The 56,888-nt window shown below is 65.8% G+C and carries 55 protein-coding genes (2 of these 55 running past the window's edge); 31 read left to right on the plus strand and 24 right to left on the minus strand.

Annotated features, from left to right (window positions below; all coding sequences use genetic code 11):
- Window positions 1-279, plus strand: partial view of a TetR/AcrR family transcriptional regulator gene (locus ABZ293_RS11935; RefSeq protein ID WP_355179746.1) — the 3' portion only. Its footprint begins 366 nt before the window's first position; the window shows 279 of its 645 coding nt (coding positions 367-645); its start codon lies off the left edge, out of view; its stop codon occupies window positions 277-279.
- A gap of 49 nt (window positions 280-328) precedes the next feature.
- Here ABZ293_RS11935 and ABZ293_RS11940 read toward each other — a convergent pair whose 3' ends face one another.
- Complete coding sequence (locus ABZ293_RS11940) at window positions 329-916, minus strand: hypothetical protein (RefSeq protein ID WP_355179748.1); 588 nt, start codon at window positions 914-916, stop codon at window positions 329-331.
- Between the two features lie 503 nt (window positions 917-1,419).
- On the opposite strand from ABZ293_RS11940, the gene ABZ293_RS11945 reads away from it, so the two are divergent.
- Window positions 1,420-1,983: a hypothetical protein gene (locus ABZ293_RS11945; RefSeq protein ID WP_355179750.1), complete on the plus strand. Its 564-nt coding sequence runs from the start codon at window positions 1,420-1,422 to the stop codon at window positions 1,981-1,983.
- A gap of 121 nt (window positions 1,984-2,104) precedes the next feature.
- Here ABZ293_RS11945 and ABZ293_RS11950 read toward each other — a convergent pair whose 3' ends face one another.
- From ABZ293_RS11950 to ABZ293_RS11970, 5 genes are all read right to left on the minus strand, one after another.
- Complete coding sequence (locus ABZ293_RS11950) at window positions 2,105-2,539, minus strand: PIN domain-containing protein (protein WP_355179752.1); 435 nt, start codon at window positions 2,537-2,539, stop codon at window positions 2,105-2,107.
- Window positions 2,536-2,787, minus strand: coding sequence for a CopG family transcriptional regulator (locus tag ABZ293_RS11955; protein WP_355179754.1), 252 nt, complete (start codon window positions 2,785-2,787; stop codon window positions 2,536-2,538). Before ABZ293_RS11955 ends, ABZ293_RS11950 begins: the two co-directional genes overlap by 4 nt.
- A gap of 271 nt (window positions 2,788-3,058) precedes the next feature.
- Complete coding sequence (locus ABZ293_RS11960) at window positions 3,059-4,645, minus strand: NAD(P)/FAD-dependent oxidoreductase (protein WP_355179756.1); 1,587 nt, start codon at window positions 4,643-4,645, stop codon at window positions 3,059-3,061.
- Between the two features lie 66 nt (window positions 4,646-4,711).
- Entirely contained in the window at window positions 4,712-5,395 is a 684-nt protein-coding gene (locus ABZ293_RS11965) for a helix-turn-helix domain-containing protein (RefSeq protein WP_355179758.1), read from the minus strand.
- A gap of 410 nt (window positions 5,396-5,805) precedes the next feature.
- On the minus strand, window positions 5,806-6,666 hold the full coding sequence (locus ABZ293_RS11970) for a helix-turn-helix transcriptional regulator (RefSeq protein WP_355179760.1): 861 nt from the start codon (window positions 6,664-6,666) through the stop codon (window positions 5,806-5,808).
- 215 nt (window positions 6,667-6,881) lie between these two features.
- Here ABZ293_RS11970 and ABZ293_RS11975 point away from each other — a divergent pair, with 215 nt between their 5' ends.
- The 9 genes from ABZ293_RS11975 (at window position 6,882) to ABZ293_RS12015 (ending at window position 16,170) form a co-directional block, all read left to right on the plus strand.
- Window positions 6,882-7,484: a CatB-related O-acetyltransferase gene (locus ABZ293_RS11975; RefSeq protein ID WP_355180011.1), complete on the plus strand. Its 603-nt coding sequence runs from the start codon at window positions 6,882-6,884 to the stop codon at window positions 7,482-7,484.
- A gap of 10 nt (window positions 7,485-7,494) precedes the next feature.
- The gene (locus ABZ293_RS11980; protein WP_355179762.1) at window positions 7,495-8,676 is read left to right on the plus strand and encodes a macrolide family glycosyltransferase; all 1,182 of its coding nucleotides are present in this window, start codon (window positions 7,495-7,497) and stop codon (window positions 8,674-8,676) included.
- Window positions 8,676-10,265: an FAD-dependent monooxygenase gene (locus ABZ293_RS11985; protein ID WP_355179764.1), complete on the plus strand. Its 1,590-nt coding sequence runs from the start codon at window positions 8,676-8,678 to the stop codon at window positions 10,263-10,265. Before ABZ293_RS11980 ends, ABZ293_RS11985 begins: the two co-directional genes overlap by 1 nt.
- A gap of 285 nt (window positions 10,266-10,550) precedes the next feature.
- Window positions 10,551-10,898 carry an IPT/TIG domain-containing protein gene (locus tag ABZ293_RS11990; protein ID WP_355179766.1) on the plus strand — a complete coding sequence of 116 codons (348 nt, stop codon included), beginning with the start codon at window positions 10,551-10,553 and terminating at the stop codon, window positions 10,896-10,898.
- Between the two features lie 759 nt (window positions 10,899-11,657).
- Window positions 11,658-11,789 carry a keywimysin-related RiPP gene (locus tag ABZ293_RS11995; protein WP_355179768.1) on the plus strand — a complete coding sequence of 44 codons (132 nt, stop codon included), beginning with the start codon at window positions 11,658-11,660 and terminating at the stop codon, window positions 11,787-11,789.
- A 134-nt stretch (window positions 11,790-11,923) separates the two neighbouring features.
- Entirely contained in the window at window positions 11,924-13,654 is a 1,731-nt protein-coding gene (locus tag ABZ293_RS12000) for an asparagine synthase-related protein (protein ID WP_355179770.1), read from the plus strand.
- A 100-nt stretch (window positions 13,655-13,754) separates the two neighbouring features.
- Window positions 13,755-13,943 (plus strand): PqqD family peptide modification chaperone, encoded by a 189-nt coding sequence (locus ABZ293_RS12005; protein WP_355179772.1) that lies wholly within the window; start codon window positions 13,755-13,757, stop codon window positions 13,941-13,943.
- Window positions 13,944-13,951: 8 nt separating this feature from the next.
- Window positions 13,952-14,377: a lasso peptide biosynthesis B2 protein gene (locus ABZ293_RS12010; protein ID WP_355180013.1), complete on the plus strand. Its 426-nt coding sequence runs from the start codon at window positions 13,952-13,954 to the stop codon at window positions 14,375-14,377.
- A 2-nt stretch (window positions 14,378-14,379) separates the two neighbouring features.
- Window positions 14,380-16,170 carry an ABC transporter ATP-binding protein gene (locus tag ABZ293_RS12015; RefSeq protein ID WP_355179774.1) on the plus strand — a complete coding sequence of 597 codons (1,791 nt, stop codon included), beginning with the start codon at window positions 14,380-14,382 and terminating at the stop codon, window positions 16,168-16,170.
- Between the two features lie 124 nt (window positions 16,171-16,294).
- Here the strand turns inward: ABZ293_RS12015 and ABZ293_RS12020 are convergent, their stop codons facing one another.
- The 4 genes from ABZ293_RS12020 to ABZ293_RS12035 form a co-directional block, all read right to left on the minus strand.
- On the minus strand, window positions 16,295-17,827 hold the full coding sequence (locus tag ABZ293_RS12020; protein WP_355179776.1) for an alpha/beta fold hydrolase: 1,533 nt from the start codon (window positions 17,825-17,827) through the stop codon (window positions 16,295-16,297).
- 697 nt (window positions 17,828-18,524) lie between these two features.
- A complete protein-coding gene (locus ABZ293_RS12025) occupies window positions 18,525-19,745 on the minus strand; it encodes a cytochrome P450 (protein WP_355179778.1) in 1,221 nt (406 codons plus the stop codon).
- A 20-nt stretch (window positions 19,746-19,765) separates the two neighbouring features.
- The gene (locus ABZ293_RS12030) at window positions 19,766-19,960 is read right to left on the minus strand and encodes a ferredoxin (protein WP_354956413.1); all 195 of its coding nucleotides are present in this window, start codon (window positions 19,958-19,960) and stop codon (window positions 19,766-19,768) included.
- A gap of 273 nt (window positions 19,961-20,233) precedes the next feature.
- On the minus strand, window positions 20,234-20,878 hold the full coding sequence (locus ABZ293_RS12035; RefSeq protein ID WP_355179780.1) for a DUF4097 family beta strand repeat-containing protein: 645 nt from the start codon (window positions 20,876-20,878) through the stop codon (window positions 20,234-20,236).
- A gap of 283 nt (window positions 20,879-21,161) precedes the next feature.
- Between ABZ293_RS12035 and ABZ293_RS12040 the strand changes: the two genes are divergently transcribed.
- Window positions 21,162-24,371 (plus strand): BTAD domain-containing putative transcriptional regulator, encoded by a 3,210-nt coding sequence (locus ABZ293_RS12040; protein ID WP_355179782.1) that lies wholly within the window; start codon window positions 21,162-21,164, stop codon window positions 24,369-24,371.
- Here the strand turns inward: ABZ293_RS12040 and ABZ293_RS12045 are convergent.
- The 4 genes from ABZ293_RS12045 to ABZ293_RS12060 form a co-directional block, all read right to left on the minus strand.
- Window positions 24,355-25,116 carry an ABC transporter permease gene (locus tag ABZ293_RS12045; RefSeq protein WP_355179784.1) on the minus strand — a complete coding sequence of 254 codons (762 nt, stop codon included), beginning with the start codon at window positions 25,114-25,116 and terminating at the stop codon, window positions 24,355-24,357. The genes ABZ293_RS12040 and ABZ293_RS12045 overlap by 17 nt on opposite strands.
- On the minus strand, window positions 25,113-26,057 hold the full coding sequence (locus ABZ293_RS12050) for an ATP-binding cassette domain-containing protein (protein WP_355179786.1): 945 nt from the start codon (window positions 26,055-26,057) through the stop codon (window positions 25,113-25,115). Before ABZ293_RS12050 ends, ABZ293_RS12045 begins: the two co-directional genes overlap by 4 nt.
- A gap of 106 nt (window positions 26,058-26,163) precedes the next feature.
- Window positions 26,164-28,377, minus strand: coding sequence for a hypothetical protein (locus ABZ293_RS12055; protein ID WP_355180015.1), 2,214 nt, complete (start codon window positions 28,375-28,377; stop codon window positions 26,164-26,166).
- A 127-nt stretch (window positions 28,378-28,504) separates the two neighbouring features.
- Window positions 28,505-29,104 (minus strand): class I SAM-dependent methyltransferase, encoded by a 600-nt coding sequence (locus ABZ293_RS12060; RefSeq protein ID WP_355179788.1) that lies wholly within the window; start codon window positions 29,102-29,104, stop codon window positions 28,505-28,507.
- Window positions 29,105-29,333: 229 nt separating this feature from the next.
- Between ABZ293_RS12060 and ABZ293_RS12065 the strand changes: the two genes are divergently transcribed.
- The 5 genes from ABZ293_RS12065 to ABZ293_RS12085 all read left to right on the plus strand — a co-directional run bounded on the left by ABZ293_RS12065 (window position 29,334) and on the right by ABZ293_RS12085 (window position 32,716).
- Complete coding sequence (locus tag ABZ293_RS12065; RefSeq protein ID WP_355179790.1) at window positions 29,334-29,732, plus strand: TOBE domain-containing protein; 399 nt, start codon at window positions 29,334-29,336, stop codon at window positions 29,730-29,732.
- An 11-nt stretch (window positions 29,733-29,743) separates the two neighbouring features.
- Window positions 29,744-30,523: a molybdate ABC transporter substrate-binding protein gene (modA, locus tag ABZ293_RS12070; RefSeq protein WP_355179792.1), complete on the plus strand. Its 780-nt coding sequence runs from the start codon at window positions 29,744-29,746 to the stop codon at window positions 30,521-30,523.
- The gene (gene modB, locus ABZ293_RS12075; RefSeq protein ID WP_355180017.1) at window positions 30,523-31,335 is read left to right on the plus strand and encodes a molybdate ABC transporter permease subunit; all 813 of its coding nucleotides are present in this window, start codon (window positions 30,523-30,525) and stop codon (window positions 31,333-31,335) included. The genes modA and modB overlap by 1 nt, the downstream gene beginning before the upstream one ends.
- Window positions 31,332-32,381 (plus strand): ABC transporter ATP-binding protein, encoded by a 1,050-nt coding sequence (locus ABZ293_RS12080; protein ID WP_355179794.1) that lies wholly within the window; start codon window positions 31,332-31,334, stop codon window positions 32,379-32,381. Before modB ends, ABZ293_RS12080 begins: the two co-directional genes overlap by 4 nt.
- Window positions 32,382-32,506: 125 nt before the next feature.
- A complete protein-coding gene (locus tag ABZ293_RS12085) occupies window positions 32,507-32,716 on the plus strand; it encodes a TOBE domain-containing protein (RefSeq protein WP_355179796.1) in 210 nt (69 codons plus the stop codon).
- Between the two features lie 182 nt (window positions 32,717-32,898).
- Here ABZ293_RS12085 and ABZ293_RS12090 read toward each other — a convergent pair whose 3' ends face one another.
- The 4 genes from ABZ293_RS12090 to ABZ293_RS12105 form a co-directional block, all read right to left on the minus strand.
- Window positions 32,899-33,852 (minus strand): alpha/beta hydrolase, encoded by a 954-nt coding sequence (locus ABZ293_RS12090; RefSeq protein ID WP_355179798.1) that lies wholly within the window; start codon window positions 33,850-33,852, stop codon window positions 32,899-32,901.
- Window positions 33,853-33,971: 119 nt separating this feature from the next.
- Window positions 33,972-34,514 carry a YceI family protein gene (locus tag ABZ293_RS12095; protein WP_355179800.1) on the minus strand — a complete coding sequence of 181 codons (543 nt, stop codon included), beginning with the start codon at window positions 34,512-34,514 and terminating at the stop codon, window positions 33,972-33,974.
- Between the two features lie 6 nt (window positions 34,515-34,520).
- Window positions 34,521-35,456, minus strand: coding sequence for an RNA polymerase sigma factor SigJ (gene sigJ / locus ABZ293_RS12100; RefSeq protein ID WP_355179802.1), 936 nt, complete (start codon window positions 35,454-35,456; stop codon window positions 34,521-34,523).
- Window positions 35,453-36,643: an FAD-dependent oxidoreductase gene (locus ABZ293_RS12105; protein WP_355180019.1), complete on the minus strand. Its 1,191-nt coding sequence runs from the start codon at window positions 36,641-36,643 to the stop codon at window positions 35,453-35,455. The genes sigJ and ABZ293_RS12105 overlap by 4 nt, the downstream gene beginning before the upstream one ends.
- A 244-nt stretch (window positions 36,644-36,887) precedes the next feature.
- Between ABZ293_RS12105 and ABZ293_RS12110 the strand changes: the two genes are divergently transcribed.
- Window positions 36,888-37,718 (plus strand): SDR family NAD(P)-dependent oxidoreductase, encoded by an 831-nt coding sequence (locus tag ABZ293_RS12110; protein WP_355180021.1) that lies wholly within the window; start codon window positions 36,888-36,890, stop codon window positions 37,716-37,718.
- A 295-nt stretch (window positions 37,719-38,013) separates the two neighbouring features.
- On the opposite strand, the gene ABZ293_RS12115 is transcribed toward ABZ293_RS12110, so the two are convergent.
- Window positions 38,014-38,631 (minus strand): NAD(P)-binding domain-containing protein, encoded by a 618-nt coding sequence (locus ABZ293_RS12115; RefSeq protein ID WP_355179803.1) that lies wholly within the window; start codon window positions 38,629-38,631, stop codon window positions 38,014-38,016.
- Window positions 38,632-38,839: 208 nt separating this feature from the next.
- The gene (locus ABZ293_RS12120) at window positions 38,840-39,811 is read right to left on the minus strand and encodes a LysR family transcriptional regulator (RefSeq protein WP_355179805.1); all 972 of its coding nucleotides are present in this window, start codon (window positions 39,809-39,811) and stop codon (window positions 38,840-38,842) included.
- Window positions 39,812-39,916: 105 nt separating this feature from the next.
- On the opposite strand from ABZ293_RS12120, the gene ABZ293_RS12125 reads away from it, so the two are divergent.
- A complete protein-coding gene (locus ABZ293_RS12125; RefSeq protein ID WP_355179807.1) occupies window positions 39,917-40,810 on the plus strand; it encodes an NAD(P)H-binding protein in 894 nt (297 codons plus the stop codon).
- Window positions 40,811-40,874: 64 nt separating this feature from the next.
- The gene (locus ABZ293_RS12130) at window positions 40,875-41,240 is read left to right on the plus strand and encodes a darcynin family protein (protein ID WP_355179809.1); all 366 of its coding nucleotides are present in this window, start codon (window positions 40,875-40,877) and stop codon (window positions 41,238-41,240) included.
- Window positions 41,241-41,325: 85 nt separating this feature from the next.
- On the opposite strand, the gene ABZ293_RS12135 is transcribed toward ABZ293_RS12130, so the two are convergent.
- Entirely contained in the window at window positions 41,326-42,570 is a 1,245-nt protein-coding gene (locus ABZ293_RS12135) for an FAD-dependent monooxygenase (protein WP_355179811.1), read from the minus strand.
- 97 nt (window positions 42,571-42,667) lie between these two features.
- Here ABZ293_RS12135 and ABZ293_RS12140 point away from each other — a divergent pair, with 97 nt between their 5' ends.
- The gene (locus tag ABZ293_RS12140) at window positions 42,668-43,690 is read left to right on the plus strand and encodes a WYL domain-containing protein (protein WP_355179813.1); all 1,023 of its coding nucleotides are present in this window, start codon (window positions 42,668-42,670) and stop codon (window positions 43,688-43,690) included.
- Between the two features lie 172 nt (window positions 43,691-43,862).
- Here ABZ293_RS12140 and ABZ293_RS12145 read toward each other — a convergent pair whose 3' ends face one another.
- Window positions 43,863-44,948: a TIGR04222 domain-containing membrane protein gene (locus ABZ293_RS12145; protein ID WP_355179815.1), complete on the minus strand. Its 1,086-nt coding sequence runs from the start codon at window positions 44,946-44,948 to the stop codon at window positions 43,863-43,865.
- Window positions 44,949-45,322: 374 nt separating this feature from the next.
- Between ABZ293_RS12145 and ABZ293_RS12150 the strand changes: the two genes are divergently transcribed.
- The 3 genes from ABZ293_RS12150 (at window position 45,323) to ABZ293_RS12160 (ending at window position 48,252) form a co-directional block, all read left to right on the plus strand.
- Window positions 45,323-46,492 carry an SMI1/KNR4 family protein gene (locus ABZ293_RS12150; RefSeq protein ID WP_355179817.1) on the plus strand — a complete coding sequence of 390 codons (1,170 nt, stop codon included), beginning with the start codon at window positions 45,323-45,325 and terminating at the stop codon, window positions 46,490-46,492.
- Window positions 46,493-46,799: 307 nt separating this feature from the next.
- Complete coding sequence (locus ABZ293_RS12155; protein ID WP_355179819.1) at window positions 46,800-47,015, plus strand: hypothetical protein; 216 nt, start codon at window positions 46,800-46,802, stop codon at window positions 47,013-47,015.
- 283 nt (window positions 47,016-47,298) lie between these two features.
- On the plus strand, window positions 47,299-48,252 hold the full coding sequence (locus tag ABZ293_RS12160) for an NAD(P)-dependent alcohol dehydrogenase (protein WP_355179821.1): 954 nt from the start codon (window positions 47,299-47,301) through the stop codon (window positions 48,250-48,252).
- Between the two features lie 24 nt (window positions 48,253-48,276).
- Here ABZ293_RS12160 and ABZ293_RS12165 read toward each other — a convergent pair whose 3' ends face one another.
- Complete coding sequence (locus tag ABZ293_RS12165) at window positions 48,277-48,930, minus strand: tyrosine-type recombinase/integrase (RefSeq protein WP_355179823.1); 654 nt, start codon at window positions 48,928-48,930, stop codon at window positions 48,277-48,279.
- 180 nt (window positions 48,931-49,110) lie between these two features.
- Between ABZ293_RS12165 and ABZ293_RS12170 the strand changes: the two genes are divergently transcribed.
- The 6 genes from ABZ293_RS12170 to ABZ293_RS12195 all read left to right on the plus strand — a co-directional run bounded on the left by ABZ293_RS12170 (window position 49,111) and on the right by ABZ293_RS12195 (window position 53,859).
- Complete coding sequence (locus tag ABZ293_RS12170) at window positions 49,111-49,899, plus strand: GNAT family N-acetyltransferase (RefSeq protein WP_355179825.1); 789 nt, start codon at window positions 49,111-49,113, stop codon at window positions 49,897-49,899.
- Between the two features lie 279 nt (window positions 49,900-50,178).
- Window positions 50,179-50,559 (plus strand): hypothetical protein, encoded by a 381-nt coding sequence (locus ABZ293_RS12175; protein ID WP_355179827.1) that lies wholly within the window; start codon window positions 50,179-50,181, stop codon window positions 50,557-50,559.
- 5 nt (window positions 50,560-50,564) lie between these two features.
- On the plus strand, window positions 50,565-50,813 hold the full coding sequence (locus ABZ293_RS12180) for a hypothetical protein (RefSeq protein WP_355179829.1): 249 nt from the start codon (window positions 50,565-50,567) through the stop codon (window positions 50,811-50,813).
- 322 nt (window positions 50,814-51,135) lie between these two features.
- Window positions 51,136-52,341 (plus strand): MFS transporter, encoded by a 1,206-nt coding sequence (locus tag ABZ293_RS12185; RefSeq protein ID WP_355179831.1) that lies wholly within the window; start codon window positions 51,136-51,138, stop codon window positions 52,339-52,341.
- A gap of 115 nt (window positions 52,342-52,456) precedes the next feature.
- Entirely contained in the window at window positions 52,457-52,708 is a 252-nt protein-coding gene (locus ABZ293_RS12190) for a hypothetical protein (protein ID WP_355179833.1), read from the plus strand.
- Entirely contained in the window at window positions 52,705-53,859 is a 1,155-nt protein-coding gene (locus ABZ293_RS12195) for a hypothetical protein (RefSeq protein WP_355179835.1), read from the plus strand. The genes ABZ293_RS12190 and ABZ293_RS12195 overlap by 4 nt, the downstream gene beginning before the upstream one ends.
- Window positions 53,860-53,866: 7 nt before the next feature.
- Here the strand turns inward: ABZ293_RS12195 and ABZ293_RS12200 are convergent, their stop codons facing one another.
- Window positions 53,867-55,066, minus strand: coding sequence for an acyl-CoA dehydrogenase family protein (locus tag ABZ293_RS12200; RefSeq protein WP_355179837.1), 1,200 nt, complete (start codon window positions 55,064-55,066; stop codon window positions 53,867-53,869).
- A gap of 127 nt (window positions 55,067-55,193) precedes the next feature.
- Between ABZ293_RS12200 and ABZ293_RS12205 the strand changes: the two genes are divergently transcribed.
- On the plus strand, window positions 55,194-56,888 hold the 5' portion of the coding sequence (locus ABZ293_RS12205) for a CoA transferase (RefSeq protein WP_355179839.1). 102 nt of this gene lie beyond the right edge of the window; only the first 1,695 of its 1,797 coding nucleotides appear in the window; it begins with the start codon at window positions 55,194-55,196; its stop codon lies beyond the right edge, outside the window.

Here is a 56,888-nt window from a genome sequence, read left to right on the forward strand (position 1 = left end):
GACGTCCTCTTCGGGACCACGGCCCGCGATCTCGCGACGCACCTGGAAACCACCTCGGGACTCGCGACCGGCGAGGCCGAGGTGGCGGCGACCGAGCTGATCGGCCTCGTCGTCCACCCGATGCTTCCGCGCCTGCTGTTCGGAATCGACCCCATCGTCGACGAGGTACCAGAGGAGGAGCGCCTGATGGCAGATGTCGATCTCGACCGGATCCGGCGCCTGTGCCGCATTGTGCTGCAGCCGTCGGCTGCGGCGAACCAGCTCACCTCCGGGAACTGACAACTCCCGGCAGCGCCAGTCATTGCCACATCGCACCTCCAACGGAGCGTCAAACCGGATATACACCCACAATGACCAGGCATTTCCCAGTTGCCCATGTTTTGCGTGTCCTGCCGAGGGCACCGAAAACATGGGCAACTTTTCGGTTGTTGCCCGGCCTGTCGTGTTTTGTCGCGTGCTGGTTCGGCTTGGCGCACATGGTGGTTCGCTCGTTCGCGGAGTCCAGCTCGGTATTTTTGGTGCGGTGTTTGTGTTCGAGTTCGGCGAACCGGTGGCGTAGCCGCTCGACCCAGGCGTCGGCGACCTCGCCACCGTTGGAGGTGGAGCAGGATTCGCGTTCGCCTAGAAGGTTGTTCTGGCGGCGGGTGACCTCGGCGATCGTCTTCGATCGCGGCGATCCGCTGCTCGATGTCGTGGCGGTCGCTGGAGCGTGGCCGCGCAGTTGGTGGCGTAGCAGAACGGTGCGGTCGGGACCGAACACTCGCTCGTTGAAGAAGGTTTGTACGCATTCCGGCAGCGCGTATTCGCGTACGTACACCGCTCGGGGGTGGTCGACGTACGCCTCTGGGTTGTCGACGCGATCCAGTTGCGGCTGGCAGGTGTAGTAGCCGTAGTTCTTGCGGGTTTTGCCGAACATCCGCTTGTTGCATTGCCGATGGTGCACCTAGTAGCGAACCACGTAGGTACCCGTGGTAACCCGAGTGCATGGCAGGGCCGCGCTCGCGGGGCTGGTTTGTGGAGGTGTGACATGAAAGTATTTGTGCCGCAAGGGCTATCAGATCATCGATGGCGGTGTTCGTGCCGCGCATCTGTCCAGGGAATAGGAAACGGTTGTTGTTGATCGGCGGATCTGTCGTGGGCGTCATCATCGTGCTGGTGTTGCTTGGTATCGCTGCTGTGGCTTTGGATCCACGTGACCGTGCAGAGCGGCGCAACCGGGTCGATTCCGGTGTGCACGAACATGTTCGGCCGCAGTCTGCGTGGCCGAGAACCGAACATCTACACCGTCGATGACCCCTTGCCTGTCTGGCTTCGGTTGTGCCGCTGCCAGATTCGGCCGTCTGCAACGATGCCCGCGCGTGCCTGGTACTCGGTGCTCGCAGCACGGTTCCAATCCGTCGATCACACAGAGAGACTCCCATGCCCATCGAACCAGACGAACGCCTCGACATACGCGGGCAAGCCAATGCTGTGGTACGCGCCCTGATCACCAGCGTTGTCAGTGTGTTCGCACTGATAGTCCTCGTCGTGCTCATCTCAAAGGCGCTCGGCCTGGGTGACGAAGAGTCGGAATCGACTGCGACGAGTACAGCGAGCAGCTCAGCCCCTACCGCGACGCCAACCACACCGGCCGCTGCGCCCGCGTCCCTGTCCGATCCGCGATGCGCGCCAGCGTCGGAAAACGTTGTCGCGCAGGTGCAAGCGGGCCTCATCATGGATGGCTACCGGCTCACCAACGCCACGGTGATCATCGACGGTCGTCTCACGTTCTTCGGTGCAACGACCCTCGACGCATCCGGACAGATGGAAGAGCGTTCGGACGTGTGGATCCTGCGCGACCACGTCGTCTTCGCCTCCACCGGTGGCGCACGCAGCAACTCGCAATTCCCGAAAGCCTCGTCGTCACCGCTGAGTATCTCGCCGGGAGACGAGCGGGTGCGAGCCGTAGATGCCTGTGTAGTGGACGCGACGCGCAGAAGCTGATGCACCTGTGGGCGCGACGGATCGGGAGAGATGCCTGGATGCGGAATCCGGCCGCGCCCTCGTCGTCGCCCAGCTCGCCGTCCAGTTCGGCAGCGACGTCGGAGAGGGTTCGACAGATCGGCTAGAGATCGTCGGGCAGCAGGCGGAACGCAGTATGACCAGTGAGCGGGGTAACCGCGCGGAAATCACGTCGGTCGAGTGTCAGCACCTCCACAGTTTCGTATCGCTCGGCTAATGACACATTGGTGGCGTCGGTGAGATCCAGGCGCATGGCCATGTATCTGTTCTGCACCTTGCGCGCGACCCGCAACAGGTCCGCCGAGATCGTGGGCACTTCGATGCGTCCGGTGTGCTCTTGTGCCAACAACCAATCATTGACCGCATAAGCGGCTTGACGATTGAGATTTCGGGTGGTGATGTGTTCGACTTCGAGCAAGACGAGTGGAGAAACGATGGTGAGCGCCGCCTGCTGGAGCGCTGCGCGCGCGTCGACGTGCTCGGGATCTGCGGAGTTGAAAGCGGCAACCAGACCCGAGGCGTCGCCGATCACGATCACCCAGCATCGGCTTCGGTGTTGGTGACCGCTTCTCGCACAGCGCTATCGATCTCATCCGCCGTCACCGCATGCCCGTAGTCGAGAACGGGGATATCCCATGCCTCATCCCATCGGCGAGTGCGTATCGCGGCGAGATGAAAGGCTTCACGAAAATACTCGGACTCCGGCCGCCCTTCGCGGGCCGCGGCAATCTTCACCAACTCGAGGTCGGCCTCGTCGACCATGACCGTTGTCTTCTTCAAGCCCATAAGGTTATGGTACCCGCACCATAACATCCTGGCCGGCCCATACGCACGGCCGTTCACAATCCCCCACATCGGCCGGGCGGCAAGGCCCATGTTCTGTTGTGTGCGGGTGATGGCGGTGCGTCGCGTGGCGGTCAGCCCCATCGGGGCTGGCAGTGACCACGGCCATTTGCTGCTGATGCTGATATCGAATCTAGATTCAGGACCACATAACGGCGAGCCCGGTCGTTCGGCGCCCCCTGCGGGTTGGCACCGCTTCGATATTCTCCCGGTATCAACGGTGATTGTCGTTCAGCAAGCGGCGCGCGACGGCTCGGCCCGACGTTCCGCCGACACCGGGCCCCGGCCAGGTAGCCGCACCGATCAGGTACAGGTCGGGCACGACGGTGGCGTAGCCCCCGCGGTGCGCCGGGATCGGGCGCTGGGTGAATGCCTGAGACAGCGCGTTGTGTCCGGAAGCGTGATCACCCGGGCCGGCGTTGGGGCTGATGCGGGACAAGTCCGTCGGCGTCAGGATGTGCCGCCCTATCACCATCTGTTCGAGACCGGAAATGTGTTGTGCCGCTTCGGTGATCACCCGATCAGCGAACTGTTCGGCCACCGAAGCCGTCCACCCGCCGTCGACCCTGATGACACCGGCCGCATCACCGGCAGGATGGAGCGGTGCATCGAGAACCTGCAGTCGGACGACAGCCCGTCCCGCGGGCGCGCGCTCGGGATCGACCGCGGTGGCCTCGTGCCAGGATATCGACGGATTTGCGGGCAATAATCCGTCTTCGGCCTGTCGAACGGACGTGACAAGTTCGGTCAGGCCGCGGCCCACGTTGATTCCGCCGCCGCCGTCGAGCCGGGAGTCTGCGAAGTGGGGACGCGCCGAAAGGGCCACGTTGAGTTGAAAGCAGCCGCGGCGATACCGATATCGGCTTGCTTGCACCCGCGCTGATTCGGGGATCCCAGGCGCGTCACCCAAGAGCCGCCCATACAGCTGTTCGGGCGTGGTGGTGGCGACCACCGCCTCGGTAGCGGTCAGGTGCTCACCATGCACAGTCCGCACACCCGTAGCGCGGCCGCATTCGGTCACGATGGCGTCCACCTCAACGCCGGTCCGGATCACACCACCGTGTGCGGTGACCAGCCCGGCAAGCGCCTCGGCGAGCCGGCCGCTGCCACCAATCGGGGTGGGGTTGCCTGCGCCGAGGGTAGCCATCAGCAGCACCGACCACAGCGCACCGCCGGCGTCCCACGGGCTGAGCCCGATGTGCAGTAACCATGGCAACCACGCCATGATCAATTCCTCGCTGGAGAATCGCGCACCGAGCAGGTCGAGTCCCGAACTCGTCAGCAGCGTCGAAAACGGCAGATGCGAGGCGGAATGACGGTTCAGCTCGTCCAGCAGTCCTACCGCCTCCGGTGAATTCAGATCCATGCCCAACAGCGGCACGAGCGACCCGAGCTGTGGTGATACATCGGCCATGAGCTGCGTCCATGCGTCTCGTTCGCCCAGCCGGTCCAGCTCGGCGGCCAACGCATCCGAATTCGTTTCGATCACGGCCGAGCGGCCATCGGGAAAGGATGCCCCGGTGCTCACATTGCCCTGCACATAGGTCAGACCGTAGTCGGCAAGTTCGGTGCCGAGTTCTGCAAACACCGGTCCACCAACGAAGATCGGGTGCAGCGCCGAGAACGTGTCGTGGACGAAGCCGGGCAGGGTCAGCTCCTCGGTTCGGACCCAACCACCGGGATCCGGGCCCAGGTCGAGCAGACACACGCTGCGGCCTTCCTTGACCAGATAGCTCGCAGCGATCAGCGCATTGTGCCCAGCGCCGACGAAGATGACGTCAAAACTGTTTGTAGCGGACATACCATCCGACGATAAAAAGCAGCAAGATCGGCTGCCGCCCAACGTCCATTCAGTGAACTATTCTCGCTATCCGGGTGCTGAGCGGTTTTCCGGCGCCCGGATCAGTCCGGCGATCCTGGCTGCGGCAGTTCGGGTGGCCGCGATCAGCGCGGGCGTCGGGCGTGCGCCGGCGACGACCGTGGAAACTGCGGCCACGTCGCCGGTTCCGAGGGGCACTGCAACGGCAACACAACTCAGGTCCGCTTGCACACCACCCACGTCAACGATCGGCGCTGTCCGACCGAATTCACGGTGCGCCCGCGCCTGCGCGGTGCCCGAAGGCACGTGAGCGCCGGGTTCCGCGACGAACCCGAGTGGCACGCGCGCCTCGACCGCATCCAGGAACACCACTTCATCGCCGACCGTCGCGGACAGGCTCACAGCGGCGCCGGTGATGGCGGCGAGTTCGGCGATCGGTCGCCGGGCCGCAACACGCAGTCGACGCTCCGGCGCGACGCGCGCGCCCAAACCCAGGAGGCTGGCGCCGAGGCGATAACGGCTGCCGTCGCGCCGAACCGCTCCCACCTCGATCAGCTGGTGCAGCATCCGATACACGGTTGGCCGGGCGAATCCGCTTACCTCGGCCAAGTCGACAAGCCGCACAGGTTCCAGCACAGATATGTAATCCAATAGCGCGAACGCGGTCTCGATCACCCCGCGACCGTCACGTTGGGCATGGCCAACGTGCGCCTCGACAGGATTTTCGCTCACAACACCACCCAACTCAGGGTCTCCCGCGGCGAATGTAATGTGACGTCCAACACGCCAGCTCACCGCAATATTCCGGGCATGGAAGCGCTGCTCACCACGGTCTCAGGTGAACTGCCCGATCGCCATGAGCACATGGAACGCGTCGTGATCTTGTAATGGCCGGCCAGGTGCCGACCATCCCGTAGGCGGCACGCCCGACGAAGGCCGCCGAGGCATCGCTTCTGGGCCCTGGTTCGTCGGTCGCTGTCTACCGGCCGGCGCAGGGGTTCCATCGGCGGCGGATCGACAGCGATGTGGCGCGAGCGCAGAACGTAGTGCAGTCGGTGATCTCGAAGGTGTCGCTGTCCAGTATTGAGGCAGGCATTGGTCGAAGTTCCCTTCCAAGAAGGTCTCGCACTGACGGCCTGGGTTCAGCTCATCCCGGGCATCGGGTCCGGATCTGGTGTGATCAGGGCTTGCAAGGCTGCGGCGGAAGGGGTGTCGGGTTCGGCGGAATACAGGCAGATGGCCCAGATACCGGGGTCTGCTGGGAGCGGAATGAATTCGAAGTCGAGGTACAGGGCGCCTACCCGGTCATGGTCGAAACGCCAGCGACCGTAGGCGATATCGGTGACGTTCCGGGTGGCCCACATGTCGTGGAATTCGGAGCTGCCGACCGTCATTCGCTGCAGCAACCGATTCAAGTCGGGGTCATCAGGGCGGTGGCCAGCGACCAGGCGCAGGTGGGCGACGAGTCCGGTGGCAATCGAATCCCAGTCGTGAGCGACGAGGCGACGGATGTGGCTGTCGTGGAAGACAAGATCGATCCAGGTGCGTTCATCCTCGGGCACGGACGCGAAATCGATGCCGAACAAGGCTTCGGCTGCTCGGTTCCAGGCGAGCATGTTGGTGCGATGTCCGACCACGTAGGCGGGTGTGCCGGTCAAGGAGTCCAGCAGCTGCCGCAGCGCCGGACGCACGACCGGCCGATCGCGGCTCGGCGCGACGACCTTCGGCGGCCGGGCGAGGCTGTAGAGGTACAGGCGTTCGTCGACGGCCAGACGTAAGGCGGAGGCGATGGCGTCGATGACCGCGTCGGAGGCGGTGTCCACGCGGCCTTGCTCGAATCGCACGTAATAGTCGACGCTGACGCCCGCCAACTGAGCGAGCTCTTCACGGCGCAATCCGGGCACCCGGCGACGGCCGCCGGAATCGACCAGTCCGACGTCGGCCGGTCGCAATCGTGCGCGACGAGACCGCAGGAACGCACTCAGCTCGGACTTCGTAGACATCCCTGCGAGTCTAGGGTGGGTTTGCCAGACCTAGGGCTGGCTCGTCCTCCGGTCGGACCGTGCCCTTGGCGCGGTTCTCGCCGGCCGCGATGCTGATCTGACCCAGCGGGGAATTCGGTCCTTCGCCGGTACCCCGATTCCCGACGGATAGACGGAGTTCTGCCTTGCTCGATCGGCCCGCGCTCGTACCCGTGGACCCCACCGTGCTCCACCCCATGCCCGAGCAGCCGCGGGTGGTGCTGTTGAAGCCGCTGGTCACCTCGCCACTGATCGAGGTCGGGGAATTCACCTACTACGACGACCCGGACGACGCCACTGCCTTCGAAACCCGCAATGTGCTGTACCACTACGGCCCCGAGAAGCTGATCATCGGGAAATTCTGTGCACTGGCCACCGGCACGCGGTTCATCATGAACAGTGCCAACCACCGCATGGACGGCCCCTCCACCTTTCCCTTCCCGATCATGGGCGGGTCATGGTCGCAACATGTCGATCTGGTCACCGCCCTGCCGAACCGCGGTGACACGGTGGTGGGCAGCGATGTCTGGATCGGCAACGGCGTGACGGTGATGCCCGGTGCGCGGATCGGCCACGGCGCGATCATCGGCACCGGTTCCGTGGTCACGGGGAATGTGCCCGATTACGGCATCGTCGGCGGCAATCCGGCCCGGCTCATCCGCACCCGCTACGACGCCGAGGACATCGACCGCCTGCTGGCGCTGGCCTGGTGGGATTGGCCGCTCGAGCACATCACCGAGCACATCCGAACGATCATGTCCGGCAGCATCGCCGATCTCGAAGCCGCTGCCCCGAACTGAGTGAGTCCCAATGTCTTCTCGCGCTCATATCGCGATGGTCGGCATTCCGATTATCAGCCACGTCCTGCCGAGCCTCGAGATCATTCGCGAGCTGGTGGCCCGTGGTCATCGCGTGAGCTACGCCAACGATCCGATGGTCGCGGACCAGATCATTGCCACCGGAGCGGAATTCGTGTCGTGTACCGCCGCGCTGCCGGTCGCCGACAACAATTGGCCCGACGATCCCATCGACGTGCAGAATCTCTTCCTGGACAATGCTATTCGGGCACTCCCCGAGCTGCACGCCGCCTACGACGGCGACAACGCAGACCTCTACCTGTACGACATTGGTGCCTACGCCGCACGCGCTCTCGCCGAAATACAGCACCGCCCTCTCCTGCAACTGTCTCCGACCTTCGTGGCGTGGAAGGGATTCGACCAGGACGTCGCTGCGCCCCTGCGCCTGCTGCCGGGCGCCGACGCCCACCGTGCCAGGTTCGCGCAATGGCTCGCCGATTGCGGCGCGTCGACCACCGACGTCGACGTCTTCGTCGGGCCACCCGACCGCGCCCTGGCGCTGATTCCCCGTGCCATGCAGCCACACGCCGACCTGGTCGACACGGATACGGTGACATTCGTCGGCCCGTGCTTCGATACCAGCACAGAGCCGCAGGCCTGGGCCCGCCCGGCCGACGTAGCGAATGTCCTGCTGATCTCACTGGGCTCGGCGTACACACGCCAACCGGAGTTCTACCGCCAATGCCTAGCGGCGTTCGGCGACCTGCCCGGCTGGCACATCGTCCTTCAGATCGGAAAGCACACCGACCCAAGAGAACTCGGTGCCATCCCTGCCAATGTCGAAGTGCACTCCTGGGTTCCGCAGCGGGCGATCCTGGCACAAGCCGACGCGTTCGTCACCCATGCCGGCATGGGCGGCTGCAGCGAAGGGCTGCTGGCGGGCGTCCCGATGATCGCAGTGCCCCAGGCCGCCGAACAGTTCATGAACGCCGACCGGCTGGTCGAACTGGGCGTGGCCCGCCGCATCGACACCTCCGACGCAACCGCCGACAACCTGCGGGCTGCCCTGCTCGGCATCGTCGGTGATGCCGAACTCGCCCGCCGCTCCGCACGATTGCGGGCGGACGCCCGAGCCGAGGGCGGCACCCGGCGAGCCGCCGACCTCATCGAGAACAAGCTGAAGGGAGCGGTGTGATGGACACCGACGTGGTCATCGTGGGCGCGGGACCGACCGGCCTGATGCTGGCCGCCGAACTACGGTCGGCCGGTGTGCGGTCGCTGGTGCTGGAGCGTCGGCCACAGCCCCTGGATACCCCGAAGGCCGGCGGTCTCGGCGGGCAGATCCTGGAGTTGCTGCGCTACCGGGGCCTGCTGAAACGGTTCGAAGCGGCCTGCACCGAGCCGATGCCGGCGCCACGGTTCCCGTTCGGCGGGGTACACGTGGACCTCACCCATTTGAACGAGACTCCGATGCACGCCCTGCCACTGCCGCAACAACGGCTCGAGCAACTGCTCGGCGAACACGCCGGTGAGCTCGGTGCCGACATTCGGCGCGGGCATCGGGTGCTGGACGTGACCCAGGACGCCGACACCGCCACCGCCCAGATCAGCGGCCCCGACGGCACATACCGGGCGACTGCCCACTACCTGGTGGGCTGCGACGGCGCCCACAGCCGAGTGCGCGAGTTGGCCGGAATCCCATTCCCCGGCACCGTGTATCCGGAGGTAAATCGGCTGGCCCAGATCACCGTCTCCGATTCGGTGACCCGGCTGGACAACGGCGACCTCGAGGTTCCCGGATTCGGCGCGATCCGTGCGGGTTTCACCCGAACCGAGCGCGGCCTTTTCGGGATGGGGGCATCGCCCACCTCGGACGTGCTGTCGGTCTACACCACCGAGGAAGAGACCACCGAATACGACGATGACATACCGCTGAGCGTGGCCGAAATGCAAGCCAGCATCCGCCGCGTACTCGGCGCGAACTTCCCTGTGGCGCAGACGTATCGACTGTCACGCTTCACCTTCAAGGCCCGCCATGCCGAACGCTACCGCGACGGCCGGATCCTGCTCGCCGGTGATGCCGCCCACCTGTTCCCCGCCACGGGCGTGGCACTCAACGCCGGCCTGCTCGATGCGGTGAATCTGGCCTGGAAGCTGGCCGCTTACGTCCAGGGCTGGGCACCGGACGGCCTGCTCGACACCTATCACGACGAGCGCCGTCTCGCCGCGACACGCACCATGCTGCATACTCAGGCGCAGGTCGCGCTGCGGCGCGGGCACGACCCCGCCGCCGAAGCACTGCGGCAGGTCTTCCAGGAACTGCTCACCGACGAACAACCTTTGCAGCGCATGGCAGCTCTCATCGCCGGAACCGATATCCGCTACCCGCCGCCCAACCCCAACTGCCACCCCCTGACCGGCACCTTCCTGCCGAACCTCGCCCTGCACACCGACGACGGCACCACCAGCGTCGCCGAACTCCTGCACGACGGACGGCCCGTCCTGCTCGACCTCGCCGACCGCACGGACCTCCGCGATATCGCGCGAGACTGGCAGCACCGCATCGACATTCACACCGCCAAAACCGACAACCACCCTGCCGACGCCCTCCTGATCCGCCCCGATGGCCACATCGCCTGGGCCGCAACCATCGACGAGCCCGCCGGCACCAGCCTGCGGGCCGCGCTGTCGACATGGTTCGGAACGGTCGACGAGACGACCAGTACAAGGCCCGTGCCGTCGAGGCCCACTTCCGAGCAATCGATTCAACGAAACGGTCTATGACGAGCCCGAGCCGGGGACGAAGCTGACCCAAGTGTCGAGCGAATCTCCGGCACTCGGGCTTTCACACCTACAGTTCGAGGCCCTGCTGTCCACACGGCCTGCGATTCCGACAACCCGCCGCCTCCGACACCTGGCCGAGGTTCGGCGCTGTCGAGGGCGGTGCGGGGCACCAGGGCGAGGTAGACCGCGCGGAAGGGAGCCGTTGTTGCCACCGCGTCCGTCGAAGAGTCTGTGCCAGAGCGGATTCAGCGAGCGCCGTTATCAGGATGCCGATTCGATCAGCAGATGCTCCAAGCGGACCGTATCGTCGAAGTCCTTACGGTGCTGGTCACCGTCACCACCGCGGGTGGAACTGTCGACGGTGTCGCGTTCACCTACGCGGCGGTTCCGACCCTGACCGCGGTAAGTCCGACGTCGGGCACAACGGCCGGCGGAACCGCCGTCACCCTCACCGGGACGGCCCTGACGGGCGCGACCGCGGTGAGTTTCGGTGGCACACCGGCGATCTCGTTCTCCGTCGACTCAGCCACGCAGATCACGGCGGTATCCCCGGCCGAGACGGCGGGGACGGTGCTGATCACCGTAACGACCGCAGGCGGAACCAGTAACGGAATCTCCTACTCCTACTCCTGACAATGAGGAGTGGCTGGGCCGCCGGTGGGCAACACCTCCCGGCGGCCCAGTTGCGTCGCGGGACGCGGCCTCGACGCGTAATAAGCTGAGGCCGTTGCTGTTTCGGGCCACACGATTGCGGGACCGCACCGCTATCGGACGGGGGCAGTTCCGTCCGTTGACGCGGACCGGTGAGAACGAGCTGTTCGGCGACGGCACTGTTGAGCGGATTCCACTCGATGACAACGGTTGCGCGCGTTCGAGTTTCCCAATTCTCGGGAGCGGCCAACTCCTCGCTGCTACTGGAGCAGGCGAGCGCCGACCCCGAGTCCCGTTGTGCACACTCGAGATTGACTTTCTGGGTCGACTACTTGACGAGCTGCACACTACAGCGCAAGATGGTGATCGGGGACGGGGAGCAATCGCCAGGCGGCACGGGGGATGGTTCGCAAAATAGCCCGAAATAACCGTGTTGGGTGGCAGCTGTACGTCCGGAACGACGACCAAATATTTGTTCGGACTCGGTACGGGGGTTGATCAGTAGAGTTGACAAAGCCGGCACGACATTTCCTGTGTCAACAAGCACATCGGCCAGAAGTCTATCTATCTCCGATATTTGCCGATTCGGCATCTAGTCGACGAACACGTCCAGCCCAGACGATATTTGCTTCGACAACATAGATTTGTCGATTTCATTTGATTCTTCTGAACCGGTGCAGACCCGGCTCAGGATGAGAGCGCCTCCCAGGCGGAGTGCGAGTAAAGAAAGGAAAAGGAAATATGGAAGAGAACCCGGAAAAGAAGGCGTACGAGAAGCCGGTCGTTGCCAAGTGCGGGGACTTTCGAACACTTACCGGAGGGGTTTTCACGACGGAATCCGACTTGCTGGTCGGACGTCGCGGAATGATTTGATTCGGCAGCATAGGCGAGCTCGAATCGCAGGAGGTTAACAGATGACTGGCGATGCTCGGACAGGATTCGTCATACTCCCCGATAATGAGGGGGGAGCGAGCATCGCCAGGCGTCTTCTCCCGTGGGGACAAGTGTTGGCCGAGCACGCTTCGGAACGGCCGATGATTGTTGGAAATTGCCGAGACCGGCCCATCCTGTACAAGGTTGGGCGCGCGGCGCGAGTAGCGATACTCGGACACGCTCTGATCGACGAAGACGCGGTTCTCGAGTATGCGATGTCGATTGATTCGGCAGCCCGATGGCGAGTCGTTCTCGACGCGATCGATGGATGCTTTCACTCTGTCGTCAATGTGAATGGCGACATCTATGTGAATGGTTCCATATACGGGTCTCGCAGCCTGTACCGATCCCGAGTGGACGGTATCGACATTGCTGCCGACACGGTGCACGCCCTGCAGCACCTTGTCGGCGGAGGGCTCAATGTCGGCGCCCTCGCCGCGCATCTGCTCGAGCCGATACCCCATCACCTCGCACAACGTCCGTTGCTCGATGGAATCGAGCCGGTGTCCCCAGGCTCCGGGTTGATCATCACGCCGAGGGGGACGTCCCGGTCGGTCCGGGACAGGACGGAAACGACATTGGTTCGGGACCTCGATGAAGGGGCGCATGAGGTCCGGAGCCGGCTTGTGGGTGCGGTATCGGCTCGCACAGCTGCGGGTGGCACGGTTACTTCCGAGCTTTCCGGCGGCTACGACTCGACATCGATAAGCTTCATAGCCGCGAGGGGACCGGCAAAGATCAAGCTACTGACCGCGCGCGGACGCGATTCTGCCAATGAGGACCTCGGGTGGGCTTTGCGCGCCGCAGAGCACCTGCCAGAAGTGCAACACACGATTCTCCCGGATTCCGAGTTACCTTTTACATATGCCGGGCTGGAGGATGGGCCGACCTGGTTGAACGAGCCGTCACCGCTGATCGTCGGCAGAAGTCGGGTCGGTGCGCTCGCAAGATTGGCGTCGACTTTCGGTCCCAGTGTGCATCTGACCGGCCACGGGGGTGACCACATCTTCAGTGGTTTACCCACCCGCTATCGGGATCTGCTGTGGCATCGTCCGTTCACCGCGTGGCGGGGGTTGCGGGGCTTTGGGGCCCTTGGCGGATGGCGATTGCGAGACCTGTTGTACGACGCTGTTGAGCCGACCGGTTTCCATTCGTGGTGGAAGAAGAACTCCAGGCCGATCGTGGGTGTGCCAGAAAAGCGTAAACCGATGTTGGGCTGGGCAATTATTCCATCCGTGCCGGTGTGGGCGACAGAAACCGCTAAAAAGGCAATCAGCGAAGGCATCTTCTGGATGGCATCCGCTACCGAACCGCTGGCTCCCGAGCGTGGATGTCATGTTGAACTGGAGACTGTAATTGAGGGCGCCAGAACGGTGGCGGTCTTGAATCGGATGTCATTGGCTGCGGGTGGACCACCTTTGGCCGCACCCTACTTCGACGACAGAGTGATCTCCGCTTCCTTGTCGGTGGCCGTTCAGCACCGGGTCAGCGCATGGACATATAAGCCCCTGCTCAGGGCATCGGTACGCGGGATCGTTCCTGATGTGGTTTTGCAACGGCAGACGAAGGACGACGGCTCTCATGATGTCGAGATCGGATTGCGAAAGCATCGCGACGAACTCGTGGCGCTATGGGAAGAGTCGCGGCTCGGCGACATCGGCCTCATCGATTCGAAGAAACTGAAGCAGTTGTGCGCGAATCCCAGTTCGTTCGAATTGGAGCAAGGAACGATGTATACAACGATCGCATGCGAGCTCTGGCTACGAGACCTGGAGCGCAATTTCGTCGAACCGCGAAATCAATAGCGCAGGAATAACATGAGGGAACGGCAGGAACATGGATACCGTGACACTGAGACCCGGCTTGTCTTTCGTACGAACCGAGTACGGGGGTGTGATTCTAGATATGCAGCGAGGCGACTATTGGCGGCTGAATCCGGTAGCGGCGGAAGTGTTTTCATCGCTTGTCATGGATAGCGGCGCCGACCCCATTGCGGCAGTCCTCGATCAGTTCGATGTCGACGCGGCTACCGTACGGCGTGACATAAAAGAACTCTTGGACCACCTTCGGGATGTCGGATTGGTGCTCGCGTGAGTTATCATATGGCCCTCGGGACCGAATTCGAGGCGGACGGACGCAGGGGGGAACGATTTTCCGCGAAGTGGGCTGTTCGAGCCGCGAGGATCGTTGTCATGTTGCCGCCGCGGCGAATCGAGTGGTCCTTGAAGCAATTGAACCGAGGAAGTCATCCGGCTTCGTTCGAAGATGCCGAAAGATGGAGACGGCAGGTAGTGGAAGTCAGCCCCGATGCCGCCGGACGATACGGGTGTCTGATGCGGTCTGTGGCAACCACCCTCTTGAGCCGAAGATACGGCGCGTGGACGACGTGGTGTGTCGGCGTTCGCACAGAACTGCCGTTCGCAGCGCACGCATGGGTCGAAGCAGACGGCAAGCTCGTTGGTGAGGCGGGAGATATGACTACATTCAGCCGACTGATCGTGGTCGGCCGGCATGCGAAAAGTGGGTGAAGATGTCAGCTGACAACGGTAACGCTCGGCAGCACGATTCGTGGCTGCGCAGAGTCGGGGCTCTGCTCAGGTTGATCGCACCACATCGAAATTCCTTGTTGGCAGCAACGGCACTTCTTCTCGTGGGTACCGGATTGTCATTGGTGCAACCACTGCTGGCCGGACAGGTCATTCGGGATGCGGTTTCGGGTGCGGCAATCATATGGTCCCTTACCGCGTTGATAGGCGCATATCTACTGCATGCCGTAACCGACACCAGCGGACTCTACATCCTCGAGCGATCCAGCGAGTCCGTGCTTTTGTCTGTGCGCAATCGCTTGGCCGGACATCTGCTGAGGTTGAGAATTCCCACACTCGAATCGCTCAGGGTTGGGGACTTGATTTCACGCGTGACACTCGATTCGACGGTGGTTCGGAACGCCGTCGGGACCAGCCTCGTTCAAATATTGACCGGGTCGATCACGCTCATTGGAACAGTCGCGGTGATGATATACCTCGATTGGCTGCTGTTCGCTATCGTTATTATTACCGTTGGTGCCGCCGCGGGTGCGATGTTGCTGGTTATGACGAGAATCGAGGTAGCCTCGACTCGATTGCAAGAGAGCGTCGGCGCACTTTCTGCAGACATTGAACGCGCGCTCACCGGCGTGCGTACGGTCAAAGTCAACAATGCCGAGGACCGTGAGCACGAGCGCTTGATCGAGGTGGCCGGTGCAGCGTTCTCCGCCGGCGTGCGCGCCGCCAGATTGAAAGCATTGGGAAATCCGGCAATGCACCTGGCGGTGACCGGTTCGTTCGTTGTTTCCCTGCTGGTCGGTGGCGTTCGGGTGGCGAATCACCAGATGGGGTTGAGCAGCCTGGTGTCGATGATGCTCCTCGCGATGAATTTGCTGATTCCGGTCGGCGATCTCTTCAATGGCTCCGTCGGGCTTCAGAAAGCCCTGGGTGCGCTCAGCCGGATAGAGTCGACACTCGAATTGCCCGCCGAGGACGTCGACGACATCCAGCAGAGCGATATCAAACCAGACGGTAGATCAACGAGCGCAACGATCGAAAAGTCTGCGGAAAATGGGCATCTCGCACTGGAGTTCCGGGACGTGCATTTCTCGTACGATGAGCGAACAATTCTCAACGGTGTGACTTTTTCGGTTCCCACACGCGGACATGTAGCCTTGGTCGGACATTCGGGTGCAGGAAAATCTACGGTGTTCTCATTGGTGAGCAGATTCTACAATCCGGACAACGGTGACATTCTATTGGGAGGTCGGTCTTACGTCGATCAGCCGCGCCGGGAATGGCGCTCGGAGATCAGCTTGCTGGAACAGAATGCGCCCCTGTTGTTCGGCAGTCTTCGAGACAATTTGACATACCGGGAGCCGGGCCTCGCTGATGACGACCTGCAGCGCGCAATACAGCTCGCCGGTCTGGCAGATCTTGTCGCACGACTGCCTCGTGGCCTCGACACTTCAGTGGGTGAGCACGGCGTTCTGCTCTCGGGCGGCGAGCGACAACGGGTGGCGTTGGCACGCGCCTTGATACGACGTCCGGTGCTGATGCTGCTGGATGAGCCCACGGCGATGCTGGACACCGAGACCGAGAAGGCATTGAACGTGACCATCCAGGCAGTGCGAAAAGAGTGCGCGCTGTTGGTCATTGCCCATCGCCTGTCCACGATCCGCGAAGCGGAGATCGTCATGTTCCTCAAGGACGGGAGGATCGTCGACAGCGGCCCACACGACGAATTGGTTGCCCGGAACGAGGACTACCAGCAGCTCGTTGGCGCAACTTGGTGATTCGCCCAACGTGTGGGAGCGCATCGCCGGCGTGACGCAGATCGAGGTGCCGTTCCTGGGAGTGCTCGGTGTCCGGGTCGCGGCCCGCCGATACTGATGACGAGGACGATCACCGACCATGCGGTCAGTCGAACGGGGCTTTGTCGATGCCACAGCTGGTACCGGCCGGGGGCAGTTGCCCGGACGTCAGGTACTCCCGCTTGACCTGTTCGGCGCAGGTGCTCGCTACGTACATGCTGCTGTGGCCCGCGCCCTCGATCACGACCACCTGGGCGCTGGCAAGTTCGGCGGCGCCCGTGACCGCGCCGGACAGCGGTGTGGCCGGATCGAATCTGCTGTTGAGGACCAGAATCGGGGCCGAGGTCGAGCGATTCCACGGGCCGGTGTATCGGTCGGCGTCGTGGCCATGCCAGAAGGCGCAGACGGTGGTGTCGAAAACGCCGACTCGTCCGAAGTGTGGTACCCGCAGGTCCTCTGCGATCGCCGCGCGGCTATAGACGGCGGGATCGGTGGGCACGGCACTGTCACTGCATTGGATCGTGTAATACGCCTCGGTGCGGTTGCCCAGATACGAGGCCTCGGCGATCGCCTGCAGGCCAGCGAGCGCCGGAAGGCTGGTGCCCGAATCGAACAGCGACTGCAACAGGGTGGCAAGGTCCGGGTAGGTCGACGGCTGCGAAAGCGCGCTGGCCGCACCAATGATCGCCGAATAGGTCCAGGTCTGACCCGCCACCTTGATGGGCGCCAGCCGCGCCCGCTGGGTGAGCACCGTCCATTTCAGTCGCGGATCGCCCGCACCGAATGCGCAGCGTGGACCGGCTAGCCCGCACTGGCGGAGGAATTCGTCGAAGGTGTCTGCGATACCGGCGGCCACATTCTGTCTGGTGTCCAATGGGACTGTCGTGCCCTGTCCGTCATGGCCGTTGACGTTGCCCTCGAAGTCCAGCGACCCGTCGAACACCATCGCCCGCACTCGGCTGGGGAACATGTTCGCGTAGCTCGCACCGAGTTGGGTGCCGTAGGAAATTCCGTGGTAGGTGAGTTGCGGATCGCCGACCGCGCGGCGCAGCAATTCCAGATCGCGCGCGGTATTGGCGGTGGACGCGTGATTCAGGATCGGCCCGGCGTTGCGTTCGCAGCGGTCGGCGAATTCCTCGGCGTAGGCGAAGTACTCGGCTTCGCCGCTGGCATCGGTGGGCATTTCCGGGCTGGCGCCGAGGAAGGCGAGTTGTTCGTCCGTGTTCGGGAAGCAGCGGGTCGCCGAGCTGCGTGCCACCGACCGCGAATCCCAGGCCACGAGATCGAAGCGCGACCGCAGCTCATCGGAGAACAACCACGGCCAGCGAGCCCGCTCCCGGAGCCGGTCGACGCCGGATGGGCCGGGGCCGCCGAAATTGACGAACAAGGTACCGATGCGACGGCTCGGATCAGCGGCCGGCAGCTTGATCACCGCAAGGTCGATGTGGTCGCCATCGAGTTGGTGGTAGTCCAGCGGCACTCGCGCGGCGGTGCACTGAAAGCCGTCCTGGCACTCGGACCAGTGCAGTTCCGGTGTCGGCGCGGCCTCGGCGAGACCATCGAGATAGGGGTCGACGCCGTCGGTGGCCGCGGCGGGCGTGCCGAGCGCGGCGGCACTGCAGACAAGTGCGAGTACCACAGCGCTGATTCGACGAGAACCGTCACGCCGCAGTCGCGAAACCAATGGAGCCTCCTGTGCGTAGATCAACGAACCCGGGCCCCGCGGGATCGGTGAAAGAAGCTGTTCCCGAGTCGCAATCGACTGGTGAGAGCAGCCCAATCGCCGAGCGGCGCCGCTGATATCTATTAGAGATTCAGCCAAATGTCAACTGCGGTAACGAATTCAGATGAAGCTTCGCTGCTGTATATCCTCGCCGGGGCGATCCGCGTCTGGTCATTGCTGCCTGGTCGGTGGCCGCGATCGCTGTCCCGAATCCAACACCAGCATGCGTCCGCCGGACAGCCGAACCGGAAATGGCGCACGACATCGTTGCCGACCAGCCTCGGTGCGCTACGAACTCACCGCGGTCTCGCCAAGTCGGCCGAGGACATGTGGCGGTAATCCGGAGAACTGCCACTGAACGTGACTTCGAAAATCACTGAAGCGTCTTCGAGAACCAACAGTAGAGCTACCCCCGCGGTGCATTGCCGATGATGCGGTCGATGGTGGAGCGGCCGACGCAACCTCTCGGTTTCAGCGCAAACGCTCAGCCGAGGAAGTCGGCCGTCCACCAGCCAGCCTGCTGCGGTGTCGTGTCGTCGCAGCCTGGGCTGATAACGCTAGCCCGGTGGTCACCGCGGGTGCCGAGGTAGCTTTTCCGGTATCCGCCTGGGTATTACCGAGGCGTTTCGGTCCAGGTGACCGGCAGTTCGTGGACGCCGTAGATATTCATGTCGGTCTTGAGCTTCACCTCGGCGGCGGGAATGGCGAGCTCGAGGGTCGGGAAGCGACGCAGGAGTCCGGCGAAACCGGCGCGCATCTCGATGCGGGCCAATTGTTGGCCGAGGCATTGGTGCACGCCGTGGCCGAAGGACGTGTGACCGCGGGCCGTGCGGTGGATATCCAGGGTGTCGGGGTTGCCGAAGCGCTGGGGGTCGTGGTTGGCGGCCAGCAGTGAGACGACGACGGTCGATCCCTTGCCGATCGTTTCACCGCCGAGTTCGATGTCCTCCGTGGCGTAGCGATAGAAGATGTCGGCAACGGACAGGTAGCGCATCAGTTCCTCGACGGCATCGGGTAGCAGACCCGGGTCGGCGCGCAGTTCGGCCAGCTGCTCCGGATGCTCGAGGAGCGCGAAGGTGCCCAGTGCCAGCGTGTTGGCGGTGGTCTCATGACCCGCGAGCAGCAGCATGAAGGCGATGCCGATCAACTCCTCCATGCTGAGGTCGTCATCGCGGGCCAGATCGGACAGTATGTCCTCGTCGGGTTCGGCGCGCTTGCGGGCGACCAGTCCGGCCAGGTACGTGGTCATCGCGCCGTACGCGGCCATCTTCTCTTCCAGCGACTGGTCCCTGACCAGGAACTTGGCCGAGTTGACCTGGAAGGTCTCCCGGTCCGCGTAGGGGACACCGAGCAGTTCGCAGATCACCAGCGAGGGCACCGGCAGCGTGAACTCTTTGACCAGGTCGACCGGCGGGGTGCGGCCCGCCAGCTCGTCCAGCTGCCGCTCGGTGATGTCGGTGATGTGCTCTTCGAGCTGTTTCACGCGTCTGACGGTGAAGGCGCCGGTGAGCTTGCGCCGCAGCCGGGTGTGGTCCGGCGGGTCCATGGCGACGAACAAGCCCGGCACCTGCGGGGACGGCTCGTTAGAGCTGGGCATACCGGGAGTCTCGTACGGCACGTGGACAACGCCGATGTCCTGGCGGGAGCTGAACCGGGTGTCGGCCAGGAGCTTGCGGGCCGCGTCGTAGCCGGTGACGAGCCAGCCCTGGTGACCATCGGGAAAGACCATGGGGCTGACCGGGCGAGCCTCGCGCAGCCGAGTGATCTCGGCGGGCGGGTCGAAGGGGCCGGCATCGCGCTCCATGGGAAGGCCGTGCGGAATGGGGTGATTCATTGAATTTCCTTTCGTAGCCCTTATCGGACGACGGTGATCGCGCCGGACGGACACAGCTGGACGGCCTCGCGCACGGCCGACTCCCGCTCGGGCGCGGGGGTGGACTCCAGCGCCACCACCCGGCCGTCCTCGATGTCCTGGTCGAACACCTCGGGGGCGGTCAGTGCGCACATACCGGCGCTGATGCAGCGCTCGCGGTCAACCCTGATTTCCATTGGTTCCCCTTCTTCCCGCATGACCGGGAGGGAGCGCGCCGTAGCCGAGCGTTTCGGTGCGCAGCTCGATGACATCGGGGATCGCCTTGTCCCCGTATGTCTTTCGCGGCCCGAAGGCCGCCATTTCTGAATCGACCCGACATCGAGCCTACGCCGTGTTCGACCTATTGGAGGTCCGATCTTGTTTCGGCTCTTCGCATTTCGCGTACCGGATGATCTCGGACCTCCCCGGTCGCCGACATCCCATGACCCGTGCTGACGGATCCGACGGGGTCAGACGGCAGTGGCGTGGCGGATGATGATGTTGCCGTAGGAGTTTCGCGCGTAGACCTGCACGATGTCGTCAGCGTCCCCGGAGCGGGCGACCGGTTCCATCAGGTTCTGCACGGTGCCACTCAAAGCGTTGGTCTCCAGCCGCGCCGCGCTGCCCGGGTGGATACCCACCTCCAGTTCGCCCATGGAGGTTTCCAGCCGCAGCACACCGCGCGAGGCTTCGCCGATGCGGATATCGCCCTTGGCGACTTTTGCGGTCACCGCACCGCGCGTGCGATCGAGGACGATGTCACCGGCGGAGACCTCCACTTCGCAGTCGCCGAGTTCGCCGGTGCTCAGCACACGACCCACACCCGCGGTGGCCTTCAGGCGGGAGCCGGTGGGCACCTCGATGGTCACCTCGATCGACGGGTTGCCGCCGAACGGGGTGTAGGTCCGCCAGTCCTTCGGCGTCTGCACGATCAGGGTGCCACCGGCGAAATCGACCCGGGTGTCCTCGGCGGCGCGGACGTCGCCCTTCTTGGACGCATCGGCCGGGCGGACCTCGACGACGGTCTCGGTCCGGTCGGAGGCGATCACGGTGACGTTGCCGGAAAGCACCTCGACGGCGACGGCGATCGGTTCCAGGGTCTTGAATGCGGGCATGGCTGGCTCCTTCAGTGGGTGAAGCGGTTGATATGTGAACCGGGAGGCATTCCGTAGTCCGGAAGCCGCACTCGCTGTGCTGTTCACACGGAGTACTTTCGCCAGAGCGGCTGATATCGAGCTGACGCCGAGCTGACACGTCCACCGACACGGTGTTTGCCCTGGTCAAGCGGGTAAAGATGATGAACGGGCGGCCATTGGACCGGTTGCCCGGCAACATGTTTCGCCTTGCGCCCGGTCGCCGCCCCGCGGAGCGGTTGTCCGCCGCGGGCAGGGCGACCCGATGACCGCCGATCATCCACGGCAGAATGGTCCGGTGCAGATCGGCGTGCTAGGACCGCTGGAGATCCGAGTGGATGACGGCGGATTGATCGAAATATCTGGTTCTCGGCTGCGGGCGTTATTGATCGCCCTCGCGCTCGAACCCGGTCGCGCGGTCCCGAAAACGCAGCTGGTCGACTGGATTTGGGGTGAGCAGCCGCCCTCCGACGCGGCGAATGCCTTGCAGGCGCTGGTCTCCCGGCTGCGCAGGGCGCTGCCGGACGGATCGCTCGATGTGCAGGCTGGTGGATACAGGCTGGCGGTGCAACCCCAGGCGGTCGACGCCGTGCGGTTCGAACAGCTTCTCGAGCAGGCCCGCGGCGGTACGGACCTGCAACGGGCCCCGCTGTTGCGCGATGCCCTCGCATTGTGGCGCGGTGCGCCCATGCAGGACGTCGAGGTACGGGAAAGCGCGGCCGTCGACGCGCTGGTCACCCGGTTCGAGGGGCTGCACCTCGCCGCCTTGGAGGACCGATACGAAGCGGAGATCCGCCTCGGCCGGGGTCCGGAAGTGGTCGCCGAGCTGACCGAGGAGGTGGCCCGGAATCCGGTGCGGGAACGGCTCGTCGCCGCGCTGATGCGGGCACTGGCCGCCGCGGGTCGCGGTGCCGAGGCATTGACCGTGTATCAGCGGGCGCGCGAAGCCCTCGCCGACGAGTTGGGCGTGGACCCCGCACCGGAGCTGTCCGCACTGCACGTTGCGCTGCTGCGCGGTGAAGTGGGTGCGCGGGAGGAAGACCGCACGACAAACCTGCGGGCCGAGTTGACCAGATTCGTCGGCAAGCATGCCGATATCGCCGCGGTGCGCGCACTCCTGGCCGACCATCGGCTCACCACATTGACCGGACCCGGCGGCTCCGGAAAAACCCGGCTGGCCATGGAAACCGCGCGGACTCTGCTCGACGACCTACCGGACGGGGCCTGGCTGGTGGAACTGGCGTCCGCCGACGCGAGTGGTGACGTAGCGCAGGCGGCGCTCGCCGCGCTCGGGCTCCGGGATGCGCTGCTCGGCGGCGCACCGAATGCGGAACCGATGGAGCGGCTCATCGCGGCGATCCGCGATCGCGAAACGCTGTTGATCCTGGACAACTGTGAGCACGTGATCGAGTCTGCGGCGGCGTTCGCCCACCGAGTGCTCGGGGAATGTCGGCGGCTGCGGATTCTTGCGACGAGCCGGGAACCGCTCGGAATTACGGGTGAGGCATTATGGCAGGTCCAGCCGTTGGCGTTGCCCGGCGAAGGTGCGAACCCCGACGAGATCGAGTCCTCCCCGGCCGTTCAGCTGCTCCGGGACCGAGCCGGTGCGGTGCGCCAGGATCTCCCGGCCGATGCCCGCACGCTGTCCACCATGGCGCGCGTCTGCCGGGCGCTCGATGGCATACCGCTGGCGATCGAATTGGCGGCAGCCAGATTGCGCACCATGTCCCTCGATCAGCTCGCCAACCGCCTCGATGATCGATTCCGCCTGCTGACCGGCGGCAGCCGCACCGCGATACCGCAGCACCGGACGCTGCGCGCGGTGGTCGACTGGAGCTGGGAACTGCTCACCGACGCCGAACGGATGGTCCTGCGCAGGCTCGCGGTGTTCTCCGGCGGCGCGAGTCTGGATGCGGCCGAACAGGTTTGCGCGGACACCGGGGGTGGGCCCGAAGGGCAGGGGGACGGGATGAACACCGCAGTCGAGCAGTGGGAGGTGCTCGAGCTGCTGACCGCGCTGACCGAGAAATCGCTGCTGCTCATCGCGGCGGACGACGGGCCGCGCTATCGGATGCTCGACACGATCAAGCAGTACGCCCGTGACCGGCTCGTGGAGGCGGGCGAAGCGGATTCGGCGCGCCGAGCGCATCTCGCATACTTCACCGGACTCGCCGCGACCGCGGAGCCGTATCTGCGCCGGGCCGAGCAATTGGAGTGGCTGGCCACGCTCGAGGCCGAGCACGACAACATCGCGGTGGCGATGCGCGGCGCGCTCGCGGCCGACGACGCGACCGGGGCGATACAGCTCGCGGCGGCCGCTGGCTGGTACTGGTGGCTCGGCGGGCATAAGGCCGAGGGCACGGAGCTTGTTATGGCGGCCGCCGACCTGCCCGGCGAGGTGGACGATGCGACCCGGGCCACGGTGTACGGGCTGGTTGTGCACTTCCTGAGTTCCGGGCGCAATGACGAGCATCAGGTGGCGGAATGGATCCGCAAGGCGTATCAGCTCAGCCGGGGCATCCCGGCCCATCATCCGGCGCTGAGTTTCGTTGTCGCGCTGGAACGCATGTTGCGGGGGTCGGACGAGTATCTGCCCGCATTCGAATCGCTGCTCACCGACGACAACCCCTGGGTGCGTGCGCTGGCCAGGCTGCAGCTGGGCAAGATGCGGATCGTGCTCGGCCAGGACGGGCAAGAGGCGGACGGGTATCTGGAGACGGCGCTCGCCGAGTTCCGGGCCGTCGGTGAGCGCTGGGGGATCTCGTTCGCGCTGACCGAGTTGGCCGATCGCATGGCCACCCGCGGTGAATTCGCCAGTGCGTGTGAGCTTTTCGAGCAGGCGATCGCGGTGGTCACCGAGGTCGGCGCGATCGAGGATGTGGTCCCGATGCGGGCGCGGCAGGCTCAGTTGTATTGGCTGCTGGGCGATCCGGAGGCGAGCGCGGCCGCGGTGGCCGAGGCGCAGCGCTGCGCGGATCAGGCCGCCTGGCCGAATGCGCTGGCCGAGGTGGCCCTGGCGAAGGCGGAGCTGGCCCGTTGGAGCGGCGACACCGAGCAGGCATACCGGCAGATCGACGTCGCGACGACCATGCTGGGCAACGACGCGGAGCAGCCGCACAACAGCGCGATGATCCGTGAACTGCGCGGCTTCCTAGCGCAGGATCTCGACGAAGCCCGTGCCCACCACGCCGCGGCGTTCCGGGCGGCATCCGAAGCCGGGCATGCTCGCCTCATCGCAAATGTGCTCGTCGGCATCGCGGATCTGGCGCTGCGTGCGGACCAGAACGCACAGGCCGTGCGGCTGCTCGCGGCGAGTGCGGGAGTGCGCGGGCTGTCGGATCGTTCGCTGCCGGATGTGGACCGAATCGAGCAGACAGCACGACGCCGCCTCGGTGACACGAAGTTCACCGAGGCGGCGCAAGCGGGCGCGGAGGCGGATTGGCAGGAACTGGTCGCTTCTACACTCGCTTGTTGAAAGTGGCACGGGACCACAGGAATCCGACGATGGCGAACCCGGCGCTCCAGGCCAGCGCCGCGGCGGTGTAGCCGCCGGACGGGTGGCCGGTGAGAAATCCGCGCAGGGCTTCGATGATCGGCGTGAAGGGCTGATACTGCGCGAACTGCCGGATGCCCTGTCCCATCTGGTCGGCGGGCACGATCGCGCTGCTCAGGAATGGCAGCATGATCAGCGGCACCACGCTCATGCCCGCGGACTCCGGGGTCTTGGCGGCCATACCCAGCGCCACCGTGAGCCAGGAGGCCGCGAACGATGTCGCCAGAATGACGCCGATCGCGCCGAACCAGTCCGTTGCGGTCGCGTCCGGCCGGAAGCCCAGCGCGAAGGCCACGCCGATGATCGCCGTAATGGCAACCACATTGGTCAGCATGGTGGCCACGACATGGCCGATCAGGATGGCGCTGCGGGAGACGGACATGACCTTGAACCGGTTGATGACGCCCTTGGCCATATCGGAGCTCACCGAGACCGCGGTGCCCGACAGCCCGTAGCTGATGGCCAGCATCAACATTCCCGGTGTCGAGTAGTTGATGTAGTCTTCGCCGACATTGAACGCGTTGCCGAACACGTACACGAAAATCAACATCATCATGACCGGCATCAGCGCGGCATTGAAGATCGTGACCGGGGTCCGGGCGATGTGCTTGAAGTTGCGGCGCAGCATGGTCGACGAATCGGCCAGCGATGCGGAAATGGTGCTCATTGTGCGACAGCCTCCGTGGTAGCGCGCCCGGTCAGGGCGAAGAAAACATCATCGAGATCAGGGGTGTGGATGGAGACCTCGGCGGCCTCGATCGAGTACGCGGCGAGCCGATCCAGCAGGTCCCGCAGGAATTTCGAGCCGCCGTCGCCCGGCACCCGCAGGGCCAGGGCCTCGTCGTCCGGGGTAGAGCCGGGCAGGATCCGTGCCGCCGCCTCCAGTTGCGTGGTGTCGGTGAACCGGAGCCGAATGTGGCTGCCGGGCACCCGGCGCTTGAGCTCATCGGCAGTGCCTTCGGCGACGATGCGGCCCTGGTCGAGCACCGCGATCTTGTCGGCCAGCTGATCGGCTTCCGCGAGGTACTGGGTGGTGAGGAAGATCGTCACGCCATCGGCTGTCAGCTCCCGGACGATTTCCCACATGGTGCGCCGGCTGCGCGGATCCAGTCCCGTGGTCGGCTCGTCCAGGAATACGATGTCCGGCTTGGTGACCAGCGTCATCGCCAGGTCCAGCTTCCGGCGCATGCCGCCGGAGTAGGTCGAGGCCAGCTTGCCCGCCGCCCCCTCCAGATCGAATCGTTCCAGCAGTCCGCCGACCACCTGCTTGCGCTGGGCGCCCCGCATGTGGTGCAGATCCGCCATCAGTTCCAGGTTTTCCGCACCGGTCAGCAGATCGTCCACCGCGGCGAACTGACCGGTGACCCCGATCACCTTGCGCACCGCTTCGGGCTCGGCCGTGAGGTCGTGCCCGGCGATGCGCGCCGTGCCGCCGTCGGCCTTCTGCAGGGTGGTCAGCACGTTCACCGTCGTCGTCTTGCCCGCTCCGTTCGGACCGAGCAGCGCGAAGATCGTGCCTGTATCGATATTCAGATCGATGCCGTCGAGGATCGTCTTGTCCCCGTATGCCTTCCGCAGCCCGGAGGCCGCGATTGCTGCGTTGTTCATGTGAACACAGTCGCCAGCCCGGCTGATACCGACCTGATAGCGACCTGACACGCCGACTGACACGGTGTTCGACCTGGTCACAGCCGACCAGGGGTGGCGAACGATCCTATTCGGGTGACTGCTGTCCGGCCGCGATGATGTCCGCCAACTCGCGGTCGGTCGCGCTGAGCTCCCGGTCCGGCTCGTCTTTGCGCCTGGAGCGGATATACAGCCATTGCAGCAGCCCCGTACCGAACACTCCGGCCGCCAGGGTGGCCAGACCGATCTTCCAGCCGGGCGGGCGCCAGGTCAGTTCCAGGTCGGCGTCGCGGGTGCCCGCGGGGATATCCACGGCGACAAAGGACTTGGCCACGGTCGTGAACGGGATCGGCTTGCCGTCGAGGGTGACCCGGTAGCCGGGCCAGCCCAGTCGGGCGAACACCACGCGCCCGCCGGTGTCGGAGGAGACGCGCACACGGCTGACGGTATTGGTCTCCGACACCGATGAGGCAGTGACGTTTCGGGTGTCGGCGACCCGGCCGTTCACCGTGGAGACCGGGCCGTTGATCCGCTCCAGCACGGCGATGTAGCGCTCGTGGCCCGGGTAGTCGACCCACTGCCAACCCTCAGGGGCGGGCTGGTTGCGAGCGTCGGGAAACAGGGCCTTCTGCAATACGACCCGGTCGATGAGCATCAGATCGACGAGCGGGCGACCGGTGCTGTGCTCGGGTGCGAAGACGCGGCGGTAGGCGTCGGGGCAGACGCTGGAATCCCAGCGCATGCACAGCATTTCGCCGAAGTAGTAGTGGCCGGTCGGGGTGTATCCGTTGACGTAGTTCAGTTCCATGTCCTCGGCGTAGTTGCCGAAAACCAGTGAACCGTAGGCGCCTTCGAGATTCTTGTCGCTCGGCTGCAGCAGCCCGCGCTCGCCGAGTTGGAGGGTGGTGCCGGTGAAGTCGGGGAACGCCGCTCGTGCCTCGGCCCGGTTCGCGGGCAGATTCCACGGCATCGGCGTCGGCTGGGCGGCATTGACCTGGTAGTAGGCGATCGGGAACATTGCGACGATGGTCAGCGCCACGGCCGCGGCGGTGCCCCGGCGCAGGCCGAGCCACACCACGCCCGCGCCTACCGCGGCGATCACCAGCGCCGCCGTGATGTGCCGGAACACGTTGTGCGGGTCCGCGGAGAACGACCGCACCCACAGCGTCAGAATCAGCACCCCGGCGGCGATGCCGCGGTTGCGCCAATTCCGGACGGTGCCATAGCGGCCGAGCAGCACGCCCACCAGCACGAGCAGGCCGATCGCCAGCATCGGCAGCACGCGGACCGGCCAGCGCAGCGGTCCGATCGTGCCGGGGCCCGCGGTCCACATCAGCATGATGAGCGTGAACAGCGCGACCGCGGACAGTTCCTGCCAAGCCCGCCGCGCCCGGCCCCAATCAATGAAGGCAAGTGCCGGAATCAGGAACCAGGCGACGTAGGTGAGCGGCATCGGCTGGATATAGCCCCACCAGGACGTGAACGCGGGCAGCGTGCTCGGCAGGCTGGCATTCAGCGATTCCGACCAGGGAATGGTCAGGAACTGATCGTTGATAATGCTGGAGACGCCGCGCCAGGTCACCTTCGCCGCCAGCATGCTCGGCAGGAACGTGAGCAGTCCGGCGAGCCCGGCGCAGGCAGCCGCAAACGCGAGGCGCAGCACCGGTTTCCACGCGCGGTGGTACACGATCTCCCCGACGGCCACCGCGAGCAGCATCAGCGCCGCTTCCACGGCGGGGAAGATGTACTGCGTCGAGATGGTCAGATACAGATACCCGAACACCGGAACGGGACCGGCCTTGCCACGGGTGTAGCGCACCGAGGCCGCCCAGGCGTGCACCAGCCAAGCCGTGCCGGTGAGGGCGGTCATCCAGCTGGCCTCGTCGAAGAACAGGAAGAAACCCGACAGCGGGAACGCGACGCCCGCCGCGGCCGACCACGCCGGGCGGCCACCGTAGGCCAGGCAGATCCGATACACCCCGAGGGCGGCGATGATCGAGAAGACCAGTTTGACGATCGTCGCGTACAGCGCCAGATTGTCGACCGACGGCGCGATCAGGTCGACCAACAGCTGCGGCGGATTGAACAGGCCCGCATCGTCGATGGTGTTATTGCCCGACATCCACCGATCCGGCCACAGCACCGGAAACTGTCCGTTGCGCAGCGCCCGTCCCAGCGCCACCCACAGGCCGGTGTACTGGGATTCGGTGTCGTCGGTATAGAAGTGACGGCCGTTGGCCAGCAGGACCGCGGCGTATCCGGCGATGACCCCGATCGCCGTGACCGCCGCCCACCGCGAGATATCTCGCCGAGTGGGCTCGGAAATCGAGTTCTGCGTGGCCCCCGAAGGTTCGGCCAGCGCCGCCTTCGACACTGCACTGTCCGTCACGAGTTCCACACCCTCCTCGGCATGCCCGTATTCGATGCCCTCATGCCGCGAGCACGAACAATTTCTCACGGCCACCGGCGATCAACGACCGGTGCAGGATACGAGATTCATATGGACCGAACAGCTGATCCAATGTCTGCTCGGTAAAGCGATGGCTTTGCGCCCCCTCACCGGCGTCGGTGTAGCGGCGAGCGATCGCGGCCACTACGCGGTTGCTGCTGGACGCCAGGTTCCGGATCGGTTCGGCGATGATGACGTGCTTGTGCGCGGCCGCCAGCATCCGGTCGAGGACGGGAACCGGCTCGGGCAGGAACTGGTACATGCTCGCCTGCATCACCAGATAGTCGGCCTCCGGAAACGGGTCGTCGGAGTGCACGTTCCACACCGTGCCGTGCCCGCCCGCGTCGTTGAGACGAGCGATGAACCGGCTGTTCAGATCCAGGCCGATATAAGTGCCCGCCCGCCCGCGCAGGTAGCGGGTATAGAGCGTCGCCGGACCACAGCACACGTCGACGACATCGGCGCCCTGGGGGATCAGCTCCGCGATCGCGCGAAACCGGGCCTGATAGTGCCGCCCGTACAGCCCCCGCATGAGCAGTTGGTAGACGGTTGCGTTGCGGTAGACCAGGCTGGTTCCCAATAGATTCCTTTGCGGACTGTTGGAGATCGGCTGCCGCGCCGGATGGTACGGGATGAGCGGGAGCGGGTCCATGCGGGGCCGTGGTCGCACCTGCCGTTTCGCCGCCGTGTGACGTCATGTTTCGAATAACTCTCGCGGCTCGCAGCCGCCGCGGCGGTATCCATAACGATCCGCTGGCGCGCCTGCATTCGGCTATACATTCCGTGGATACGGCAATATGCTCCCACTCGTGTCGAATCTGCGGATCAGCGAGGTTGCTGCTTTGATGGGTGTCAGCGATGACACCGTGCGGCGGTATATCGATCAGGGGCGACTGAACGCGATCCAGCTGGACAGCGGCCGCAAGGGCGTGAGCGGCCGTGAGCTGGCGGAATTTCTACAGGCCAACGCCGACGCGCCGGAGCCCGGTGCCACGGTGGCCGTTTCCGCGCGGAACCGGATGCGCGGAATCGTGACGCGAATCGTGAAGGACACGGTGATGGCCCAGGTCGAGATGCAGGCCGGGCCCTTCAAGCTGGTGTCCCTGCTGAGCCGGGAATCGGTCGACGAACTCGGCCTCGAGGTCGGCAGCGTGGCGGTCGCGTCGGTCAAGTCCACCCACGTTGTTGTAGAAATCCCGGAAAGTTGATGAGGATGAGGATGATTCGTTCGCTGAGTGCGGTTGCCCTGACCGGCGCCGTCGCCTTGACACTGGTCGGCTGTGGATCGGACAAATCGGCCGACCCGGCCCCCACCGACAAGATCTCCGGAACGGTGACGGTATTCGCGGCCGCATCGTTGACCGAGACGTTCACCGAACTGGGCAAGCAATTCGAGGCCGCACACCCCGGCACCAAGGTTGTCTACAGCTTCGGCGCGAGTTCGGCACTGGCGGAACAGATCAAGCAGGGTGCCCCCGTCGATGTATTCGCCTCGGCGGCTCCGAAGAACATGCAGCAGGTCGTCGACGCGGGCGATATCACCGGCAAGCCGGTGACCTTCGTGCGCAACCGCCTCGAAATCGCGGTCCCCAAGGGCAATCCCGGCCATATCACCGGACTCGCCGACTTCGGCAAGACCGAACCGAAGATCGCGCTGTGCGCCGAGCAGGTGCCGTGCGGCGCCGCCGCCAAGACCGTATTCGAGGCCGCGGGTGTCAACCCGCAGCCCGACACCCGCGAGGCCGACGTCAAAGCGGTGCTGACGAAGGTGACCCTCGGCGAGGTGGACGCTGCGCTGGTCTACCGCACCGATGTGCAGGCCGCGGGCGACAAGGTGGAGGGCATCGACTTCCCCGAGGCCGATAAGGCGATCAACGACTACCCGGTCGCAGCACTGGCCAAGGCACCCAACTCCGCTGCCGCCGCGGCATTTGTCACGTTCATCGAGTCCGACCAGGCCCGCGCGGTATTCACCAAGGCGGGATTCGACAAGCCGTGATCCGGACGTCGGCGCGACGGCAGGCAGCACGCGGGCGGCGACCGCTCATCCTCGTGCTGCCCGCCGTCTGCGGCTTGGCGTTCCTATTGTTGCCGCTGGTCGGACTGCTGCTGCGCGCGCCCTGGCACGGCATGCCCGACCGCTTGTTCAGCGCCGAAGTCGGCCGGGCACTGCGCCTATCGCTGGTATGCGCGAGCCTGGCGACTGTCGTGTGCCTGGTATTCGGTATCCCGCTGGCATGGCTGCTCGCACGCGGCGAGGTACCGGGACTCGGATTCGTCCGAGCGCTGGTGACCGTCCCGCTGGTACTGCCGCCGGTCGTCGGCGGGGTCGCATTGCTGCTGGTATTGGGCAGGCGCGGCATCATCGGCCGCCATTTGAACGAATGGTTCGGTGTTTCACTGCCTTTCACCACCGCCGGGGTCGTGGTCGCCGAGGCGTTCGTGGCGATGCCGTTCCTGGTCATCTCCGTCGAAGGCGCACTGCGCGGAGCCGATCCCCGCTACGAAGAAGCCGCCGCGACCCTCGGTGCATCGCGCTGGCTGACCTTCCGACGGGTCACCATGCCCTCGGTCATGCCGGGCGTGATCGCGGGCGCGGTGCTGTGCTGGGCCCGCGCACTCGGCGAATTCGGCGCCACCATCACCTTTGCGGGCAATTTCCCCGGCAAGACCACGACCATGCCGCTGGCGGTATACCTGGCCCTGGAAACCGATCCCGAGGACGCGATCGTGCTCAGCCTGGTACTGCTGTTCGTCTCGGTGGCCGTACTCGCGGCGCTGCGGGACCGGTGGACCCGAGGCGCGATATGACCCTCGACGCCGAAATACGCATCACCCGAGGCAGATTCGAACTCGACATCAACGTCACCGTGGCAGCCGGAGAAGTCGTCGCACTGCTCGGACCCAATGGGGCGGGCAAGACCACCGCACTGCGGGCGCTGGCCGGACTCACCCCACTCACCGGCGGGCGCATCCGGCTCGACGAAAACACCTGGGACGCACCGCCGAAGCTGTTCACCCCCGCCGAGCGCCGCGCGGTCGGCGTCGTATTCCAGGACTACCTGCTGTTCGCGCACATGTCCGCCCAGGACAACGTCGCCTTCGGGCTGCGTGCCCGCGGACAGCACCGCCGCGCGGCCCGCGACCGCGCCGAATATTGGCTCGACCGGGTCGGCCTCGCCGAACACCGACACGCCAAACCCCGCGCGCTGTCCGGCGGCCAGGCGCAGCGCGTTGCCCTGGCCCGCGCGCTGGCGACCGATCCGCAGCTGCTGCTGCTCGACGAACCGCTGGCCGCGTTGGATGCGAGCACCCGTTTACAGGTTCGCTCCGACCTCGCCCACCACCTCGCCGACTACACCGGGCATACGGTGCTGGTCACCCACGATCCGCTCGACGCCATGGTGCTCGCCGACCGCCTGGTCATCCTCGAAGACGGCAATGTCATCCAAGAAGGACCACCCAGCGAAGTGGCGCGCAGACCTCGCTCCGACTATGTCGCAAACCTGGTGGGCCTCAACCTCTATCGCGGCACCGCCCACGGCAATACCGTCGACCTCGACGACGGCGGAACACTCACCGTGGCCGAGCCGGCCCAGGGCGCAGTGCATGTCGCGTTCCCGCCCAACGCGGTGAGCCTGCACCCCGAACAACCCGCGGGCAGCCCGCGAAACACCTGGCCGGTCACCATAATCGGGCTCGAACAGCACGCCCACACCACCCGAGTCCGCTTGGACGGCAGCCCATCGGTCCTCGCCGACGTCACCCCCGCAACCGTCGCCGATCTGCGCCTGCAGAACGGCGCACCATTGTGGGCCGCGGTCAAGGCCACCGAAGTCCACGTCTACCCGGCGTGAACGCCTGCGTCGAGAAGGTCTCGACCGACAAGCGCTACGTCCGCGACGTCTGTCGGAATCGCCCCAGGTCACGGATCCGCCGCGCATCCCACTCATTGGACACACCGCTGCCTAGACTGACTGCCATGCGACTGAGCACCCGCAATCAACTCGACGGCACCGTCATCTCGGTCACCCGCGGTGAAGCGATGGCTGTCGTACGAGTCCGACTCACCGGAGGCGATGAAATCACCTCCTCCATCACCCGCGATGCCGCCGACGACCTCGCACTCACCGACGGCACCCCCGTCAAAGTCCTGATCAAATCGACCGAAGTCACCCTCGGCATCGACTAGCTCCATCCGGCCGCCCGGTCTCGACCGGACGGCCGGCCCCGGGGGATCGACCATCCTCCGCACCATCCCATCGCGCCCGTCTTTGCAGCACACCCGCACCGGCGGAGCAGCCCCGATGCCAGTAACCGAGTCCGACAGCCCGTACCTGACAGGAAGATTCGGCTTCGACGGCGGCTGGATCATCAGTGGTCGAGGAATGCGGTGAGCTCCGCATCGACGGCGGCAGGATCATCCTCATGGGCGTTGTGGCCCGCGCCTGCGAGCATTCGCAGCGTCGCCCTGGGGATCAGTTGTGCGAGCGGCTGCGCTTGCGAGGGGCTCACGACACTATCCAGTTCTCCCCAGAGGATCAGCGTCCGTGCCCTGATCGTGCCCGCCTCTCGTTGCACCTCGGCCAGATCGAGATTGCGTGGCTGCTTCCACATCGCGGTGCGGTTGTCCGCATGGCTCTGCGGGATCCAGTACGTGTCCGCGAGTTCCTTCGTCAACGTCTCGGGGTGTGCGTATGCTCCGCGCAATCCGGCCGCATAGATGTCCTCGGTCATCACCCGCGTGGCCAGTTCACCCAGGCCAGGCGTTCGCATCAGCCGCATGTTCACATTGAGCTCGGTATCCAGAACCAGTGGTGAGATGAGCACCAGTTGATCCACCTCCGAGGGATATCGCGCAGCGAAATCCACCGCGACAGAACCACTCAGGGAATGCGCCAGCACGGAGACACGGGCGAGACCGATCGCAGAGATGAACTGCCGCAAGGACTCCGCCATCGCCCGCACGTCGTATCCGAAATCCGGATCGTGCAGCGTGGTGCAGCCCGAACCCGGCAGGTCGACCGCATAGACGGTGTGATCCGTGGCAAGCGCGGCAATGATGTCGCGGTAGGTGTACGACCAGAGTGTGCCACCCGGCAGCAGCACGATGGGCGGTCCCTCGCCCGCCTTCAGATAGTGAAAGCGCGCCACCGCGGTGTCGACGAACTGCCCGTCATCGAGTGTCGGCGACTGCACGCCGCGATCCACCGAGCTGTCCGCATGCGATGCCGCCGACGGCATCGCCACGCTGACGGACAGCAAAGCGACGATCGTGGACAGCGCTCGCGACCACCGGTGTCGGCGTAACGTCCTGTCGTTCGCCATTCGATTCTCCTTTCGCATAAGCGTTCCCGCAGTAGCGGGCTCGTGTCCTGGACGAGCCGGGCAGCTCGTTCGTGACGGGTTGCGGCAATGCCGTGTGTCACACCCAGGAACGCCGTCGGTCAGGACTGCCGGATCGCGGCAACGTCGAACTCGAGGGTGACCTTCGGGCTGACCATGCCCAGGGCCGCCTTCCAGTGCACGCCCCAGTCCTTGCGGTTGATCGTGACGCTGCCCGTGAAGCCGGCTCGGAGGGCGCCCTGCTCGTCGATGTCCGTGCCGGTCAGTTCGAAGTCCACGGTGACCGGCCTGGTGGCACCGCGCATGGTCAGATCACCGGTGACCGTGATATTGGTCGAGCTGAACCGCTCCACCCGGGTCAGGGTGTAGGTGATCGTCGGGTGCTCGTCGACGCCCAAGAACTTTTTGCCCAGTAGATCGTCGCGCTGCGAGTTGTCGGTGTCGATGCTCTTCGCCTGGATCGTGAGCTGGGCGCTCGATTTCGAGGGTTCGGCGACGTCCAGGTGCGCGCTCCCCTCGAACGCACCGAACCTCCCGCGCACCCTGGTGGACATTGTGTGCCGGGCAATGAACCCGATCCGCGTGTGGCTGGTATCGAGGACGTAGTCGCCGGTCAGTTCGCTGAGTTCGATCGTGGTTGACATGGTCTGTCACTCCTGGTGAGCTATCGGATTTTCGTGGGTGTCGCGAGAGATGGTGCGCGCGATTGCGAGGGCGGCGAGTTTGTCGGGATTGCGGATGCCATAGCCGTTGCCGACCCTGCCGTCAACGATTTCGAGTAAGACGACGCCTTCGAGGTGCTCGCCGGTGTAGATGGCAACAGCGGGCTCGCTGTTGCAGTTCACCGGCTCGATCCGCATGTCCGGCCTGCGCTGTATCGGGCCGAACAGCGCGATGAGAATCGAGGCCACCTGCTCCGCACCCGTCATCACCAGCTGGCCCGCCGCAGTGGCTTTGCCGCCGCTATCGGTGGTCCAGGTGACATTCGGTGCGAGCATCGACATCAGGCCCGCCATATCACCGGTGGTCACCGCCGTCATGAACCGTTCGGTGAGCTCGGCGGTGCGCGCGGTGTCGATGGGCCCGAACCGGTTGCGCCGCGCCTGTACGTACTCGCGGGCCCGGTACGCCATCTGGCGCACCGCCGTCACGGATTTGCCTACCGCCGTGGCGATGTCGTCATAGTCGAAGCCGAATACCTCGCGCAGGACGAACACCGCGCGTTCATCGGGGGTCAGCGTTTCCAGCAGTACGAGCATCCCCATCGATACCGATTCGGCAAGCACCATATCGGCCGCGGCATCGTGTTCGGTCAACAGCAACGGCTCGGGCAGCCACGGGCCGAAGTAGTCCTCGCGACGCCGGGCATTGGCCCGCAGCGCGTTCAGTGCCTGACGGGTAACCAGTTGCGCCAGATACGATTTCGTGTCCCGCACGGTGGTGAGGTCTACCTGGGCCCAGCGCAGGTAGCTGTCCTGCAGCACATCGTCGGATTCGGTTGCGGAGCCGAGGATTTCGTAGGCGATCGTGAACAGCAGCGGCCGCAACAGGGTGAACCGCTCGGCATGCTCGTCGATGGAACTCACGGGTTTGCCACCATCTCGGCGGCCACCACCGGCTGCTCCGACCCTCTGCCGCCCTTGGCCCAGAACAACGCGCCGGGCTTGCGCGCTTCCCACCGGATTCCCCACAGCGTCCACTTGGTGGCCGTTTCTTTGATCGGCGCGCCGATGCGGCCGCCGATATAGGCGTTCATGGGTGTGTCGTCCTTGTGGCTGAGCTGCACGATCCCGGCCCGGCGGCCCAGGCTGACATTGGATCCCAGGAAGGCCATGTCCAGCACCGCGGGCTCAGCACCGGCGATTCGAGCCAGCACGGTGTCGGCGGCGTGAGCGCCGAGAGGTCCAGCGGCCTGGCAGCTCATCCGCAGCGGCCGCCTCGACGGCGCGGCCGCGTCACCGGCCGCGACAATGCGGTCGCTGTCGATGCTGGTCAGCGTCTCGTCGGTGACGAGCCGACCAAGCGCGTCGGTCTGCAGGCCGCTGCGCGCGGCCAGGTCCGGCACACCGAAACCGGCGGTCCAGACGGTGACCGCACTTGGCACCACACTCCCGTCGGCCAGTATCACCCCATCTCGCCGCACCTCGGCCACGCGCATGTTGTCGAGCACCTCGACTCCATTTCTGACCATCCACTTGGCCACCAACCGCCGCCCTCGGTCCGAGAACGTCGGAGCCAATCCATCCCCGGAGACCAGCGTGACCGCGTGACCCTGTTCGACCAGCTCGGCGGCTGTTTCGATCCCGGTGAGCCCGGCACCGACGACAGTGACCGCAGCGTTCGACGGCAACTCGCCGATGACGGCACGCAGCCGCTGAGCGTGCTCCAATTCCGCTATGGGGTAGGCGAATTCGGCTGCTCCGGGTACCGATACCGGTATCGCCGCGGTGCTGCCGACCGCGTAGACGACATAGTCGTAGTCCAGGGCGCGGCCCGACGCCAACTCCACGGTCCGCGCGGCGATATCGATGCGGACGGCGTCATCGACGACCAACCGCACGTCGTCACCGAGCAGTTCGCCGTAGTCGGCGGTGGCCTCGCCGGTGTCGGCCACGAACTGGTGCAGCCGCAGGCGTTGGACGAACTGCGGGCGGGAGTTGACCAGGGTGATCTCGACATCGTCGCGTTGTTGCAGACGGTTGGCCGCAACGGTCCCGGCGTAGCCGCCGCCGATCACGACGACCTTGGTGCAGGTGCTGTTGTGCTCGTTCATGCCCTCGTGACACCGCCCGCCACCAAGACATAACAACACGTGACGCAGGTCACCCATGACGCCAATGCGGCTCACTTGTCGATCCTTCAAGGGGCCCGTGCAGGTGATGCACGTCACGCTGTCGTGCCGTCACAGGGATGGGGTTTACCGGCGTCTTGTGCTCGTTCGGTGCGGCAGCACGGAACATCGGCAGCGAGGACGACCCTCCCCGCCGCATTCGCCAATGCAGACAGAACGGAAAGACATCATGAGCAAGGTCTGGTTCGTGACCGGTTCCTCCCGTGGCCTCGGCCGAAACTTCGTCGAGGCCGCACTGGCCAAGGGCGATAAGGTGGCCGCGACTGCCCGGAATTCCAAAAGCCTCGCAGAACTGGTCACTACCTACGGCGATGCGATCCTTCCGCTGGACCTGGACGTGACCGATAGGGATGGGGTCTTCGCGACTGTAAAGCACGCCAAAGAGCACTTCGGCCGTCTCGACGTCGTCGTGAACAATGCGGGCTATGGCCTGCTCGGAGCTGTCGAAGAGCTGACCGAGCAGCAACTTCGAGATCAGTTGGAAACCAATCTGTTCGGCGCGGTGTGGGTCGTGCAGGCCGCGCTGCCGCAGTTGCGTGACAACGGTAGCGGGCACATCATCCAGATTTCCTCGGTCGGCGGTGTGGCCGCGTTCCCGCTGGCCAGTGCGTACCACGCCGCCAAGTGGGCCCTAGAAGGTCTGAGCGAATCCCTCGCCCAAGAGGTCGCCGGCTTCGGCATCAAAGTGACCGTGGTCGAGCCCGGCTCCTACGCCACCGAGGGTGCGGCAGGCGGCGTCCACGCCGAGATCAACCCTCTTTACGCCGATATGCGCGAAGCCTTCGCCGCCTACGCGCAGTCGCTCCAGCCCGCCGACCCGGCTGCGGCCGGCCGAGCGCTCGTCGAACTCGTCGACTCCGCCAACCCGCCCCTGCGAGTGTTCTTCGGCTCGCAAGGCAACCAGGTCATTTCGCAGGTCTACGCCGACCGGCTACAGACCTGGGCCGACTGGCAAGACTTCTCGGCGAAGGCGGACGGCCACACTGCCGCTGTCTGATCGGCGACCGCCCCGCGGGAAGGCTTCTGGCCCACCGGATCTCGATCCTGCTCCACTCACCAGTTGCCCCGAGGCCCGTCGGCGACGACATCCGGATACCAGGAATCCCGGCAGGTCGGTTGCCGCCGACTTGCCTTGTGGCCCACGGTAAACCGGCTCCAAAGCGGTCGGTTCCCCGGTTCTGGCGCAAACACCGGTTTGCGTCAGAACCACCACCGGATCGCGGAAGACGGTGCGGCCGTCAGGGTGTGGTGTGGCCGGAGGACGGGCTCAGTCGACTGGGATGACCAGGGCGTCAGCCGACGTCCTGGAGCAGTAGGTGCCGCCCGTTGAGCGGACCGCCCAGCTGCATCAGCTGTCCGCCCGCACGCAGACCACCGAGGTCCAGCGCGGCGAATCCGAACTCGTCCAGCAAGCCGGCCACGTCGGCTTTCGCATCGGCATCGTCGCCCGCGTAGAAGATCACCTGCCGGCCATCGGCGTGCTGGGGGTCCGCGGCGATGAACGCGGCGAACACGGTGTTGAATGCCTTCACGATCCGCGCGCCCGCAAGGTGCCCGGCGACCCACTCGCTGCCCGTGAGATCACCGACGTCGTAGCGACCCTCCGCGGGGTTCGCCGTGGCGAACTGATTCGTCGCGTCGACGACGATCTTCCCGGACCAGTCGGTGAGGCCGGTCAGATCCGGCACGACGAAGAACGGCACCGCGAGGAATACGAGATCCGGCTGCGCCGCCTCCTCGGCCGTCACCGCGCGGGCCTTCGGCCCCAACTGCTCCACGACGGCCTGCAGCGTCTCCGGGCCCCGGCTGTTGCCGATGAGTACCTCATGGCCATGACGGACGGCCTTGTCAGCGACCGCCTGGCCGATATTTCCCGCTCCGAGAATGCCGATGGTGCTGTGTGTGGTCATGGTGCTCATCCTCGATCGTGTCAGGCCACGCGCGGTGGGTTTTCATCCAATCGGACCATCACAGTTCGAGCTGATCGTCAGAAGGAATGCCGATGAACGGCCGGGGCAGTCGGCGGAGGGCGCCGACTGGATAGCCATCATCCGGCGGCTCCTTCGCAGGCTTCGCAGTCCAGGCCGCCGTACCGGAATAGATTCGCGGACAGCATGATCAGGGCTCTCGCGTGTCGGATGATGTGGTCGGGCTCCTGGGCGTGCGGAGGGTCCGGCGGATGGCGTTGCGGAGCCAGCGGTGGGCTCCGTCGGCTGTGTGTCGGGGGTGCCAGGCCATGCTGATGGTCAGGGGCGGCAGTGCCAGGGGGATGTCGAGGAGGTGCAGTCCGAGGGTGGTCGCGTCGTCGGTGAGGGGCGACGGGTCGGCACCGGGGAGTGCGGCAGGTACGAGGCAGACGATGTCGCTGCGGGCGGCGAGGGTCATGGCGGCCAGGTGGCTGGGGAGGACGACGCTGACCCGCCGTTGGAGGTTCTGCTCGGCCAGCGCGGTGTCGAGCGGGCCGGCGAACCGGCCGCGACGGCTGACCGCGACGTGTTGGGCGGCAGCGAGCCGGGCGGGGGTCAAGGGTGCTTCGGTGAGATGGTGGCCGGGCCGGACCGCCGCCACCATGCGCAGACTGACCAGTTCTTCGACCTGGGTTTCGGGATCTACGTGGTCGATGGATCCGATCTCCAGATCGATCCGGCCGTCGCGGAGTGCAGATCCGGCCTCCAACTCCTCGGCCCGGAGCCAGAACGAGACCCCCGGCGCCTCCTGCTGGGCCAGTTGCAGCAGTCGGGAGGCCAGTGCGGCGCCGACCAGGTCGGCGGCCTGGAGGGTGAAGGTCCTGCTCAGGTCGGCGGGGTCGACGCCCGTGCCGGGGCTGAGCAGTGCTCCGAGGCTGCGTACCACCGCGGCGGCTTCGTCGCGCAGGGCCTCGGCACGCGGGGTGGGGACCATGGTCTGTCCGGCCCGGACCAGGAGGGGGTCTTGGAGGATGCGGCGCAGGCGAGCGAGGGTGCGGCTCATGGCGGCGGGTGACGTATGCAGTCGGGCGGCGGCGCGGGTGACGCTGTGCTCGGCCAGCAGGGCGTCCAGCGCGATGGCGAGATTGGCGTCGATGACCGGATCCGGGCTGTTCACCAGCATTATTCCATTTCAGTCAATGATTCCGTGCTGAAGTTCCCATTGTGGCAACGCTTGGTCCTCCGCAGGATGACGGGTGTACCGATCCAACAGACCTGCGAGGCTTTCATGATCGTTATCACTGCTCCTACCGGGAACATCGGCCGTCCCCTGCTCGCCCGGCTCCTGGAGTCCGCCCCCGCCGCGGGTGAGGAACTGCGGGTGATCGTGCGCGATCCCGCGCGGCTCCCGGACGCGGCGCGCGGACGCGTCGAGGTGATCACCGGCTCGCACGCCGACGCCGGGGTCCTCGACCGGGCCTTCGAGGGCGCGGACGCCGTCTTCTGGCTCGTCCCCCCGGACGCCTCCCAGACCCCGCACGACGGCTACAGCGGCTTCACCCGCCCCGCCGTGCAGGCGCTCGCCGCCCACGGCGTCGGCCATGTCGTCGGGGTCTCCGCGCTCGGCCGCGGTACCCCGCTCGCCGACCGCGCCGGCCTGGTCACCGCCTCCCTCGCCATGGACGACCTCATCGCCCGCGCTGGCGTCGCCTACCGGGCCCTGGCCAACCCGTCCTTCTTCGAGAACCTGCTGGAGGAGTCCGACTCGATCCGCGACAAGGGCGTGTTCACCGACGTCGTTGCCGCCGACCGCAAAGCCCCCCTCGTCGCTGTCGCCGATATCGCGGCCGTCGCCGCCGGCCTGCTGCTGGACCGCTCGTGGACCGGCACCGACAGCGTCCCCATCCTCGGGCCGCAAGACCTGTCCCCCAACGACCTGGCCCGCATCATGACCGAACAGCTCGGCCGCCCCGTCCGCTACGAACGCCAGCCGCTCGACGAGCTGTACACCACCCTCGTCGGCTATGGCCTCAACGAGGCGTTCGTCCAGGGTGTCGTCGACATGAAGCGGGCCAAGGACCAGGGCCTCGACGCCGGAGTCGCCCGCACCCCGGACACCGCGTCCCCCACCAGTTTCGAGCAGTGGTGCGCCCACACCCTCATGCCCGCTATCCGCTCCTGAGGCCCACCATCCGTCGCCCGGAACCCATGATGCCCCGCGCACCAACATCTTTGGAGAAACCCTGATGCCCGCTGAAAAAACCGAACCACCGGTCACGGCGTTCATGCTCGTCAAGACCACACCCGAGTGGCTCGCTCTGACCGTCCAGGAACGTGTGGACGCCTTCACCACCCAGGTCCTGCCCGCCATCGAGGCCAAGACCACCCGCGTACGGTCACGCTTCTACGACACCGAGTTCTACTCCGCACGCATCACCGACGTCTGGGTATGGGAAGCAGAAGACCACCACGCCTATCAGCTCCTCATCGACGCACTGCGCGAAACCCCGTTCTGGGATCGCTACTTCGAGGTCATCGACCTCCTCGTCGGCACCGAGAACGGCTACGCCCGAACCTACGGCCTCGAACCCGTCGCCACCATCACCACTTGAACCCCTGAGATTCCGGCACAAAGAGTTGCATGCCATGGCTCGACGGTCCTGTCTGCCGCGCCAGTGTGCCCGCGGGACCGTTGCGTCAGCGTCGGCGGCCGAGACGACCGGCGGCAGCCAGAATGGGGGTCGCCACGGCGGTCGCGGCCGCTCCGAGTGGAGTGTCGGTGGCCAGAATCCGCCGGACGGTTTTCATGGCCAAGGTGAGGACCTCGCTGCCGCGTACCCGCATGTCCGCCTCGAACTTGCTGACGGCAACGGTGAGGGTGGTGGTGCCGGCGGCGACCTCACGCAGGTGCTCGACCAGGCTTGCGGCGTCGCGGATGGCGGCGGCGGCTCCCATGCCGGCGGTCGGCGGGGTCGCGTGGACGGCGTCGCCGAGTGCGGTGATGGGACCGGCGGGCCAGGGGGCGAGGTCACTCACTCGTGTTGAGGCGGCATTGAAGCGGAATGCGGCCACGCTGTGCGGGTCGGCACGGGCGATCACCTCGAGAGTGTGTTCGCTCCATCCCCGATCGCGGAATCCGGCCCGCAGCGCGGCCTGCAGCTCGCAACCGCGCAGACCGCGCAGCGAGTCGGTGGCGGCGGATTCGGGGAACATGGCGCCCCAGATGTAGGTGGGGCCGGTCGTGATCGCCATCCGCAGTTCCGGTGCGTCGAGCACGGCATTACCCACCGGGTCGAGAAAACCGACGTAGAGCGCCGCGCCCCGAGGGCCGATCGCCAGCCCCGATCGCGGGCCGAGCCGTTGTTGCTCGGGTGGGCTCAGAGCGTCGAGACAGGTTCTGCCGGAGAAGCCGATGATGCCCGCCGGCGCATTGGTAGGGCCGCCGGCTAGGTGACGGGCGACCAGAGAGTGGGTTCCGTCCGCGCCCACCAGCAGATCGCACGGAACTGGTGCGGTGTCGGCGAACAGCGCCCGGAGGGTGCCGTCCTCGGCGCGGTCGATCCCGATGACCGCCCGGCCCAGGTGAAGATCGTCGCCTACCGCCTCGGCCAGCAGAGTCCGCAAGGTGATCCGGTCGATGTCCACGCTGGGATCTCCACTGAGGTCCGGTCCGTGTCCCAACAGTCGGCCACGCCGATCCCACAACGCGTCCCGGTGCCGCAGCCGCAGCGCCGATGCCGACGCCAGCAGCCGTTCGATGATCTCCGGTGCGACCAGATCCCGCAGGGCCGACTGCGCGCGCCCATCCAACGTGATGTGGTAGCCCCCGGTCGCCGCCACATCGGTGTCGCGGTCGAACACCATCACTTCGAATCCACGACGACGCAGACCAGCACCTAGCGCGAGGCCACCGATCCCACCCCCGACCACGATGACGCGCATATTCTTCCCACTCCTCAACTGCTGCCGGATAACTCTCACAGACGACAATGGCACCGGTAGTGGACACCGAATGGCCTCTACTGGTGATGATGTGACGGTGGCAGATACTTCACGGCGGGCACTGCGATTGCTGTCGCTGCTCGCAGCACGCCGACAGTGGCCGCTCAGCGAGCTCGCCGCCCGGCTCGGCGTCAGCGAACGCACCATCCGGCGTGACATCGAGACGCTGCGACAGCTCGACTATCCGGTCACCACCGTGCACGGCCCGGCAGGCGGCTACCGGCTCGGCTCCGGTCACACGCTTCCGCCGCTGCTGTTCGACGACGACCAGGCACTCGCGGTCGCGGTGGCCCTGCAGATCGCCCCCAGCGTCGTGTTCGGGCTCGGCGATGACGCCGCGCGGGCACTGGCCGCCCTCGAGCAGGTCATGCCGGCGCGGCTGCGAGCGTCCATGGAGTCCATGCAGCTGACCAGTCTGCAGAACTACTGGGAGTTCCCGGCCCCGCCGATCGATTCGAACGCGTTGAGAACCGTGGGGGGCGCGGTACGTCACCGACATGTGCTCACCGTCGAAATGCTGCGCGCCGACGGCTCACGCCCCGATCCTGGTGCTGCCGACTTCACCCCGGGTTTCCGTGTCGAACCACATCATCTGGTCGTCTGGGCCGGGCGGTGGTATGTGGTCGCCTACCACCTCGCAGACGACACCTGGCGCGTTCACCGTGTCGACCGCCTTCATCCCCGCACGACAACCCGCACCTCGTTCGCTGCTCGAGACCTCCCCGGCGGCGACGTCGCCCGCTTCGTCATGACCAGCCACGACCGAGGCGACACCCCCGCCACCTGGCAATGCACCGGAGCCGCACGCCTGAACCTGCCCGCCGACACGGTCGCCCGCTGGGCACCCGGCGGATCAGTCGTCGAATACCTCGACACACACCACTGCCGACTCACCCTCGGAGCTTGGTCCTGGGCAGGCATCGCAGGAATCCTCGCCACCTTCGACACCGACCTCACCGATGTGCAACCACCAGAACTGGTCCAAGCCTGCGGCCGCCTCGTGCATCGCTGGAGAGCTATCGCGGATATTCCAGCGGAGGACGAAAATCCGCGAGGCTGAATGGGCGTTTCCGAAACGCATCGACGCCAGCGTTCCGCGCGCGATGGTGATGTGCCCTGCTGTCCGATGCTCACGGGAGGAGGGCAGCACAGCCTGCTTTTTCCCACGGCTCCGTGTCCTCCACGGCAACGAACTCGGAAAAGTCAACGGCTCAACCGTCCCCGGAACGCTGTCAGTAACCACCGCCAGCGCTACCGATGTCACCTCCACCGTGACCACCGTCGTAGTGCCCGTGACCACTGTCGAAGTGCCCGTGACCAGCGCCGTAGTGCCCGTGACCACTGTCGTAGTGCCCGTGACCGGCGCCGTCGTGCCCGTGACCGCTGTCCGATGAACCCCAGATAGCCAGGCCACCCCAATGCCAGCCGTCCGAATCGGAGCCGTCGTGATCGCCATAGCTCGGCACCGGGATTCCTGTGACCGCGGTCAGGTCCACGGTCATGCCCAGCGCTACCAATCGCTTGAACAGCGAGTGCTGGTTTCGAAAGAACCCTTTTCCCTGCGCGGAGTCCGTCTCGTCGGAGTCCGTCTCGTCGGAGTCCGTCTCGTCGGAGTCCGTCTCGTCGGAGTCCGTCTCGTCGGAGTCCGTCTCGTCGGAGTCCGTCTCGTCGGAGTCCGTCTCGTCCGGGGCCGGACCGGCGGGCGAAGGCTCCGCGGGCTCCCAGTCGGCGAGTGCACGACGGCTCTCGCGACGCTCCCGGCGCAGCAACCGCCCTCCCGCGATCGTTCGCCGACTGAATAGCAGCAGGCAGAGCGCGGCAAGAATCCCCGCAACCAACGCCGCCAGATTGCCCCAGGTGACGGCATCGGACTCCCAATACGCCGCCACAGCCACCACAATCAGAATCAGCGTGACCACCACGATGGTCCGACGCCACCACAGACGCGGTATCAGGCCTGCCTGCGCGAGCCGGTCCCGCGTCGCCGCCAACTCCCTTCGGATGTACCGTCTTTCGGGCAGCTCGGACAACCGTGCAGGGCCGCGTACATCGGTGAAGACGGCGCGCTCCAACTCGTCGGCGTCCGAAGGTAGCGTTTTCCTGGTCCGCTGGAAATTCCGGCGCGCGTTCATCGCGATCACGTCGTCCATATCCAGCGACTTGACCGCGGTGACGACAGCGCCGCGCCCGCCGCGGTGCAGGTAGCCGAGCTCGCTGGCAGACAATTCCGGGATCGAACGCACCCACAACGGGATTCGCAGTAGCGCCGACACCCCAACCGGCAGCGCGGACAAGACGATAAGAACGAAACCCGTCACGGCGAACCCTCCCCGAATATGGCCGTGAACCAATTATGGGGCACATCGGCGCGATCGCCAATGACCGGCCCGCTCAGGAATCCCCTCCCGGCACGCCTGTGCCGCAACAGGGTTCGATTCGATGCGGGCCGAGTACACTTCGTCCGCGATACCTCATCCGAGCACGCAGCGCCCCGCACTCCTAACACTTCGTCCGTGGGTGGTCCACGGCATCCCACCACGGACCGCGCTACTGCTCGCCAACCTCCGCCCGGTTGATCGCTCGCTCAGCGGCATTTGCGGATATGTCGAAGAAGGGCCAGTACCTCTCCTCACCACGATCTCGGCCTGCACCCATGCCGAACTTGTCGGCGGCTGGTCGTAGCGTTCATGGAATGAACTGGAGACCGTGGTTGGAGCTGTGGAGCGAGGAATGGATCGCCAGCAGAGATCCTGATGAGTTGGATCCCGAGGTGGTGCAGCAGCGCTGGCTCGGGTACGCCCCGGCCACCGAGGCCGACATCGCCGCGGTCGAGCAGCGCCTCTGCCTGCGGTTGCCACCCTCCTATCGCAGCTTCCTGCTGACCACCGATGGATGGCGCCATGCCGGGGAATTCGTGCGGAAGATGCGGGACACCACCAATCTGGGATGGCTGCGTGACCTCGAACCAACCTGGGAGTCCTGGGCCGACCTGATCACCGAGCCACCAGTCGACGCGCCGGGTAACCCGTTCAGCCGCGGACTACTGATCTCGCTGCACGCCGACGTCGGAGTCCTGTTCCTCGACCCGGCCGACCGCGACGAGAACGGTGAATGGGCCGCCTACAGCGTGTTTGCCTGGGGGGAGTTCCCGCAGCGGTATCCCTCGTTCACCGCCCTCATGGAATCGAAGTACCAAAGCCTTCATCGAATACGTCAGCCGGCGGGCAAAACCCGTGACAACTGGGATCTGGTGGCCGAACAGGCACGAGGCGAAGCCCTTTCCGGGGACATCGACACAGCCATGGCGGCCCTGGAGAAAGCCCAGCATTTCGGCCAGTCACGCGCCACGGTCTTACAAACCCAGCTCCAGATGTTCCTCAGCACCTCTTCCCCCTACGATGCCTCCCGGATCCTTTCGCGTGTGCTACCGCTGGCACCCGTTCCGGAGGGATTCTTCACCGGTCCACTGTTCACCGACGAGTTCGTGCCATGCATGTTCCTGCAACACGCACACAAAAAACCCTGGTATGCCTCCGCGCTCGACCATGCCCAGATGGTCGACGACCCCGAGGGCGAGATCAAACGTGCCATCGACGGGCACCGGGCCCGGGAAGAGCGGCCCGGCTACCAGCTCTCCTACGGCAACCAAGCATTCGACGCTGCGGTACGAAAGGCGCTCGCGCAACACCACTCCGACCCGGCGGCGCTGTGGCATGCGCTCGAGGCCGCGATGGCGCATTGGCAGCCCCGCACGCCAGATCACATCGCCCCGGTCGCGTTGCTCGCCGACCCGGTGCTGGCGTACAGCCTCACCCCGGAACGCGGGCGCGCGCTGTTGAGTCAACCACGCAGCGGCCGCTGACCCGGCGAGGCTGACCGAATCGGTTCCTTCATCGGTTGCGTGCGACCGGGCGACAACTCGGTCCTCACCGCACACCCGCACCGGCCCCCGGATCATCTGCGACCACGCCGGATAGCACGCTCATCGGCATGAGCGGACGCGTCGAAGCAGAGCCAGAGTAGTTGCTGCTCACCAATTCTCGGCCCGCACGCATGCCGAACTTGTCGGTGGCTGGTCGTAGGGTTCGCGGAATGAACTGGAGACCGTGGTTGGAGCTGTGGAGCGAGGAATGGATCTCCAGCAGAGATCTCGAGGAGCTGGTCATTGTATGACTCGCACTACCCCGCCCCGTCCGGCCGATCTCGAGGCCGTCTTCCCCGAGCTGGCACCACTGGCCCGCACCGCGACTCGACTGCACCCACGTCCGGGAGTCCCCTCGCCCCAAGACAGTTCGATCGGCGGCCCACTGCTGTGGCCGACCAGCGAGCCATGGCCGCACTGTCGCGAGGACGCCCACCACCTGAGCACCCACACATCCAGATGATGCAATAGCCAAACCCCGACCGATCGGTTCCACGTACCCCGCACAACCCTCACATCGGCATGAGGGTGCGTTGCCGAGCCCGAGATGATCTCGGCCCGTTGATCTTCGGGCGTAGCGTGTGGCCGGTTCGCTCAGCGCGCACAGGGGCATTGCTGGTGTGCGGGATAGGGTTCGGCGAGTCGCGCGGAATGCCAACGCGCCGTTCGCAGGTCGCGGGGGCGGCCCCGCGGACTAGACTTTGCCGCGTGTCACGCTACCGCTCGATCCTTCGTGCCGGAATCGCATGAAGGCCGTCGTGTACGACCGCTACGGCGGCCCAGAGGTGCTGTCGATCGCGGAGGTCCCAGTGCCTTCCCCGGGGCCGAAGCAGGTGCTCGTCCAGGTGCACGCGACGTCGATCAACCTCTCCGACTGGGAGACACTGTTGGGGACGCCGCTGTATTCGCGCATCGGCGGGCTCCGGGCACCGAGACGCCCGGTTCTCGGATCCGATATCGCCGGGCGGGTCGAAGCCGTCGGGCCCGAGGTCACTCTGTTCGCGCCGGGTGACGAGGTCTACGGCGACAATCTCATGCTCAAAGGCGGGTTCGCGGAATATGCCGTAGTTCCTGAATCGGCGCTGGCCCACAAACCGGCGTCGCTGAGTTTTGCCGAGGCGTCAACCCTGCCGCAGGCGGGGGCGATCGCACTACAAGGCACGGCCGGCATCGCGACCGGTATGTCGGTGTTGATCAACGGAGCGGGCGGCGGTTCCGGAGCGTTCGCGATCCAGTTGGCCAAGAGCGCAGGGGCGCATGTGACCGGGGTGGACAACGCCGCCAAACTGGCGTTCATGCGCACGCTCGGCGCCGACGAGGTCATAGACTATCGCGCCGAGGACTTCACCCGGACCGGACCGTACGACCGGGTACTCGACCTCGTTGCCCACCGGTCGGTCTTCGCCTATCGCAGATCGGTCGCGCGGGGCGGCCGGTACCGCTGCGTCGGCGGCACCACACGCGCGTTGCTGCGGATGACGACAGTCGGCGTGGTCACCGGAATAGTGACCGGCCGCAGCCTCGGGGTCCTCGCGGTGAAGGAGGGGCCCGCGCACTTCACACCCCTCGCGGACTCGTGTGTCGCGGGACGGATCGGTATCCACATCGACCGCGGATTCTCCCTCGACGAGACCGCGAACGCGCTGGACCACGTCGGCGCGGGACGCGCCCTCGGCAAAGTGGTGGTCGAGATCCGCTAATCGGCATGTGCGCGTGTTGAGTTGTTATGTGCCCGAGGCCATGTAGGCGGCGAGGATGTAATTCGGGTGGCGGTCGAGATTGGTCCGAGCACGGTCATAGCGCATGGTGGTGCGAGGGTCAGCGTGGCGGGCAGCGATCTGGACGTCTCGTAGGTCGACTCCGGCATCGAGCATGGTGGTAACGAAGGTGTGACGCAGCGTGTGCGGGTGCATCCGGGGTAGCCGCATCGCCGAATCCTGGGCCTTGCGGCGCAGTCGTCGTGTGGCGCAATGCCGATCCTTGCGCCGTCCTCGAGTGTTGAGCAGGATCGGTCCGTGGTCGCGGTCACCGGTGGCGCGGTCGATCGCTCGTCCGACCGCTGGCGGCAACGGGATCAGAGCGAGCTTCGAGCCCAGGCCGACTACGCGCAGTACGCGGTGGCCGTGTTCCTCGCCGATGTCCTCGGTGTCGGACTTGCAGGTCTCGAAGATCCGCAACCCGAGCAGTCCGAGCATCGCGACGAGTGCGAAGTCGAATTGGTTGGCGGAATCGTGCGCCGCGGTGAGCAGTGCTTCGAACTGTAGGTGCGAAAGTCCCAGTGTCGGTGATTCGTTCGGTACTCGGGGTCGGCGGACGTGCTCGGCCGGTGAGTGGTCCATGACGCCGTCGATGACGCAGATGCGGTAGAACCCGGTCACTACCGCGGTACGGCGGGCAACGGTGGAGGGTTTGAATCGGCGGGTCTAGTGCATTCTTCGGCAACCAGTGCGCAGAAGCTCTTCTGGGTCCACAGCATCCTTTCCGCACGCCCACTGCTTGCCGAAGAACCAAAACGGCGGATCCGCGACGAATACGACGGAGTCGAATACTGTTCTCGCATGTTCCCCACCTGGCGAATCGCTGCTGCCAAAGCGTCATTTCAGCACTGGCCCCGGCGTGCCACCCTTGGGCTGGCGGGATGGATCGCGCTCCTCGGGTTTCCCGCAGCAGTCATCGGCGTCGCGGCTACAGCCAGATTTCGCTCCGCCGCAACCGAACTCATCGTTGGTGTCTGGCTGCTGCTCGTGGTGGCCACCGTACTCGTCGCGGTTTGGCTCTGGGTGTGGCGCGTCAGCGAACTCACCAGCAAGGAAAGCAGTGCACGCTATGACGTGCTGCGGGACATCGAAACCTCGCGGCTCACCCTGCGCCGACCGGCGCCGAAGGACGCAGTCCCGCTCGAGGCCACGATCGACGATGCGATGCTCGCCAGCAACGGTTGGACAGCACGAAATGGCCGGGCACTGATCAAGGCGGTCGGGCGCGGCCACCCGACTCCCGGGCTTCTGGTGATCGAGTCGCGATCGGACACAACCGTGATCGGTGGCGCGACTGTGCACCCCCGCGCCGACCAGACGTCGGTCGCGTCCATCGGTTGGTGGATTGGCCCCAGTCACCGGCGAGCCGGCTATGCGAGCGAAGCGGTGGCCGCCCTCGTCGACGCGATCCACGACACCGGATACACCAGTGTAGAGATCGGCACGAACGAGTCGAATCTCGCGGTGCAGCGCATCTGCGACAAGATCGGCGCAACAGAAAAGGACCGGCGACCGCATCCGTTGCCGGACGGATCGACCGTCCCTGGAATTTGGTATGAACATCACCGCGTAGTCACAGAACCAACGTGAATCAAGTGCTCTGTCCCAGATGTGAACGGGCCGCCGGTTTCGAGTCGTTGCCGCTCAGCGGACGGTTAGCCGATTGCCAGGACGCATGGGGATCGCGTCACGAGCTGAGCACCTGACCTGCTCCAGTCACCCTGCAATCGGCTATTACAGGGTAGTTGGACCGCTACGTTTCGAGCCGATCGTCAGAAGGAATGCCGACGAACGGCTAGGGCAGTCGGCGGAGGGTTGCTGCGATCACCGCACCGGCTGAGCATGCCACCTGCACCATTGGGTCATGCCGTGAAAATTCATATGCAGCAGCGACTTTCCGATGTCGGCCCGATCTTGTCGCATCCTCGTTCGAATCGGTGGACGTATCTGGTGCGCCCCGATCTGCCCGACGATGACAGCCTGTTCGCGGAGATGTTCCGATTGAACGTGTCCGTCGTCCGTGCGGGCGGCACCATTGCATTGCCGAGCCCGAGCGACAGATGCGCGGAGTTCCGACGCTGGATCGAACCACCACGGTGCACCTTCCGCCCCTCCGGGCGCAAAGTTGTCGACGCCATCCGCGCCTGTACCGGATCAGGTCGATCCCCGGCGGTATCGCATCCAATCATCGGGGCGCGCGTGGTCGGCGACACCGCCGATGGCCTGCCGGACGCACCGACAGGAGCGTGAACCGGATGTCCGAGATCGAGCCGGTTCAGCGCGAAATCGCCCCGTCTGTAAGGGCATTGCTCATCATGTTCAACGAGGACACTCCCCACAAACTCGCATTGGCCCCCATCGCGAGCGCACCCATCTACCAGGGCGCAGCCGGCTCGCTCATCCGGATCACGGACGGTTGGATATCCGACTCCGACGCCGATCTGGACCGAGCCGACGCAATCACGATCAATCCGACCAGTGTTCGTGACATCGAGGATGTATGAGTGGCCCCCAGTTTTCGCCGCCGGCACGCTGCGGTAGCGCAGCCCGTCGATCGGGACGGTCCGCCTGTATAGCCAGATAGGTTGCTGCGCTATCCAGTCCAGGTGCTCACCGAGCGTAGTGATAAGGCGGTCGATTGTGGGGTGTGCGACCACCATCTGACTACGTTCGACGGAACTCCCCGGGCCGAGGGCTCGATACGGGGAAGGGTATCTGGACGCGGCAGTGGGCGGTCGGAGAATTTCGCTGGGAACCCGGACAGCCGCCAACCCGACTACGTGAGTTCGGGCGCTGAACGGCGGCGTGGCTGGGAGGAGAACGGCGGTGCAGACACATCCGCAGGTCCGTGCGGACCGGGTGGCGACGGTGTCGGTGGCAGGGGTGTTGACCGCCGCCATGGGTTTTTCCATGCTGCAACTGTTCTTGGTGGGGGCGCTGGGGCCACGGATCGTGCCGGATCTCGGGTTGTCCGCGGCGATGTTGGGGTTCACGACGACGGTCGGGTTCGGGACTGCCGCGCTGCTGTCGCCGCTGGCCGGGCGGGCGGTGGATGTGCTCGGCCCGCGGCGGTGTCTGGTTGCCTTGTTGGGGCTGGTCGCGCTCGCATTGGGATTGATCGCTGCCGCGCCGGGGTATGCGGTGTTGCTGGTGGCGGTTGGATTGGGTGGGTTACCGCAGGCATTGGCGAATCCGGCGACCAACAAGGCGATTTTGGCGGTTGTTCCGGTTGCGCAGCGAGCGGGAGTGACGGGCACGAAGCAGTCCGGCGTGCAATTGGGCGCAATCGCTGCGGGGCTGCCGTTGACGGCGTTGGCCGCTGTCGCCGGTTGGCGGGTGTCGGTGTTGGTGGCGGCCGGTTCGGCGGTGCTGGTCACGTTATGGGTGTGGTGGACACTGCCGACCGATCCACCGCGGCGGAAACCGGAAATCGGCCCTGCCGCAGTGGGTTCGACGAGTAACGCATCGACCGGGCCGAGCGTGGTGCGTTGGCTGGCGGTGTACTCACTGTTCCTGGGTGCTGGCATGGCCTCGATCAATACCTATCTCGCGCTGTTCGGAGAGCGTCGGCTCGGGCTCAGCGCGGCCGCGGCGGGGACGCTCGTCGCAGTGCTCGGCGTGGCCGGGATCGCGGGACGGATCGGGTGGGCGCGGGTAGCGAGCAGGCCGCGCATGGCAGTGGTGTTGCCCGCGGGATTGGCGGTCGGGTCGGCGGGTGCCGCGGGGCTCATGGCCGCGGCACCGCTGGTGAACGGGTTGGTCTGGGTTGCGGTCGTCGCGGTGGGGACGTTCGGGATGGCGGGTAATGCGGTGTCGATGGTGCTGGTGATCCAGCGGGCGGCACCCGGTCGGGCCGGGCGGGACTCGGCATTGGTGTCGGCCGGGTTCTTTGCCGGGTTCGCCGTGGGGCCACCGCTTTTCGGGGCTGTGGTGCCCTCTATCGGTTACAGCAGCAGTTGGTTGCTGGTGGCCGCGGAGTTCGTGACCGCCGCGGGTGTCGCCGCGGTGTGGGCGTTGCGGGACCGGGCATGAGCGAACGAAACGCCGAGGTCACTGCGGAGCCGAACGATACCGAATCCACAGGCTTGGGCCTCGCGGACGATCCGGATCTTCGCCGCATCGGGGACTGGACAAGCGAGGCGCGGGAATGAGTGAGTGGCCGGAGGTGGCCTTGAATTCGATATTGGACCGTGCCGAGAAGACACGCGCTGTTGTGGGTGAGCGGTTCCCGTTGTGCGCCGAAACCAGCCGCGGTGTGGGCGTTGCGGGACCCGGCATGAGCGAGCGAAACGCCGAGGTCACTGCGGAGCCGAACGGTTCCGAATCCACAGGTTCGAGCCTCGGGGACGATCTGGAGTTTCTCCGCATCGAGGACTACCCAGGTGAGGTGCAGGAGTGAGCGAGTGGGCCGAGGTGGCGTTGAATTCGGTATTGGACCGTGCCGAAAAGACGCACGCTGTTGTGAGTGAGCGGTTCCCGTTGTATGCCGAGCGCAGCAGCGGTGAGTGGGTGACGACCTCGCGCGGTTCTTGGACAGGCGGTTTCTGGGCCGGTCTACTGTGGCTGCGGGCTCTGCACAGCGGATCGGCCCACGACCGTTCGGCCGCCGCGCAGGTGACCGCTCGTCTGGCGGACTGGGTCGGCGCGGATACCGCGACCCGCGGATTGATCTTCTGGTACGGAACAGCTTTGGCGAGCAACGTCATAGGCGACGACACAGCTGCTGAGCTGGGCGCACGAGCCGCGCAGACCTGTCTGAACGACTTCGATCACGAACTCGGCGTGCTGCCATGGGGTTCGGCCTTCGGCGGCCCGCGATTGCTGGCCCGCGTCGATGGCGTGGCGGGCATTGTGCCGCTGCTGGCCACCGCATCAGGTACGGCCAAAGCACAACTGGACACCCACCTCACCCCACGGCGCACCGAACCGGCGTCCACCCCGGCACGGGACCGGACCGACGGCGATCGCGCCGCGTGCCCGAAGCCGCTACTGGCCACCGCATCGGGTACCGCCGCGGCCAAAGCACATCTGGATACCCACCTCATCCGATGGCGCACCGAACCGGTGTTCACCCCGGCCTGGGCGTGGACCGACGGCGATTGGCTCGCGTGCCCGCAGCCGAGGACGGGCTGGAGCCGAGGACGGGCCTGGCTGCTGCTGGCGCTGGCGGATGCGAGCCGGCATATCGATATCGGCTACCTGGACACCGCCGCGGAGTTGATCGATGACACCGCACCGCTGGTTCCGGCCGCCGAGATGACACCGGGCGCGCCACCCGACACCTCCGCAGCCGCCATGGAAGCCACCGCACTGCTCAAACTTGCTGCCGCACATCATGTTCCGGAGCGGGCGAAGCGCCTGGAAGACAGGGCGATCGAGATACTCGAACGGCTGACAACCCGGCATCTGAACCACTCCGGCATGCTGCTGGACGGCTGCTACGACCTGGATCGCAACCTGGCCACGGCGCACGAACTCATCTGGGGCGACTACTTTTTCGCACTCGCCCTCGCCATCCACACCGGAGTGGTCGCACCGTTCGACACTTGAACCCTGGTCAGCGCAGCACCCGCCGCGCCACCGCCTCGATATGCAGCTCATCGGGACCATCGAGGATGCGTGCCATCCGGCCGGTGCGCAGCAACCGAGGTAGCGCGGTATCCGGCCCCAGCCCGGCCGCGCCGTGCACCTGGATCGCGGAGTCGGCAACCTGCTGCAGCGTTCGGGCGGCCGCGACCTTGGCCAGACCGGCCTCCACCCGAGCATCGTGACCAGCGCTGATCAGTGCCGCCGCTTTGTGTACCAGCGGCCGGGTGCCGCGGATGGCGAGCAAGGACTCGAAGACATGTTGTTGCACCAGTTGCCGTTCGGCCAATGGCCCGCGCGACTGGGTGCGGCCGCGGGCCCGATCACACATCAGCGCATACGCGCGCTCCGCCTGTCCGAGCCAGCGCAGACACCGCAGCGTTCGGCCGAGTTGCAGCCGTTCCCCCGCAATGGCCAGTGCCCGCCCGAGGTCGCCGATCACGTGGTCACCGGGTACCCGGACCCGGTCCAGTTCGATCTCCCATTGCCCGCCGACGCCCAATACCGGTACCTCGCGCACGATTCGGAAGCCGGGCGTATCGGTCGGCACCAGCAGTAGGGTGAGCCCATCGCGACTGGGTGCCTCGCCGTCGGTGCGGGCGAGCACGGTGATCACGTCGGCATCGGCGCCGCCGCTGACGAACCACTTTCGACCGGTCAGCGTCCACGAGCCATCCGGTTCGGCGGTCGCGCGGGTAGCCGTCATGGCCGGATCGGTGCCGGGAGTGTCGGGTTCGGTCATCGCGTAGGCGGCGCGCAGCTCACCGGAGACCAGACGCTTCAGGTAGCCCTCGCGCACCCGGTGGCTGCCATGTCGTTGCAGCATCGACACATCCAGCAGCGATGACGAGCCGAGGATCGCGGGCCCGTGATCGCTGGCGCCCTCCGCTTCGGCCAGGCATATGTAGTCGGCGAACGAAAGTCCTTGTCCGCCCCATTCGACCGGTAACGGCAACGCCCACAATCCCGCCGTCCGCGCCGCCGCCCGCAGCTCCGCGGATATGACGGCGGCCCTCGGCCCGCCCGCGTCGAGCACATCTTCCTGGGGCACCACTGATTCCGCGACGAAAGCTGCCACGCGCGCCCGCAATTCCGCGATATCCACCTCCGGCCCGAGCGGCCTCGATGCGGTAGTGGCCGGAACCGCACTGTGAGATGTGAACGGCGTCATGACTTCTCCTCCACGCTGACCGGGAACCCGAGTGCCCGACGGTCCGACTGCTGTTGTCCGAGGGATTGGTCGGCGGGCAACCGCGCCGAGTTCCCACGGGCAGCACGACCGTTCAACAGGGAGAGCCATGACACCCGGCACCATGCGGACACCCGGCACCGACCAGCTAACGGCACCCCTGCGGGGCATGCGATTTCACACGGCGAGCCCACCCGGCCCGATCACCACGGCAACCGAACACCTGCGCTTGCTCGGCGCCGAACCGATCGACGGCGATGCCGACGCACTGACCCTGACCGGCCCGGACGGCAGTGCGGTACATGCCGCGGTGGCCTGGGGCGGATCCGGCAGTCAGGTGCACGATGAGGCGACCGCGCAGGCCGCGGCGGGACTGATGCTGGTGCACGGCCGACGCGACGGCACACCGCGCGGTCTGGCGGTGGACTACGCCTCGACGGCCGCCGGAATCCTCACGGTGCAGGGACTTCTCGCCACCCTGATCGGTCGCGCCCGCGGCGGCACGCTGACCGGAGTGGATGTCGCGGTCGACAAGACGGCCCTGTTGACCGTCTCCCAGTATCTGGCGGCAGCGTGCGCCGACGATGACGAAGCGACCTCGCTGGCACCGGGCGGGCCGCCGTTCACTACTGCCGACGGCGTCCAATTCGAGGTAGAAGCCCTGGACGTCGGTGTGTGGGCCGATTTCTGGCGGGCGTTGGACGCACCGCAGGACGCATTGCGAAAGGGCTGGCGGCCCTTCCAATTCCGCTACGCAACCGCCTGCGCACCGATTCCCCGGGCACTGCACGACACCACCGCGCTGCGGAGCTGGGCGCAGGTGCGGGCCGCCGCCGAGGAGTCCGGCGCGGACGTGTGCCGACTGCGCACACTCATCGAGCGCGGCCAGGAGATGCGCGCCAATGGCGAGGACACCGTGCCATGGCAGTTCCGTCTGGGCAACGAAAGGCACACTGCCGCTCCGGTTTCGGTACCGGCGACCGATCGCCCGCTCGCGGGTTTCACCGTGCTGGAGGCCGGACGTCGGGTACAGGCCCCGCTGGCCGCGCATCTGCTCGGGCTGCTCGGCGCGGACGTGGTGCGCATCGAGCCGCCGGGCGGCGACCCGCTGCGCGGTATGCCGCCCACCTGCTCGGATATCTCCGCGCGCTGGTTGGCGCTGAATCGGGGCAAGGACGCGGTCGAGATCGACATCAAATCCGCGGAGGATCGGAAGCGGTTGTGCGAGTTGGCTGCCGGAGCGGATGTGTTCTTGCACAACTGGGCGCCCGGCAAGGCCGAGCAGCTCGGATTGGGCGCTGATGACCTGTGGGCGGCCAACCCCGGCCTGATCTACGCCTACACCAGCGGCTGGGCCGGACGGCTCGCCGACGCCCCGATGGGCACCGACTTCATGGTGCAGGCCCGTACCGGGGTCGGCGAGGCCGCACGGCCCGCGGATGAAGCACCGATACCGTCGCTGATGACGCTGCTCGATGTGCTCGGCGGCATGTTGGGCACCGAGGCGATCCTGGCGGGTCTACTCGCCCGCGAGCAGACCGCTCGCGGTGTTCGAGTCGAATCCTCGCTGCTCGCGGCCGCGAATCTGCTCACCGCGCCCGCACTGCGCCGGGCCGCCGACGGACTGGACCCGCGCCGACCGGCCGGATTCCGCCGACCACTGGCCACCGCTGACGGGTGGGTCATCCCCACCGACGAGCACGCCGCGGCGGCCGTCGAACACACCGATCGAATCGGCGGTCTGCCCACCGCACAAGCCGTCGCCGCCTTGCGCGACAGCGGAATCGAAGCCACCGCGGTAACC

It is taken from the genome of Nocardia sp. NPDC005998 (genome assembly GCF_040614395.1).
Taxonomy (GTDB): Bacteria; Actinomycetota; Actinomycetes; order Mycobacteriales; family Mycobacteriaceae; genus Nocardia.

What these genes read in the sequence shown, in the direction of transcription:
- ABZ293_RS11940 (WP_355179748.1), bottom strand. Translation starts at nt 916, where the DNA reads ATGTTCGGCAAAACCCGCAAGAACTACGGCTACTACACCTGCCAGCCG.
- ABZ293_RS11945 (WP_355179750.1), top strand. Translation starts at nt 1,420, where the DNA reads ATGCCCATCGAACCAGACGAACGCCTCGACATACGCGGGCAAGCCAAT.
- ABZ293_RS11955 (WP_355179754.1), bottom strand. Translation starts at nt 2,787, where the DNA reads ATGGGCTTGAAGAAGACAACGGTCATGGTCGACGAGGCCGACCTCGAG.
- ABZ293_RS11960 (WP_355179756.1), bottom strand. Translation starts at nt 4,645, where the DNA reads ATGTCCGCTACAAACAGTTTTGACGTCATCTTCGTCGGCGCTGGGCAC.
- ABZ293_RS11970 (WP_355179760.1), bottom strand. Translation starts at nt 6,666, where the DNA reads ATGTCTACGAAGTCCGAGCTGAGTGCGTTCCTGCGGTCTCGTCGCGCA.
- ABZ293_RS11975 (WP_355180011.1), top strand. Translation starts at nt 6,882, where the DNA reads ATGCCCGAGCAGCCGCGGGTGGTGCTGTTGAAGCCGCTGGTCACCTCG.
- ABZ293_RS11980 (WP_355179762.1), top strand. Translation starts at nt 7,495, where the DNA reads ATGTCTTCTCGCGCTCATATCGCGATGGTCGGCATTCCGATTATCAGC.
- ABZ293_RS11985 (WP_355179764.1), top strand. Translation starts at nt 8,676, where the DNA reads ATGGACACCGACGTGGTCATCGTGGGCGCGGGACCGACCGGCCTGATG.
- ABZ293_RS11990 (WP_355179766.1), top strand. Translation starts at nt 10,551, where the DNA reads ATGCTCCAAGCGGACCGTATCGTCGAAGTCCTTACGGTGCTGGTCACC.
- ABZ293_RS11995 (WP_355179768.1), top strand. Translation starts at nt 11,658, where the DNA reads ATGGAAGAGAACCCGGAAAAGAAGGCGTACGAGAAGCCGGTCGTTGCC.
- ABZ293_RS12005 (WP_355179772.1), top strand. Translation starts at nt 13,755, where the DNA reads ATGCAGCGAGGCGACTATTGGCGGCTGAATCCGGTAGCGGCGGAAGTG.
- ABZ293_RS12010 (WP_355180013.1), top strand. Translation starts at nt 13,952, where the DNA reads ATGGCCCTCGGGACCGAATTCGAGGCGGACGGACGCAGGGGGGAACGA.
- ABZ293_RS12015 (WP_355179774.1), top strand. Translation starts at nt 14,380, where the DNA reads ATGTCAGCTGACAACGGTAACGCTCGGCAGCACGATTCGTGGCTGCGC.
- ABZ293_RS12025 (WP_355179778.1), bottom strand. Translation starts at nt 19,745, where the DNA reads ATGAATCACCCCATTCCGCACGGCCTTCCCATGGAGCGCGATGCCGGC.
- ABZ293_RS12030 (WP_354956413.1), bottom strand. Translation starts at nt 19,960, where the DNA reads ATGGAAATCAGGGTTGACCGCGAGCGCTGCATCAGCGCCGGTATGTGC.
- ABZ293_RS12035 (WP_355179780.1), bottom strand. Translation starts at nt 20,878, where the DNA reads ATGCCCGCATTCAAGACCCTGGAACCGATCGCCGTCGCCGTCGAGGTG.
- ABZ293_RS12040 (WP_355179782.1), top strand. Translation starts at nt 21,162, where the DNA reads ATGACCGCCGATCATCCACGGCAGAATGGTCCGGTGCAGATCGGCGTG.
- ABZ293_RS12045 (WP_355179784.1), bottom strand. Translation starts at nt 25,116, where the DNA reads ATGAGCACCATTTCCGCATCGCTGGCCGATTCGTCGACCATGCTGCGC.
- ABZ293_RS12050 (WP_355179786.1), bottom strand. Translation starts at nt 26,057, where the DNA reads ATGAACAACGCAGCAATCGCGGCCTCCGGGCTGCGGAAGGCATACGGG.
- modA (WP_355179792.1), top strand. Translation starts at nt 29,744, where the DNA reads ATGATTCGTTCGCTGAGTGCGGTTGCCCTGACCGGCGCCGTCGCCTTG.
- ABZ293_RS12080 (WP_355179794.1), top strand. Translation starts at nt 31,332, where the DNA reads ATGACCCTCGACGCCGAAATACGCATCACCCGAGGCAGATTCGAACTC.
- ABZ293_RS12085 (WP_355179796.1), top strand. Translation starts at nt 32,507, where the DNA reads ATGCGACTGAGCACCCGCAATCAACTCGACGGCACCGTCATCTCGGTC.
- ABZ293_RS12090 (WP_355179798.1), bottom strand. Translation starts at nt 33,852, where the DNA reads ATGGCGAACGACAGGACGTTACGCCGACACCGGTGGTCGCGAGCGCTG.
- ABZ293_RS12095 (WP_355179800.1), bottom strand. Translation starts at nt 34,514, where the DNA reads ATGTCAACCACGATCGAACTCAGCGAACTGACCGGCGACTACGTCCTC.
- ABZ293_RS12105 (WP_355180019.1), bottom strand. Translation starts at nt 36,643, where the DNA reads ATGAACGAGCACAACAGCACCTGCACCAAGGTCGTCGTGATCGGCGGC.
- ABZ293_RS12115 (WP_355179803.1), bottom strand. Translation starts at nt 38,631, where the DNA reads ATGACCACACACAGCACCATCGGCATTCTCGGAGCGGGAAATATCGGC.
- ABZ293_RS12120 (WP_355179805.1), bottom strand. Translation starts at nt 39,811, where the DNA reads ATGCTGGTGAACAGCCCGGATCCGGTCATCGACGCCAATCTCGCCATC.
- ABZ293_RS12125 (WP_355179807.1), top strand. Translation starts at nt 39,917, where the DNA reads ATGATCGTTATCACTGCTCCTACCGGGAACATCGGCCGTCCCCTGCTC.
- ABZ293_RS12130 (WP_355179809.1), top strand. Translation starts at nt 40,875, where the DNA reads ATGCCCGCTGAAAAAACCGAACCACCGGTCACGGCGTTCATGCTCGTC.
- ABZ293_RS12135 (WP_355179811.1), bottom strand. Translation starts at nt 42,570, where the DNA reads ATGCGCGTCATCGTGGTCGGGGGTGGGATCGGTGGCCTCGCGCTAGGT.
- ABZ293_RS12150 (WP_355179817.1), top strand. Translation starts at nt 45,323, where the DNA reads ATGAACTGGAGACCGTGGTTGGAGCTGTGGAGCGAGGAATGGATCGCC.
- ABZ293_RS12155 (WP_355179819.1), top strand. Translation starts at nt 46,800, where the DNA reads ATGACTCGCACTACCCCGCCCCGTCCGGCCGATCTCGAGGCCGTCTTC.
- ABZ293_RS12160 (WP_355179821.1), top strand. Translation starts at nt 47,299, where the DNA reads ATGAAGGCCGTCGTGTACGACCGCTACGGCGGCCCAGAGGTGCTGTCG.
- ABZ293_RS12170 (WP_355179825.1), top strand. Translation starts at nt 49,111, where the DNA reads ATGTTCCCCACCTGGCGAATCGCTGCTGCCAAAGCGTCATTTCAGCAC.
- ABZ293_RS12180 (WP_355179829.1), top strand. Translation starts at nt 50,565, where the DNA reads ATGTCCGAGATCGAGCCGGTTCAGCGCGAAATCGCCCCGTCTGTAAGG.
- ABZ293_RS12190 (WP_355179833.1), top strand. Translation starts at nt 52,457, where the DNA reads ATGAGTGAGTGGCCGGAGGTGGCCTTGAATTCGATATTGGACCGTGCC.
- ABZ293_RS12200 (WP_355179837.1), bottom strand. Translation starts at nt 55,066, where the DNA reads ATGACGCCGTTCACATCTCACAGTGCGGTTCCGGCCACTACCGCATCG.